Source organism: Legionella shakespearei DSM 23087, assembly GCF_000373765.1.
GTDB lineage: Bacteria > Pseudomonadota > Gammaproteobacteria > Legionellales > Legionellaceae > Legionella > Legionella shakespearei.
On record NZ_KB892393.1, the window covers coordinates 115344 to 173014 of the forward strand.

Consider the following 57671-nt stretch of genomic DNA (forward strand, 5'->3'; position numbering starts at 1 on the left):
AACGTGATTTATTCATTGGAGCATACTATGTCAATGGCAAAAATTGCTGGCTTGATAAAGTCAGGGGTTCGACAAGCTTCAAGCCATGCACCTAGAAATCCTCATAGTGAACGAGCAATGAGTGCGCTAAAAGCGATACCTCATGAATTGAGACAAGATATAGAATTTAAGTGCAGGAAAGTGGTGACTAGACTTTTTGCTCAGAATTTAACATTAGTGGAAGATGATTTCGATAAGATGTACACAGCAAAACCTATAGCAAAAGTTCCACATAACGGGAATCAGATAAGAGCCGCCTATCATAATGCTCTGGAACAAGCTGGCTTAAAAATGTCTCAAGGTACTTTTAATGGAATTCTGGAAATGGAAAAGGAGCATGGACCAGCAATCCCTGCGATACTGACACACATGTTAAGAGAAGAAATCAGGATATGCGCCTGGACGCATATGAGTGATCAAGAGTCAGTAGGTCTTTTAAGAAACAGGAATCTGTCTAAACATGGGAGAGCGGAAGGTCCTAGTATTGAGGCACTTATCGATAGATATTCTGCTGAAGCCCCCGATATGACAGCAGAGCAACTTTGGGAAAAAATTGGTGGCAAAGGGTTTGGCAGTACAAGTAAAGAATATGATAGGGATTTTGGAGCAATACCGGTATCTATCAGGGTAGGCCCTGATGGAGAGGTAGAATCTGCAGCTCAAAGATTGGCGCGCATGGTTGAGGACGAATTAAATAATCCAAAGCTTTAGTTACTACTTCAATGAGTTCTGCGTTGACTGACAGAATCGTTATAGCCCGTATTAGCGCCAGTGACACTAATACGGGCTATAACGACAACCTTCCTTTGGGCTATGTGACATAACTAGTGAATTACTTGGGACCTTTATATGAACTTGAAACAGGCAACTCCCAATTAGATAACATACCATTTGCATGAAAAACAGCTTTACCCTCATTATCTACCACAGACAATAAATTCTCTTCTGGAAAGTCATTTACTCGTATTCTTACAGGTTGACCAGCAACACGTGCAGCATAAGGAAATTCTGCATTTCCGGTTTTGGCCCAGGCAATTGCTTTTTCTGATAATTCTTTTGCCCACTTCTCACCTACAGATGTAACTGTAGAAGCAGCTCTTCTTCCTGCTGCTGAACCTGCGAAAATACCAATACCTCTTGCTAACATAAATAACTCCTGAACGAAGATCTTGAAACCTTCTGTATGAGGGGAATACCTGAATCACTTCATCAGATTGAAATGATCGCCTTAAAGACAACATTAGAACATATTGATACCATATTGGTCAATATAATTTGATAAAAAAACTCATAAAAAGTGAGAGCAGCACTTAATTAAGCTGTTTTGTAGCCGGTCTGCTTGCAGCCGGGATCGAAGTGGAATGATCCTTACAGAGCAAGCCCCCCTTGACTTCGCTTGTCCGTGGGAACCATGGATTCAGGGCAGAAACCCAGTCCCTGCCAGTATAACTGTTCCGCTTCCTGACGGTCGCGGCTCGGTTTCCGGTGCACGATAAAGTATCTACGAGCACACGAAAACCGAGCCGCGACCGTCAGGAAGCGGAAATTTTGTTGCGGCACAGAGCCTGATTGAGTGCGTAGCCCGGTCTGCTTGCAGCCAGGATCGAAGTGGCACAATTCCCGGCTACAAAAACCTCTTAAGCAAGTAAAGATTATTATCAATATAATCTTGATCTTAAACCGCATTAAAGCGATCATTTCCTCTTTTGCCAGTAGGAGTGCGTGTGGAACACGAAACCATGGAGTTTGATGTCGTCATAGTCGGAGCTGGTCCGGCTGGTTTGGCTGCTGCGATAAAATTAAAGCAATTGGCTTTGGCGGCGCAAAAAGAAATAAGTATTTGTATTCTTGAAAAAGGGGCTCAGGTAGGAGCACATATACTTTCTGGTGCAGTTTTGGAGCCTCGCAGCTTACAGGAACTTTTACCTGATAGCTGGCAGGATGCGCCATTAGACACGCCGGTCAGTAAAGACCTTTTTTATTTTATGACCAAGAATAAAGCTTATAAATTACCCACTCCCAAACCCATGCATAATCAGGGCAATTACATTATCAGCTTAGGCGAGCTCTGTAAGTTCCTGGCCGACCAGGCCGAAGCTCTCGGCTGTGAAATCTATCCTGGTTTTGCTGCTGCCGAAGTGCTCTTTAATGATAAAGATCAGGTTTCTGGCGTATCAACAGGTAGCGTTGGCATTGATAAAGCAGGAAAAGAAACCAACAATTATCAACCAGGCATGCATTTATTAGCCAAGCAGACTTTATTGGCAGAGGGATGTCGTGGCCAATTGAGTCAATATGTGATGAACCGCTATCATTTGCGTGACGATTGCCAACCCCAAACCTATGGTATAGGGATTAAAGAGATATGGCAGGTTGACCCATCACAACATGAGCCAGGTAAAGTGATTCATACCATAGGCTGGCCGTTGGATCAGGCAACTTATGGTGGCTCCTTTATGTATCATTTATCCAAACATCGCGTTGCTGTTGGCTTTGTTGTTGGGCTGGACTATAAAAACCCCTGGTTAAACCCCTTTGGTGAATTACAACGCTTTAAAACCCACCCTTTAATTCGCCCTGTTTTAACTGGTGGAGAACGTTTGAGCTATGGAGCTCGCGCGCTTAACGAAGGTGGTTGGCAATCGCAGCCGAAACTCACCTTCCCTGGTGGTGCGTTAATTGGTGATGCCGCTGGCTTTCTCAACGTTCCTAAAATCAAGGGAATTCATACTGCCATGCAATCCGGAATGTTGGCAGCACAATCCTGTTTTGAAGCCCTGCAGCAAGAACATACGGCTCAATTTGAATTAACCAGCTACCCGGAAAAAGTAAAAAATTCCTGGCTGGAAAATGAGCTTTATTCAGTACGTAACATCAGGCCAGGCTTTAAGTATGGCCTCATTCCAGGATTAATGAATGCTGCTTTTGAAACCTACATCACAAGAGGAAAATCACCCTGGACATTAAAAAATCATGCAGATTACAATACCTTAACGCCTGCAGAGAAAGCCCCTAAAATTGACTATCCCAAAGCAGATGGTGTTTTGACCTTTGACAAACTGTCCTCCGTGTTTTTGTCCAATACCTTTCACGAGGAAAATCAACCCTGCCATCTTAAATTAAAGCAACCGCGATTAGCTATAGACGTGAATTTAAAGACTTATGCTTCGCCAGAAAGCCGTTACTGCCCTGCTGCTGTGTATGAAATTGTTGAGGAAGAACACGGACCCAGACTGCAAATTAATGCACAGAACTGCATTCATTGTAAAACCTGCGACATAAAAGATCCGAAACAAAACATAGTCTGGCAAGCCCCTGAAGGCGGCGGTGGTCCAAACTATACAGGAATGTAATGTTCGTAACCCGGTTGCTCGCACACGTCGTCCTGAGCGCGTCTTTTTGCGCGAAGGATCTCCAAAGACTGGCACTATGCCACTTTCAGGAGATCCTTCGCGCAAAAAGACGCGCTCAGGACGACGTGCTACAAAACCCATATGGATTTAATCGTTATTATCTATTTTCTTCTCTTTTCCCCTACGCAAATAAGCAGATAAAGCACTGGTCAATACATAAAAGATCGGGGTAAAGACAAGTCCGAAGAACGTTACTCCCAACATACCGCTAAAAACGGCCACACCTAAAGCGCGCCTCATTTCAGCACCAGCCCCTATAGCAATCACCAGAGGGAAAACACCTAAAATAAAAGCAAAAGAAGTCATTAAAATGGGACGTAATCTCAGTTTAGCGGCCTGAATGGCTGCTTTCCAGCGATTGGCGCCATTATTTTCCAGTGTTCTTGCAAACTCGACAATGAGGATTGCATTTTTAGAGGCCAAACCAATAAGGATGATAAAACCGATTTGCGTCATAATATTGTTTTCCATACCCAAAAGCTTGATGCCCAACATGGATGAAAAAAGACACATGGGTACGATAAGAATAATTGCCAACGGCAAGATCCAGCTTTCATATTGAGCCGCCAAGACTAAAAAGACGAATACAACGCCTAGTAAAAATGCAATGATCGCCGTATTACCGGCTGTCCGTTGCTGAAACGCAATTTCAGTCCATTCATAACTAATTCCTTCGGGTAAATACTCTCTGGCTAATTGCTCCATAGTATTCAGGGCATCACCACTACTGAAGCCTGGTGTCACATCCCCCATTAAATCCACTGCAGGATAGAGGTTAAATCTTGGCACTCGTGAGGGACCGACTGTATCGTTAACCGTTGCTAAAGCACCTATAGGGACCATGTTGCCATTATTGTTACGCACTCTTAAACGGAAAATATCTTCAGGCCTTGAGCGATAGCTGTCATCAGCCTGCACCATCACCCGAAAGGTTCTGCCCAGATAGTTAAATTCATTGACAAAAACAGAGCCTAAATAAACTTCCAGAGCCTGAATCACTCTGGCGACTGGCACTCCAAGACGTTCAGCTTTTTCCCGATCAAAATCAAGAAATTTCCGAGGGGTAGTATTTTCAAACAAGGTAAATACCGAAGTCGTTGCTTTAGCCTGATTGGCTTTTTCAGCCAACAAGGTAACAGCCTCTGTTAATACTTTAATCCCCCTGCCGCCCCTGTCCTGAACCATCATTTTAAAGCCACCGGCGTTACCAATACCGCGAACAGGTGGCGGGGGAATGACGACGATAAAGGCATCCTTGATAGAGCCCATTTCCTCTCTTAATTTGGACAGAATCGTATTGTATTCCAAACCTTGTTTGTGTCGGTCTTCAAAAGAAGTTAAAACAGGAAATATAGCGGCCGCATTGGATGAGTTAGTAAAGTTCGCACCTGAAAATCCGGTAAAAGCTACTGCGTTGGCTACCCCCGGAGTGGCCATGATCTTGTTAATCGCCTGCTTCACTACAGCATCAGTCCTGGTGATGGATGCACCAGGAGGTAACTGGATTGAAACAATGAAATAACCCTGATCCTGTTTGGGAATAAAACCTCTGGGCACCCAACTGAACAAGCCAACGGTTAATAGAATCAGGGCAGCATAGACCAATAACATCCAACCGCTTTGATGAATTAATTTACCAAGCAGCTTGCCATACCAGGCAGAAACTTTATCAACCAGATGATTAAAGCCACTTAAAAAGCGCTGTACCGGATGTTTCCAAAAGGAAATCTCGGAAGTATCTTTAACTATATGATGTGGCTTAAGTAATAAGGCAGCCAGAGTCGGACTCAACGTCAGGGACACGAACACTGAAATGATGGTTGCAACAGCAACGGTCGTACCAAATTGCTGATAGAATCGGCCAGAAAGTCCTTCAAGGAATAAAGTAGGTAAAAATACCGAAACCAAAACCAATCCAATAGCAACCAGAGCAGAACCTACTTCGGTCATAGTCTTCCTTGCTGCATCCCGGGCACTCATTCCCGCCTGCATGTTACGCTCCATATTTTCCACAACAACGATGGCATCATCCACTACCACACCGATGGCTAAAACAAGGCCAAACAAGGTTAAATAATTTAAAGAAAAACCAATGGCATCCATTGCAGCAAAGGTACCAATCAATGAGATAGGAATAGCTACCACCGGAATAATGGCCGCACGCCATGTCTGTAAGAACACAAGAATAACCAGTACTACAAGCAAAACGGCTTCATAAATGGTGTGTTTTACCGCATCAATTGACTCTGCCACGAAATTCGTTGGGTTATAGGCAATTTTATAAGTAAGGCCGGGAGGAAATGATTTGGATAATTCTTTCATGGTTACCAGAACTTCATGGGCTGTATCCAGCGCATTGGTGCCTGGACGCTGAAATACCGGCAAGGCAATTGCCGGATTTTTTCCTAAATAACCACTGGTGAGATAGTCCTGAGTTCCTAAAGCGACTCGTCCAATATCCCTGATACGGACAATACGCCCATCTGTACCAGACTTGATAATGATATTGGCAAACTCTTCCGGTGCAACCAATCGCCCTTGAGTTTCCACATTGTATTCAATACCTAGCTGATTTTTCTGAGGCTTTTTATTGAGTGTACCACTGGCGACCTGGATGTTTTGTGATTGCAAGGCAGTAATAACATCACTGGCAGCGATATCATAAGTATTCATTAAATCGGGATTGAGCCAGATCCGCATGGCGTATTCACTGGCACCAACCAGACGAATATCCCCTACTCCTTCTATACGCTTGATTTTGTCCCTGATTTGCAATACGGCATAGTTACCCAGATAGGTCTGATCATAACGGCCATCGGGAGAATACATATTAATAACCAACATCAGATCGGGGGAGTTTTTAACCGTAGTAATACCAATCTGACGCACCTCTTCCGGTAATCTGGGCTCTGCAATAGCTACCCTGTTCTGCACCAGTACCTGTGCCAAATTCAAATCCGTACCCAGTTTAAAGGTAATGGTTAAACGCATTTGTCCATCGTCAGTAGACTGTGAGTCCATGTACAACATGTTTTCCACGCCATTCACTTCCTGCTCTATAGGTGTTGCAACCGTTTGGGCAACGGTAGTCGCATTGGCTCCGGGATAAGATGCCGTCACCTGGATAGTAGGAGGTACTACCTGCGGGTATTGCTCTATAGGTAAATTAAAATAGGCCAGAGAGCCCACAATCACAATGATGATGGACACAACCGTTGCAAATATAGGCCTATCTATAAAAAAATGCGCAATTTTCATTAGCACTATCCCTGTAATGCATTGTCACAGCATGCAGCTACAACTGCTTACTCCGTTAATTGAATCAGATTCGGTTTAACTTCCTGCTCTGGTACACGAATACGCTGAATACCACTGATGACCACACGCTCATTTCCCTTTAAACCGGAGCGAATGACATAGAATCCGCTATCGCGCAATGGACCTAACTCCACGTAAACTCGTTGTACTTTGTTATGTTCATCGACAACATAAACATATTTGCGCGTCTGATCTGTATTAATTGCTTTATCCGGTAAAAGAATGGCTTCATATTCACCGCTTCCTTCAACACGGGCGCGGCCAAATAAACCGGGATAAATCAGACCATCAGAATTGGGAACCACAGCACGCTCCAGAATGGTTCCTGTTCCCCTGTCGACTATATTGTCCAAAAAATCTATGGTGCCCTTACGGGTAAAATCCTTTTCATCCTGTAATTTGATTAAAATCTGTTTCAGATAGTTTTTGGATTCTGGCAAGTTTGCTTCTTTGGACAGACGTGAATATTTCAAGAGATCGTTTTGGCTGATTTCAAAATAAAAATGAATGGGATCAAAGGAAACTACCCGCGTTAAAACGGTATCATCCATGCGAATCAAATTACCCACGCTGACAAAATAACGACTTATCCGTCCCGCAATGGGAGAGGTTACCTGAGTGAATTCAAGATTCAGCCGCGCTTCATCTACCCTTGTTTCAGCTGTTTGCATTTCCTGATAACGCTGATCAATAGTTTCTGCAGAAATGAAGCTTGATTTTTGCAGTTTAAGGGCTCGTTCATATTGCTTTTTTGCCAGTTCAAGTTCTGCTGTAGCCCGTTCCAGAGCATATTGGAAAGACCGTGGATCAATGACAAATAGAACTTCCCCTTTTTTGACAATCTGTCCGTCTTTAAATTTGATTTCATTTAAATAACCGGTAACACGAGAACGGACATCAACCTCTTCAATGGCCTGAAAACGCCCGGTATATTCATCCCATTCAATGATCTTCTTTTTAAGCGGCAAAGCAACATCGACTTCTACAGGCCCAGCAGCTGCAGAGTCTGGAGAATTATCGCAAGAAACAAGAAAGAAGCTTAAAAACAGAAACAAGACCATAGTTCTTCTGATCATCAGAAGTCCCCTCAAATTATTTTTATTTTAAACAAACACTTAGTTATATAAATATAGATTAGTATAATATGAGGAAAATACCAGGTAACAGCCCTGAAGTTGGAACAGGCATAAAAGAAAAATTTCCGACCTGGCACGATTCGTAGCCCGGTCTGTGCCATTCCCGGAACTACGTCGTCCTGAGCGCGTCTTTTTGCGCGAAGGATCTCCAAATACTGGCATCATGCCGCTTTCAGGAGATCCTTCGCGCAAAAAGACGCGCTCAGGACGACGTGGTTCGGCGATACAGATCACCAACTGTCAACCTTATGCAAAAGACCTCTTCTTGACATATACTTATATTGAGCAATATTTGCTCAAACAATGGAGAGGTATGATGGAAATCATTAATTTAATCATCAGCCTGATTAGTGGTGTTGCCGGTGGTAATGTTGCCGGTACACTTGCTAAAAAGGAAAGCCTGGGCGCCATAGGTAATTCCCTTACCGGATTAATCGGTGGCGGTCTGGCAACCTATCTTGCCAAAGCCATGGACTTGTTACAACAAGTACAAGGCTCAGGTGTAGATGTGGGAGCCTTGTTAGGTAATGTTGGAACTGGAGGTGTCGGTGGTGCTGTTCTGATGCTGATTGTTGGTTACATTAAAAAGGCAATGGCAAAATAACATTGTCTCTTTCAGGATACAAAAATTATCCTGGCATGTTTAGAGTAACCGTTCAGGGGTATGGGCTTATGTGTACTCGAACAGCCAGATTTGAGCTCAGGTTGAGAGAAAAACCCGCGAAATGAGCGGAGCATAGGCGGCTATGTGAGCATCATTTCACGGGTTTTTCTCTCAAGATGAGCCAAATATGGCTGTTCCTTCAATAGGGCTGAACACTTACTGTTTAGAACGCAGGGCGCATGAAGTATGGCTGACCTACTTCAACGACCTGCGTTTGTGTATAAACACTACAAAATAATCTGTTGCTGCATTATTTCAAACCCCAAAAACTCCTCCATCTGCAAGGAAAGGTTAACTGCGGTGCCGGAAGGGAGCCATACATTATCCTTAGGGCTGTTCCCCTCATGACTCTCCAGTTCATCCATGATAAGTTTCAATTGGCACAAATCAATATCAACGCCCCTCCTGGCCATCTTTGCCTGCTGGCGAAAGAAACTCAATGCGTCCCTGACTCCATTCAAAGACATAAAAATCTGTGGGTCATTCTGATACGTTTCATTTAATTCAATGGCAGAAAGGATTTTGAATGCCCTTTTATATTCAGCATCTTTTACCAAATGATAATCCACTGCTATGCTATCCAGAACATCACCAAGCTCCAGAGACCAGTGATAAGCGATGCTTTCCCTTTGAACCGTTAACTCTTCAAAACGCCTTAAGCAATGCAGACGATAGTCTTTAATTATTTTAATAAAGGCCTCTACATTAACCGCATCGGTGCTTTCATGGCTCACGACCTGTCTCACATGCACCGGCTCTGTCACAAGACAAAGGAGAGCATGGTTATCCGTAACACTGTATGCCATGTTGGTTTGTGATAACGACGGGTAAAGAATACTAAGGAGATTTCGCAAATCATAATCTTTAAGAGCAGTTAAACTGTCACACTTTAAACGACAAAAGAGCTTTGTTCCCTCAAGCGTAAATTTGAATTTCAGAAAAGAATGCACGGCCTGCTCTGCATATTGCGCAGGAAAAGGTGAGGTTCCCTTACCAAGTCGATAGTACACAGGAAAGTTAACAATAAACTCTCCCGCAGAGACATGACTCTCCATTTTCCCAAATTGCACTACGAAAGTACAATCATAAGCTTTCTTTTGAGTAGTAAGGACATCTGATACACCATTAAAAAAGAAAGAGACGTGACGTAGTTCCAAGTCCCCTCCACTCCCTGCTTCATCAGCATTCAAGTCTATCTTTCTGCCCTGACCTTCCCTGACAACTTTACCGTCCCCAATTCCCATATTGAATTCCTTTTAATCAAAGACCGCGAGCGATGAACTCAACGGTAACGTAATTTAAAAGTTCAATCAAGCATAAAAGAATCTGATAAAACAAGAACAAAATGAAGCAATTTTTATTCACTACCATATAATTTTAATACGAGTTCCCTCGTTTCCGTTGTCATTTATTAAGGTTAAAGGTAGACTTGCAAATACCAAAGTCCCGGTGGCGCAGCTGGATAGCGCGGCCCCCTCCTAAGGGGCAGGTCGCAGGTTCGAATCCTGCCCGGGACGCCAGTAAAATCAATAAGTTATGTGAATGCAATAATAATCCAGGTGCTCTTTTATAAAATAGGGATAACCACAGGGATAACCAAGCTATATGCTATTATCATTAATAAGTTACAGCCTCTCCAAAATTAATGAAAATGGCTATAACCTAATTTAAGCAATAGAACGACAAACAATCAATTGGTTAGTTTTTGATCAATCTTATTTTTAAACTATACTTAAAGAATAGATTTCTAATAAGGAAGTTAAAAATGAGAATTAAGGATGATTTAAAACGCGCTATAGATGCGAGAAACACTATTTCTTTCGATTATAAAGGACATACAAGAATAGTCGAACCTTATCATTATGGACAACTTTATATGACCCCTCAGTATAAATTAATTAAAAAACCTCAAGAGGATTCTCTCCTCTGTTACCAAATAGGAGGAACATCTAATTCAAACCTTAAAAAAGGTAAACCAATTGAATTTAAAACAATATTATTGAGTGGCATCGAGAATTTAAAAATAAATGAAAATACAAATTTTGATGTAAGAACTGACTATGATGCTAATGATAGAAGGTGGAAAATTGAATATGGAATAACGCACTCTCCAAACTATAAGCCATAAATTAAAAGAGCGCACATTTTCAGCAAGACTTAGATATTTCTTTTCTATTTATTTAAGCGATGAATACAAAATTTATTACAGATGCCTAAATTGATATCAAAACTTAGGGAGCATATTGAAGCTCTTTTAACAACCATTCCAATTGTCGTCTCGCTGTTGAAATCAAGTCACTGAATAAAATAATATTAACACTTGATTCTTTATCGAACGAAGGCAAGTCATTTCCTTTTTTTCCACCGATTAAATAAATATTAATATTAGCTTTTCCTGTATAATTTCGATAATCATTACGATAGCCGGTAACCTGCTGATAATCTTGATAAGTTAAGCAATGTGCTGGCTTTTTAAATTCGATGAGAAGATAATCTCCATTCAAATTTTCACTAAGCATTAAATCCGGACGCTTACTATCATTTAAACCAGAATATTTTTGATTCAGCATTTTTTCAATTTGCTTTTTCAATGTTGTATTCGAACTAAAAAGACTGTAACTTGGCCCTAATATCCATAAATTATGTTCAATAGCCTTGTGCACATCTTGTTCAAGAGTTTCATGAGTATTGCAAAGCATTTCTAGATGATCTAAAAATTCCAAGCGATTTCTAGCCTGCTCCCTCATCCTTACCATATCTAATAATCCAAATTCATCGAGAGCTTCTGCAAAGACTTTCACATCAGAATTTTTTGCTTTATTAATATGTTCTAACACAATTCTGTAATCAGAAAATTCTATAGCATCCAATAAGACATTCACTATTGGTTCAACTTTACTTTCAGGCTCTTGATAATACCGCTCCAAAACTTTAAAAATAGCTTTTTCTGCATACTGTCTTTTGAACTCAGGAAATGAAGCTAGGCGCTGATCTATTTTCTTTTTTATACGAGCCAGAGCTAAATGTATTTCTTGGCCATAAACCTCTTTAAATTTCTCTCTTAAAATCGGCTGTACAGTTTCCTCAACCATACGATATTTTTCACTGTTTTCAAAAATTGCGCCCCAATCAGCGGTCACATCATCAAGCAATCCATCAGCTTCAATTTCTCCAAAACACTTTTTTAGAAGTTTCGGTGGGAAATCTTCTGCCTTCTCTAGCCCCAAAAAAGAGGGTTCTCCAACAACCTTTCCTCCAATTCGCATTATAATTCCAGGCTTCCTGAGAGAGCCTTTTTGATCAGATATAGTAAAACGTAGCCTAATTTTACCCACTTCAGGAATATCAATCTCTTGTTCGAAGAAAACCCCTTGAATATCATCAACATCGAGTTTTTTTCCGTTAATTGTTAAAGAAAAATCGGCTTCTCTGCCATATTCTTGAATTAATAATTGCCGAAGACTTTCTGGACTAGGAAAGCCAATATGGCGACAGAGATCAGTCAAAGTAATCCTGGTACCACTTTTTTTACTATTATCTTCTGTTGATAAAACATTAATTGGTATCTCATGTAGATCAGGGTAATGATCTAAGGAGGATGTGCTAAACTGTAACTCATAACGAATCCCCATCGCCCACGTCTCTATTTTCATTGTAGTAGCAAGCATAAAACCAGCGAACTTACCAATACCTTTAGAGCCTTTAACTTTCCGCATCTTGGCTAAGCTAAAATCACCGTGTCGCATTCTTCGGTTACTTGCAATATTCAAATATTCACTTTCAAGCTCCTCTCTGCTCATACCTCTGCCATCATCTTCAATAATGATTGGTTCATTAGTCATAGGCATTGGCAAAGAAATCGATACTAAGTTAGCATCAGCATCCCATGCGTTATCAATAAGCTCTTTTATAGCTTTTTCCGTTGAGCGATAATTTTGACTTAAAAGTTTTAATAAATGAACATCAATTTTAAATGTTACTTTATCCATAATTCTCTCTTTGCAATCTCAGGTATAATAAAAAATTACCTACCCATACGGGCATGAACTTTATCCAGTTTTGTCTTTATTCCACAAGAAATACATTATTAACCACACTGGTTTGATAGGTATCCTTCTGAAATGACTTTTGATAAATTGATCTCTGAAACGCCTCTCCACGTGCTTGTATAAGCCAATCTTTCGACCTTTTCATAGAAATAATAGAAATATCATTTTCTTTAGCATAAATTGCAAGCCATATGTCAGTCATATTGGGAGATAAGAATATTTCTCGAGAAATCTTTATATGGTCAGTATGGAAGCCTAAAGTGCCAGTACCAGGCACATCAACTTTTATGTCACTTTCGAGTTCTTTTTCAAAATGAACACCCTGCTTATCTTTGTAATAAGAAGTCAACTTTTGTTTAGGTAAAATATTTCCATGCACACAAATCAAAGTTTTTCTCTGATAAAAATCAATTTTTCTTACCATAGAATCGACATAATCTGGTGGATAAATTAAATCATCATCAATGGTTAAAATATAACCATTTTGCTGTTCAATTTGGTAAAATTTTCCGATGTCTCCAATATCCCCGTATTCCTGACTTGTAAATACACAAATCTTCTTATGGTTTAAAAACGAAGGAATAGAACTATAGTTATTAAGATAAACTTGGATTTCATCGACTTTCTTTAAAAAATTCTCAATTGTTACTTCTAGTTGAGATATCCGCTCAGGTATTGATGCTATTTTGACAGTAATCATTCAAACACCTTGATTGGGCGCATAATAAAGGTTCTCAGGAGGAATATAATCACTTTTCCAAGTCCAGGCACGACTCTTAATATATATGTCTTTAACCTTTGAATAAAAATTAAGATCATTTTTTACTGTTATTATATTTTTTGGATTATTAACTCCATCATTGCAAAGAGGAGAAAAAATCTTTACCTCATGAAATAGCATGAAAACCAATTTATTAACTAAAATATGGTCGTCATGCCCATATTCACCCTCTGCATTGTGGGTATATATTTCAGTTATCACAAATTGTTTTTTCAGGTTTTCTAAAGCATCATAAAGTGCTTGTTCTGATTTTTGAAACTCTAGCTGTCGTTTGCCATCCTTCCAAAATCCTGATTCTTCAATACCAAGTAAAACAATGCGATCTCTTAGTGGATGCGCTTCTATAGCTAATTTTCTACAGTATTCCGCATAAGGCTTATCATGACGAGCTAAAAAAGCAATGATAATAAGATCAAAATCTTGAGGTGAAAACCATATTATTTCATCATCAGGATGAGCCACTATTAATGCTTTCATACAACCAAACTCTCACATTTATCAACTAAATGATGCTCCACTAGTTCAACCTTTATAGGGTCTAATAAATCGAGATGTGCATCATGATGAGTTGTTAAAATAATGCCACAATGAATGGCTTTTTCTTGTAAGAGCATTAATAATGCTTGCTGTGACTTTTTATCCAGGCCATTTAATGGCTCATCTAAAATAATAAAATCAGGTTGACCTATTAAGGCTGAGCTTAAAAGAAATTTCTTTTTAGTGCCAAAAGACATATCAGCGATGCGAGTTTTTAAATGCGGTTGTAACTCCAATCGCTCAAGAATCTGGTTTATTTCATCAACTTTCTTTGTTCTTGCCTTTGCAAGCCAAGATAAGAGCTCTTTTCCGGTTAGAAAAGGATATACTGCTAAATCATCAGGTACATAAAATAAATTTTTTGCATTAACGCTATTATCGCTTACTGGATAGTGGTTATTTAAAATAATAGAACCTGAATCGGGAACATCTAAACCAACTAGCAGACGTAAAAGAGTCGATTTTCCAGTGCCGTTCTTTCCTATAATATGATAAGCCTGTTGCTGAAAAGTATATGAAAGATTTGCAAATAAGACTTTATCAGCAAAAGCCTTATTAACTTTCTGTAATTGTATGTGACTCACCTTAGTATGCTCCCAGAAAGATGTATTGGACAACACAACCACCCACAGTATTTAACAAAGAGCTAAACAAGCAGAACCGCAGAGATAGTGCGTAAAGAGTTCTATTTATTGCAAATAAAACACCATTCATTGCAAAAATAACTAAGATCAATAAACAGTAATTTTTTAAACTAAAAATGCAAAACAAAAACACTGGCATTAATGCCAACATTAATCCTATCCAAATGAGTATTATCTCTTTAATAGGTTGAGCATGTTTTTGATAAGGAAATATACTGTGGAATAATGCGTACTCTAATTTTCCTTTTTCAAAAAGAGTAAATAGCGTCGATAAGATATAAGTTTGCAACCCTAGCAAAACAAGAATAAGTCCCTGTCGGTTATCCACTGTTTCCTGAGGGTTTAATACTTGTAATATAAGTAGTGATATGGCGAAACAAAGCGTAAATCTAATTAAAAACGAAATTTTATTCTGCCTTAAAACAGCTAATTGAATAATAAAAATATTTTTTAAAGAGTGAATACTTTTTAAGCTATTAAAAATATCAAGGCGCAGTATATTAAATGAAGATTTTTGTTCATGCCGACGAGGTTGTATTGTTCCAAGAATAATACAACACAGCAAAGAAATGCTTAACCCGACACCAAAATTTAACAACGAGCTGCCCTGCTTTGAAATGACAATAATTAAAAGAAGTGCTAAGAAAGCCATAACTCCTTTAGCTATTCTTTTATAAAGAAAATTCAGTAGCAGAGTACACAGCACAAATACAGTAGATGCATAGAGACAATATTGCGAGGCCTTAAATAAGGTATCTTCAGTATTATGAAGAATATTGGCTCCTCCAAAGAAAATAGCCAGCCAGACAAGATTTAAAGAAAGTAAAAGGATAATGAAATCTATTGCCTTATGAACTCGCAAAGGAATGTATAAAGTATGCAGATATTCTCTAAATATCCCACCTTTTATAAAAGAAGATTGCGCTCTAGTCAGACTCAGCAAAAAGAAAAGTAATGTAACCAAATAAATAAACTTTGCTTTAAATGTCATGGATGGATCAATAAGGGCATAAAAAGGAATACCAATCGCTTGAATATTTTTTACCCCTGGTGCTAATAAACAGATAATAAAGGCTGTTAATAGTTTATGTCTGGCAATCAATTCTTTGGTTTCATTAAAATAATATTGAGCTCGAAACTTAAGGAACTGATGATTAAAATAGTTCTTATTTAACTGAGTCAGTTCTAACATGTTAGTGCACCTTCATTATAAAATTTTTTATAAGGCTCTCGTGAGGAAAAAGATATGGTCTTAGGAATAATTGAATGAATATCTCTAGAATGGGTAATGACAATTAAGGTTTGGTTTTTTAAAGCAACTAGGTTACTCAAAACCTTTCTTTCAAGATCTTTGTCTAATCCAGAGGTTGATTCATCTAAAATAAGAATTTTAGGCTTAAACAATAACGCACGAGCTATTGCAACTCTTTGTATTTGACCTCCTGATAAAGAGCTCCCTTGCTCGCCTAACTTTGTATCTAGACCTTGAGGCAATGCACTGATAAATTCATGGCAACAAGAGATATTTAATACCTCGCTTAACTCAGATTCGGAATAATCTGTATTACTATAGCAAATGTTTTCTCGTATGGTTCTATTAAAAAGAAGTGGATTTTGCTCTACTAAAATAACTAATTTATTAAGCTCAGTTCGTGAAAATTGGTTTAATTGCCTATCTCCAAGAGTGATTTGTCCTTTAAATCCGGTGTGTAAACCCACTAAAAGTTTTGCGAATGTTGATTTTCCTATTCCTGATCTACCTTGCATTAAGATTTTTTCACCAAAATCAATTTCTAATGATAAATCCTCAATAGCTTTGATTCCTGATAAAAACATATAGCTAAGATTTTTTACTCTAAGATTTGGCTCAATAATAGGAGTTACATGTGGCTCTGAACATAAAGTGCTGGAATCATCTTGTCCTTTAGCTAAATGGTCATAAGCTTCTCTTATTGTGCCCAACTCTCGTGCGAAAATAGTAAGCTGAAAAGAACTAAACCAGACATAATTAATTAAATTGAAGGTTACAAAAGCAACAAAAATAAAATCCCCTATCGAATAATAGCCTTTATTAAAACCACTTACCTGGTGAATGACTAAAGCAATAATAAAAATTAAGGAAAATAAACTTTGAACTATTTTTATTCTTTCAAAAAAAAACTGTGCCTTTCTTAACGCTGATTTTTCAGAAGATAAGTGTGTATCTAAATTTTTTAATTCGTACTTTTCACCTACATAAATCTTAATAGAGGATATTCTGCTAATTAGCTCGCAAAGAGTGCCTGAGATAAAGGAATGAATCTTGTTATATTGTTGCACGACTTTAAGTGATTTTTTTAATCGATACCACGTAGTTAAAAAGTGAATTGAGAACCATGTAATAATAAAAACAGAATAGAATGGCTCAATTGAATATAGAAACACTGCAGCCAGCAATACAGAAAGAGAGATAGGAAAAAAATTATAAAAAACAATTTGTATTATTCTTTCTGAAGATGAAGCAAAATCATTAACCTTCTGAGTTAAACTACCTGGCATTGTTTCTAAGAAATAAGCATATTTTTTTTTAAGTAAACTACCTATCAGTTGGCTTTTAATATTTTTCTTAAACTTAGGTAAAACAATCGCCACAAAAAAGCCCTGACTTCTAATAACCACTTCTGATATAAGAAAAATTATTAAAAATACGATCACAGCACGAGTAACTCCTATTTGCTCATACTTTACAGCAGCACACATATTCAAAATATACCGAATTGCCCAAGGAGTGACACATTGTTGGATAGCACTAAAAACTGAAGTAACAATTAGCAACATAAAGCCAAGCTTTTGCTTTTTTATGTTATCTAAAAAAATATTGATTAAAGGCACTTTCATTGTGATATCGACTCATTCCAAAATCGAAGTAATAATCTATCATCCTGATCACTGAACGCTGTTCTACCATGTAATACCTGACAATTATCCATCATAAGTAAATCATTTTCTTTTAAAGAGAACCGATATTGATTTGCAGGCTCATGAATAAATTTATTAATCCATGAAATCATGTCATACCCAAGCTCATTTGTTTCTAAGCCTCGTACAGTGGGAGAGTAGGACATACCAATCATGCCATTGCTCATATGAAATAATAATTGCTTCTTGGTTTTCCCAGATGCAGTATTTATTTGAATAAAATTAGGACAAAATAAGTTTTCTATATCTTCTTTAAATACCGCGCGTAATCCAGCCAACAATTCCGTAACTTTTATAATAGTACTAACCCCCCCTTTCAATGAAGACTTGACGCAATAAAGAGAAACAAATCTGGGAAATGCGGTACGGTATCCTTCATCACAGTGAAGTGGCTGTGAAAATGCCGTATTAATATAAAATTTTCCATTATTTACAGCTTCCACCCGAGCAATATATTTTTTATTAATACCAACATCTCTGATTTGTTGCCCAAATGTTTTTGCCAATCCTCTTAATATTGAGAGCACAGTTCTTTCTTTCATATTGATAACTGCAAATCCATTTTCCTGGATTATTGCTTTCAGCAAGTCTGCGATTAAAAAAGTATCCTCATCAACAAAAGGTAATACATCTGACTTTCCTGGATGATTACAATAATTTTCACTACTAATGTGAGCCTGAATATCTTTGAGATTAAGCAACATGACTTATTTCCAAATCTAACTTATGAAGCAATTCACCATATGAACTCAATAACTTTTTTCCTTTCAAGGTGAATAAATTAATATGATCATTTAAAATTAAAAACCCATCCTTACATCGCTGCATTGCGGTAGATGTTATCGGGTGATAATTAACTTGGGCCTCTAATGTTTGAAAATTATATCGGTAATTTAAAACTTCGATACCAACACAAAGACTATGGAAAAAAATATATAGAGGGAATAAATTTCCGCCTCTTTTATGTGTCGCAGCCGTTCTTACAGGAAGTTGTTTATGGGAGTCTTCAACTAGAGGCTCTATGAAATCATCGATAAAAAGTAGCATATGAGTAATTTGATGAATAATAAGCTCATTAAAATCTTCTTGATTAAAATGTTCTTTAAAATCAATATGAGCAATCCCTAATCCATCAGCTGTTGTTCCCTCTATATATGAGTCTAATTCCGTAATCAAAATAGCTTTAATTAATTGGTTACAAAAAAGAGCAGCCATAGGATGAGCATTACTGAATGATTTATAGTGTTCATCTATTTTCTTTTCTTCAACTAGAGTAGCTGAATAACGATTATCATGAGAAAAATAATCTTCTCTTTTATTAACGTAATATGGAATAATATTTAAAGACTGAAATTTCGTAAGAAAAATTGTCTCACTCCAATCTGGAACTGAGTTGAATGCTGAAATATTAGGTAAAACTTTATCGTAGGAAAGTATCTCAGCCAGCCTATTTTCAATTGCATACTTTTTTTCAAACTCAGTTAATAACACCTCAAGCTTGTTTTCATTAAAAAATGCAAACATTAAAGAATCTCCCTCGATAGAGTTTTGCGCCATTGTTCATAATCTTTCTCAGATGAACGCTCTATTCTTGGTGGAAATTTTTCACGCTTAAAGGCGAAATAAGCATCCCTTAAATCCCCAAAGTTATCTGGAGAGTAAGTAATAAAATAACAATTTCTATCTAATTGGGATAAATTATCATTAGATTGATGAACTAGATAAGAACTGAAACATAAAAGATCTCCAGGGACCATTTTGACATCTTGCCAATTTATATCCTTTTTTACATCGTATTCATCTAGTTCAATACTACCATTGACATGAGGCAGTAACTCTTTCAAGTATTTTTGACTTGAAACTCTAAAACAACCATTTTTTTCGTCAGAAAAATGAATGGGGATCATAATAGTAATAAGTTCATCATCTACAAATTTTCTAAATGCAGCTCCATCCTGATGAGGTCTAAATCCACCCCCACCAGATAATTTATAATTAATTTTTTCTTTAAAAAGTCGATAGTTCCTAGCTGTAAGTTCTTTTAGTAATCTACCAATTTTTTCACCTCTAACAAGCTCATTAAGTAATGGTAAGTAATCACAAAATTTTTCGACCCGATTTAGAATAATCTCATCATTAATTTGACTTTTTTCAAAATACTTCATGGGACCACCAATTATCTCAGGAACTTCTTTAAGATAAGAGGCACCTGTTTCCCACAATTTTATTTCGTCACTATTAAAAAAATTTTTTAATAATACATATCCATTGGTTTTATAATCGGCTATCAACATATCACATCATCACTTTAGCTTGTTCTACTCTATATTTTCGCATAATGCTTCTGGCAAATTGCACCTCTTCAATAATGTCTGAAAAAGGCTCAAAATTAGCATCTCGTTCGATTACCACACCACGAAAAGGAACCGTTCGTGCTACATAATCAAAAAGCTTCCAAACCTCTTTTGAAATTGCATTAGCATGGGTATCAACATGCATATTTTCTTTAAATGAACCACCTGCTAAGTGGATTTCAACAACGCGTTCTAAAGGAAGCTTGCTCAAGAATTCATAAGGGTCATAATTATGGTTGAGAGAATTTAAATACAGATTATTCAAGTCCAAAAGCATGCCACAATTAGCTTGCAAAAGAATTTTAGAAAGAAACTCTGCTTCGCTCATAGATGAGTTCGGTACAATATAATAATAGGTAATATTTTCGAGCAAGAAAGGACAGGCTATACGCTGAGTTAACGATTTAACCTTAGAGACAATAAGGTCTATGTTTTCGTCATTGAAGCTTATTGGCATAAGATGACCAACTTCAATGTTATTAATTTTAGTTAGACTAATATGATCACTATACCAATGACAATTAGTTTCATTAATAACTGTTTCGAGTTTAGCGCAATAAGATTCATCGAGTTCTTCAGGTGTACCAATCGATAAATCTAGGCCGTGTAAAACTAACGGTTTCTTGCTAATAAGACGTTTTAATCTGCTATTTTGTTCCCGAATAAAAAATCTTTCTGAATAGGCCTCAATAAAATCAAATAAATCAAGATTCTGCTCTATTTGCTCTCCAATAGCATTCATGTAACTGATGCCAACGCCTAAGTCTGCTCCTGATGAATACAACATTATCCTTCTCTCTGCTGAATAACCCAAACACCTAATTGCTCAAGTTTTTTTAAAAATCCTAAAAAATCACCTTGTGATAATCGCTCTTCAAAAAAATGATAAGCTGCTAACAAATTTTGGCAATCAATCACTTTCTCCACTATTTCCCTAACATCCTTGGATAAACTTAATGTGCCAATCCCTTCCTTTTTTAAATTCTTAAAAAATAAAACCGTACAATCTTCTTTGATAAATTTTTTATCTTTTTTATTTAGGATAGATGGAATGTTATATTCAAATTCCTCTATCCGGTAACACTCATGTATATACACTATATAACTATCTAGGCCAGTAAATTCAGTTAAATCAATTACCTTTGAGGCATGAAAAATAAAGTTTTCATGATGCTTATAGGTCACTTCATTTCTTATTCTTTCATATCGAACAATTTGTTTCTCGATACAATCTAATAATGGACTTTGCTCTGCAAAAAAAGCGAAGCAAATACTTTCGGCTAAAGGATTTTTGGGTGGGTTGGCTTTAATTGTTAGGCTATCTAGATAACTATCCCAAATACTAGTGAGACGTTGAGTATCCAAAAAATCAACCGTAATCGGTAAAGAAGCTTTAATATCATCTCCTCTATTTTTCTTTAAAATACGAGCAGAGGCGATAAAGCGTTTGCTATTACGTTGATAAAAATCATCAATAATTTGCATATCATGTGCAGTCAAATTTAAATCGGAACTAATTTGCGTTCGAAAATCATCATAATTTTCTAATGCATTAAGATTTGTTATTAATGCTGCGAGAACTGTTTGTATTGTGTTATTGTCCATGATGTAAAACTTCAATTTCTAAAACCATTAAATGCTCATCTTCATAAGCATCATTGATTTTTATAGCGTTTCTTTTAATCCCTTCTGTAATGAAACCAAATTTCTGAGTAAGAGCAATGGATTTATAATTACTTTGCGCAACATGGCCCTCTATTCTTCTGAGATTATTTCTTTTTGCATGATCAATCATTTCAATAAATAATTGATTAGCAATCCCTTGAGAAGAATAAGACTCAAGGATACCTATTCCAATAGTCGCTACATGAGATTTTCTATTATTTCGATAAGCTTCAACAGAAAGATACCCTACAACGTTATTATCCTCTGATAGCGTATCAAATGCTAAAAAGATAGCTGATTTTGGATAGTTTATTGCAGAAATGATCTTGTCTTTATATTTGCTAATATCAGAAGATCTTTCCCCTGGCTGAAATGTTGTATATACAACCTCTTCATCCAACTTGAGAAGCATAACGGCCCAATCAGGCGCATCTTGAGGCAATGCTTTTCTTACAATGATGTTATTTGATTTCATTTAAAGACAATAATTGAGGCCAGGTAAACCCAGCCTAATTACTAAGGACAGCCAACAGAGTTACAAAGAACTTCAACACTGTTTGCAGATTCTTCAATAATTTCGATATTTAGATCCATTTTTTTCTCCATAATTATTTTTTGAAAAAAGACAGACTTGTCTGTATTTCCTTATGAGCAATTGAGTTCATCCGTTGCTCAGGGCCAATTATACATAGAATAACGATGTTTAAAAGCCCCAAAAATAAGCAGGAAGTGTTTTAATTTTTTAACTATATAATAAATAATGAAAACAGGAGAGATATTTATTTTTAATATCTCTTCAATGATACTAATATAAAATTTAAGGGAGATAACCCTTCATATGTCTTAAAAGATCCATCTTTTCCTGTGAATTCAATTTTTCAAATAATTTAATAAATTCAGCTAAATTATCATCTTCTGAATAAAAATAAGCAGTGGGTATTTTCAGAATATCTGCAATTCGTTTTAAAGTCGCATAATCAGGATTATGGCGCCCCATTTCATAATGATTCATTCTAGCGCTAGCAGAAAACTCATCCATTCCGGCAGCAATACCCAGTTTTTTCTGGGAAATTTGAGCCACTAATCTGGCTTCTTTAAGTCTCTTAGGAACAGGAGAATCCATCTAGACAAACATCTATTTAAATCAACATACTTAGAGAATCTAAGTTTTTTACACTTTGCGATACTTAGGAATCCTATATATTATTCTTGACATGCTACTTAGGATTCCTTAGTATTGGGATTGATGGTTAAACTTAGATCACTAGGCTATGGATTTATTCACGAAAAAAATACGCTGAAAAACTATTAGGTAAAATATACCATTATGATTTTATTCAACTCATTGAAGGAGTCAGCTGAAATTTAACACCAGCTTATTCATTATTCAGCAAAGTTTGAATGCTCATAAATAAAAGTAACACTTATGAGGTAAAGATGTATTTAGAAGATAAAATTTTTTACAGAGCCCTTACTGCTATTTATGCATTATTTATGTTTTTTTATTTAGCCTTTCTTGTTTATTACCTTTTTTGTGGTGAATCTCTTACAATAGAGAGCTTATTGATACCTATCATTCCCTTAATCTGCAAAGATACCCTCATCTACATTGCTTATGGTAAAGACGCTCTGTGGAAAAAGTGGGACAAATCATTTGTTACATTTAGGCGGCTTATTAATCATTTCTGATACCGAAATAATACCTTTACCTGAAAACAGCTAAAAAGTTATTTCATTAGACAGAAGTGTCTAATACAAATAAACAGGCCGTGTTGTTAACAAAAAGAGAGCAACTCTTTTAGCTCTCTTTTCCACACTGAGACACTATGTTGAAGTTCCCTCATTTCTTTAGATCTTGCACCGTGTTTAAAGCTATTTTTTTGAGAAATAGCTTTACCCTCTATAGTATTAGGACCTGTTGAGTACTTCCAAGGCTTCTGCTGCCTTATCCGCTGTGCCTGTTGCAATCGTTGCTCCAACGTCCAGGTTCTTTGTTTCATAAAGCACCTCCCCATTCAGTTCGTTTGCAAATTTTTTATTATTTTCAATTTCGCCTGATTGAGATTTTACACCATTGTTTACTTGTTGAGTAATCGCATTGTTTTGTTGCTTTATTATAGTTGTACGTCGAGGATGTTTTAGCTCCGCTAAAGCCATTAATGTTTTTCTACAACCAGATTGAGCCTTTAAAGCAATACCGGAAAAAATTTCTGCATGTTCGATATTTGAGCTAGATAGCTTACTTAATGCGTTATAGAACAGATAATCTAGACTTTTAGCCTGTGTTATAAGCATAGCCTCAATTTCATTAGTATCATTATTATGAATACGCTCAACGCTTCTTGATAATCGCTCAAATGCCTCTACAGCATCAAATCCATCACCATGTAATTTACTAAGTGCCATTGTTGCATGACCACGGCAGTGTAAATATAACTTAGTAGTATTTGCTGCTTTTTCTTTTACCTCTATACCCTTATTTTCAATTTGTTCTTTATTTTTATTCTTTTTGGGCATGGCATACTCCTTAAACTACATAGGCAAATTATAAAATCGGCAGGTACAAAACGGGCGGCGATACCCACATTCACACAATGCTTTTATCTCATTCATATTTGTAGTGTTTTCCAAACTATCTTTTTGATTTGTGGATATATTAAAAGAACATAGAGAACACAGAGAACCCTCTTCACACAGTAGATCTAAATCGGTTCCCTCAAATACACGTATAGAGGGAACAGGGAGTACAGGTGTGTTATCAAGACGATCTAATAATTCACGAAGTCCCATAACTAACTCCATTTTCAACAGGTAAAATCCAGTATAGTATTGAGGGATGGCCATTAATCCTTATTTTTTTAGATCGTTTACCATGATCATGTTCTGCAATCCAACCTGCATCATTTAATGTTCGTAAGATGAATGATAAATCATACCCAATTGCAGCTTCCTGTAGTGCAGCGGAATTAAACATAAATATTCTTCCTTGTAGTGTTTCTTTCCAATATCCTGCACGATCTCTCACAATTGGTCTTTGCTCAACATTATCCCCCTTGTAATCAATCCGATCTATTCCTAATTCAGAAAATCGACTATCTCCATGACGGTCAATGAATTGGTATATTCCCTCAAGTATCTGCCTAGTTTCAGTTTCCCCCTGACCACGAAATCCACGCCATATTTTAAAGCACTCAATAACTGCTTTTAATGCCTCCCCTTCCTGCCATCCGGTTAAATCATACTCAGTTGCTTTTTCACCTGCCATTGCTATTAACGCAAATATACCCGCGGCACGACTTTCAACACCATCGGATGATTTAAACTCTGAATGATTGCACAGCCTTGCATACAAATCGGGTAGACAATCCTTATCCTCTAATAATTTTTTAATAAATTCAGGTCCCGCCATACCGTAATATGAACTAGTTGATTGTTTTAAGTAATCTGCAAAAGCACGACTATCCTCAAATCCATGTAGTTCATCAAATACACCATACAAACGATCTGTAACTGGAATACTTAAGAGTCGCACCTCTTGGCCGGCTTTGATTTTCTTCCCCGATTCTTGCATATGTGCTGATAATGTACTTTCGCCACTGGAGAGAACTATTGTTCTCCAATTAGCTGCTTCTTGTAGCCCCCCTGCACGCTTAGCTCGCTGTTTTCCTTGCCCATTTGCCACGGCATAAACAATAGCTCCTATTTCACGAGGATCACTTTGACCAATTTCATCTAGTATGAGTAAACAATCATTTAAAATGATATTGGTTGCTTCTAATCCATTAGCAGTAGCACGCCATGTACGAACATATGTTGGACTACCCCATATGCTTGCAGCAACCTGTAGTGCTGTTGTTTTACCTCGACTAGATTTACCCATAATATGAACCCCCGCTCCTCCTGAATACTGCTGTTTTGCTTTTAGTAGTAAAGGAGCAGCAAAGGCTGTAGCAAGAGAGAATAACAACACTGGATTTCCTTTACATTTTGATGCAACTGTATCGCGCCATGCTTCGATAGTTCCTTTTTCTATAAAATTATTTTGTATGACAAATTCAGATTGGAAGCGGACGGTATTATTTCCTCCAATGGTTTTATTAGGCATCACGAAGACTGTACCATCGGAATTCCATCCGTACGCGTAGCAGCGATTATCCGAGTCTTTGGCTTCTGCTCCATTAACCATGCACTTAGATGCATTTTTGCATTCAGATTCATTTTTACACCTAAATCTAATAGTTCATGACGGATTTCCTCACCACTACCTTTTAGAAGCCACATGGGCATCGACCATTCTCGCCATTGTCCATATGTATTTATAAATCTTAATAACAACCCAAATGACTCTCCGCGTTCATTTGCAGTTGTTGCTTCAGCATGAATAGGTGAACAAATCCATACATCTACAGGATATTGCTGACCAGCGCTTGTTTTATATCCATGCCAATAAAGATCTGGCTTCTTATGTGACTCTCCAATTTTGAACCAATCATCGTATACCTTATAACTAGGCCGCTCTATTTCTGGCTCTTCAGATATAGCGGGCGGTGACTCTAATGGTAAAATTGTTTCTAGTTCATATCCTATAGTTCCCTCAGTTCTCTTGATGTTTTTTCAAGGTAACTGCTATTTTCTTTATTGGTATTGATAGTTCTCTCAGTTACCTCTGTTCCCTCGCAAATTTCCAGATCAATATTAGACATGTTATTCCCCTTGCTCAAAAAACCAACAGTGCAGATCATTAAAATCTTTTAACGACTTCGGTGAACCCTCAGGCCATTTAGGTTGGCTAAATAATGCTCCCGATGCGATTGCAGCCTCCCGTCCTTTAATTAACCCAGGATTATCTGCTCTCATTCTGTCATCATCAGCACAAATAATGATTTCTGCACTTGCTAGATTCTTACGAATAGAGCATGCGACTGGTTTTAAATTTCCTGCATTACAAGCCGCAATCACGCAATATGTAGGACATTTTTCAGCTAAAGTTGCACCTGTAGCAAATCCCTCACAAATTAATATTTTTTGATTATGATTTGGTCGATATTGAATAGGTATAAAATATTCTTTTATTGCTCCATTTAACAAAAACCTTTTTTCACCAAGTTCATTGATATACTGCAAACTCCATATCTTTCCGCCAAAATCAATTACAGGTAGCACTATTTCTTGATAAAATTGACGAGCGTAATGTGGTGGTATGCGTTTCTTTTTCAGGTATGGATGATGTGGATTTGCTTTTGGATAACCCTCCCAGAGGTTCTCAGCAAGAGAAGCCGCTTCTTGTTGTTCTTTGTCTTTCATCGCATTACGTATTTTGCATGCCTCATTGATGCGTTCCATTTGGTTACGACGTTCAGCTTTCGTCATGCAGCCTTGATTTTTAGCACTCCATTTAAAATGCACTCCTTTTTTCCAACTACCGAATACCCCACACGATACACCGTCAAGATAAAGCACATACCATCCATTTTTTGATCTAAATTTATCTCCCACAATATGGAAACGATGTAGCTTCCCATCCGCGATGATTTCCTCTGGGGGAGTAATTCCATTTGCTAAAAACTCTGCTTGGAACTGATTAATAATTTGATTAAAATCCATGATAAAAATCCTTTTCATTCTTTTTTAATTGGTGACAAACTTCCTCTAATTCGCTTTGGATATAAATTTGCCCTAAAGCGATCTTTTTGCTTATTTGAATAATTTTTATCAAAAATAAAGCAAGAATTATTTCAAAGCTCATTTTTTGCATAGCTTTCCCCTTCTTGGTTTATACTCTTGAAACTCCTGTTCTATGAGCTGCTTTATATCCTCTACACGCCATGCAGTAACCCTTGGGGATAGTTTTATAGGTTTGGGGAAATACCCCTCCTTCACACCTGCCCACCATGTGGATTTGCTAATAGGAATAAGTTGGAGAATTTGAGTAATTCTTAAAAACCCAGCATTGGGTAATTGATACATAAGATGTCCTTTGTTATTTGATTAAACGCAGGACAATCCTAAGTTGATTTTTTGAGAGATTCACTGCAATTGCATAACGATTAACTGCAATTGCAGTACTTGATTACTTAAAGTTATTTCTAGCAAGAGGTAATTTACGTGATAATGAGCTGACAGACATCCCGCTGTAACCTTGATATTTGTCGGCTAAGTGATCTATTAACTGTGATTCATTAGTAAAGGACGGATGTTTTCCAATACCTGGTGTTTTCCCGCTTATATATTCGAGCAATGCAGCTATAATATTTTGATAAGTAGCTTCTGTTCTAGGATGGATCCGGTTATGTCCGCTATTTATTTTATTATTTACTTCTTTCATTTCCTCAGGAATATCCAACTTGTGTAAAAGGGCCCAATCTATAAATTTAGATAATTCAACTGCCCCATTTAAACCCAATTGTGCTTGTTCTATAAGCCTATACCTCATTACGTATTCATGAGTAAACTCTGTATTAAATCCTAACTTAATCAACTGTCTGATACTATTTAAGTTCACAATATCTGGGTTTTTTCTAAAAGTTAACGCAGTTATTTGATCTATGGTTAACCATATAAATTTACACCAATAATAAAATTCTGCTACCGCGTCATCCATGTTATAAAATAAATCGTTTTCGTTACATTTCATATTCGTCTCATTTAAACAGTATGCTTTTATTGGCACATAGTATTAGAGTTAATCACCTGTTGCTCAACCAGTTCCCCCCAAGCAAGCCAAACTTTTTTTTGCTCATCAGCATAAAGAGCACGCTGGTATGTTGCAACTAACTTATTTTGAGGTTGATGATTTAGCATTTTTTCAATTATATAAGGAGGAGTTTTTAAATGTTCCCCCCAGGCCGTAGCCGCTGACCTACGGATATCATGTACAGTAAATGGTTCAATATCAGTCAAACATGGCAAAAGTTGACTTATCTTTTTAGGATTTTGTCTTAATCGAGCTATATAACGTGACAAAGTATCCTCTCTAATATGACTTTCTTTTATATTGCGGCCAGTATCAAAGACATAAGGCGAATGGCCAGTAATAAGTTGAAGATTTTTAATAATTTTCATTGCCAATTCGGAAAGATAAATAACATGAGCACGGCTATTTTTTGTGCGCTCTTTGGGGAGTAACCAAACACATGTATTCAAATTTAACTCAGACCAGGACATTTTTGCCACTTCCGCTCTGCGAGCCCCAGTGAGAACTAATAACTTGATAGCACTAGCTGTAATTGCTGTTATTTTGAAAGAGGCGCTTTCATTTTGAAATGAAGTTTCTGTATCTAAAACACTCCATAATCTACTGAGCTCCTCCAATGAAAGGGCTCTATCACGTGGATCGTTAGCTGAGGCATTAAAATCTTTTGGTTTTAGCAAACGAGCTGGGTTTTCTATTAAATGTCTATGCTTTAAACCATAATCAAGCATTAAATTCAGTGTTGTGAGTGCCTTACGAGTTTCCTCTTTAATGCCACTAAGGGCCATTTTTTCTAACACAACAGTCAAATGAAATCTGTTAATGTCCTTTACTAATAGATTACCAAGATCAGCTCTAAGATGCAGATGCCAACGGTCTTCATGGCGCTTAGCCCAGAGAGTACTCATTTGGTCAGTTGCCTTAACATATGCAACCCAAGCATCAAATAATGTTTGCATTATTATGGCTTGAGTATTTTCTGCCTTCTCAGCTGCACGTGCAGTTCGAGGATCAATGCCCTTGCGCACCAATGCACGAACGTTTATTAATTCTTTACGTGCTTCCTTCAATGAAAGATCTTTCAGCGAACCTAGCGTGATGCGATTCAAGCTTCTATCATCCCCTAAACGGAAAAAATATATCCAGCTCTTTGCACCACTTGGTCTAATTCTCAAGAACAGACCATCACCATCTGAAAGATTATATTCTTTGCTTCTTACTTCAGCATTTCAACATCGTCTTTTTTTAATTTATGTTTCAACGTAAACTCTTTGTGATGGGTTAACCAAGGGGATAACCAATTTTCTGACTTTAGATGAATTCTATTGGATTCAATTGGACATAGCAACGGTAATAACTTATTGTATTTAGGTTGTTTATGGATAATAATGGATTTTCCCGGACAAATGTACACGCGCCTCCTAAGGGGCAGGTCGCAGGTTCGAATCCTGACCGGGACGCCAGTATGCTAACCTTAGTTCTATATATAATCGATCCAACAAAACTGATTACCTGCTCTTAGAAGGTGGGGAGTTATAATATTTATAGCAAAAAACCGGAGCCAATCTCAGCAATAAGAGAGTTTTAGCAATGAAATATCAATTAGTCATACAGTTTCCGGAACACATATATGGTGATTTAGATTGGATAGCTGAGATGGAGGATAGAATAGATGAATCACTTATTGATGCAGAAATTGATGGTCATGATATAGGTAATGGTGAAGTGAACATTTTTATACATGCTAATAATCCTATTAACTCGTTTGAAGTAGTCAAAGATATTCTTGAAGGAGAAAATATTGTCCTTGAAGGTATAAAAGCTGCCTATAGAGAGTTAAGCAGCGACCATTATATTCCTTTATGGCCTGAAAATTTAGTGGATTTTAAAGTCGTATAGGAAAAGATAGGATATTTCGGTTAAGAGGGGTTTATTTAAAATAGGCGTAGCCTTGATGCAGCGATAGCGTAATCAAGGTTTTCATATTGAGTATTGTAATTTTTACCATCATTAGATGAAGATACTAAGAAAATGCAAAGTGACCATCGCATTCTATAATTAAATAACAACACAATAACTTATATTTATATGTTAGAACTTCTATATCAAATTAGCGCTGATACTTACTTATCATCAGGTAGTGTTAGAAAAGAAAAAGATGAAGTTTTCACATTTGATGACTTTAAAGATGCATCTTTTCCACTACCTAGAGATGGGAAAAATGTTATATTTTTATGCTGTACCAACATGAATGATGGTGTAGGGGATTACAGTCATCTTAAGAATTATATCAAATGGGTCAAGGAACTGGTTGGTGAACACTATCAGATTCAACCAATCCTAAAGGCACATATACCCTCGTCTTCCAACACAGAATTACTACAAATCATTACCGAGCGGCAAAAGCATGTTCGCAAGGACTTTCAACAGTTTTGTGCTCAAGAAGGTCTCAGACCCATAATCTATGAAGAAAACCATGAATGTATAGGTATTGAACAAGATGAGCTATCAGAGTTATTAAATAAATCAGCAGCCATGCTATTAATTTCTATTGGTTCTCCTTTACATAAATTAATAAAAGATAGAAAAGGATTTTTTCCAGTTATCTGTCGGCAATTAGGTCGATCACATAATGAGCGCACTCTTGAAAAAGCCTACCAGTCAGGCAGTATGAATATTGACGTAACGGCTCATTTGGGGGCGTCATATGGCCTGGATATTGAAAAAGGATTACCTTCATTACAATCCCTTGCCAAGGAATTAACAACCTTTGAAAGTGAAACCGGACAAATTTTGGTAAAGCAATTATTGGGTGAAGAAATATTAATTGAAAGCGCACAGAGCTATTTAACTACCCATAAATTTATGCCTGGATATCCTCAATCAAAATGGGCAGCGCTAAGCTTTATTTTAACCGGTATAAACAAAAACGCCTGCAACAATAAATTACAGAACAACTGTGATTTTTTTCTCCCTAAAAAGGTGATTGATCCGGACGAAATATTATATTTTTTGGAAAAAATGGGCATTGAAGCCCCTATAGAAATTGTAACACCTGATGGAAACCTGAATATTGGGCGTGTATCGAATCCAGAAGACAAGCATAAAATCAGAATTTTCACTTCATTTTATGTATCTGATAAGGAATACGAAGCCTTATATCGTTTACGAACTGATTTAGGCTTGGGATCAGGAGATAATACTGGAGCAAAAGTTATTTCCAACTCAAATCTACCCTTTTTTGAACAAAAAAGTGGAGGATTCAGTGACTTTGTAAGATGGAATTTAATAGATGGAATAAAGGCATATATCGACCAGACTCAAGACCCTGACTTAAAAAGAAGTTTAACTAAACTAAAAAAATTTCTTGTTTTACCAATGGATATTTATCTTAAATTTGAATTAGAAGGTACTGTAAATAATAATTCTCCATCAAGCGTTGACCAAAACAACTTAGAAAAGTTAAAACATAATATAACGGATTATTTGGATATAATTAACCAAATAACAGAGCTTGCAAAAGATCCGGAAGTCGAAGATGCCTGGCAATATTTTCAAACAGAACTTAGAAAATATCATTGCTATCATGATCATTTTCCCTCCATTTTAGCAGGTGCCTTATATCTGAATAATCCGCATCCCACAGCAAGCATAAATGGAAAAACATCTTCGTTACATGACTGGGTGCCTGAACAATTTATACGAAAACATCAAGCACTACAAATATGGACTAAAGATGAACTTGATATATTGATTAATCCCGCGATAGTAAAGTTACTTAAGCGCGGTATCGAAATTGAAGATATACTACTAACTCAAAAAATATCAGAAGAATTACCCAATAGTTTCATTATTGGAACATTTGTCTGGATTATTAAGGATATTGAAAAACAAACTGGGGCAACCTACTCTCAAGTTGAATTAAAAAACTATTTAAAGTTAATATCTTTAAGAATCATGTCACAAGATGACATTCTACCGCCCAATCAGAAAATCGAACCCAAATGTGAACAGCTACCCGATAAATGCATCCAAATTATTGATGCAATGGAAAATTTACAATTAGGGGACCCAACACCTCAAATAGAATACATCTTAAATAATATCGCACATGATGAGCAGTTTCAGCTGAATGTAAAGACATTAAAAGAAGTTATTGAAAGAAAAAGACAAGATGGTACATTAAATAAAAATTACTGTACCAATCTGACACGTGTTATTGACAAATTTATCCTTGACAAAAGCTTAAATGAATCAAATCCTTTAGAAAATGTTAATAGGTATGCGTTTAAATTTGAACATCATGAAGATGACATCAAGCCCGCCCCAAAAATACCTAATAATAAATTATAAAACACCGATTAAACATGTGCTCCGCAATAACAGCACTCGACTTGATTTTCAGCCCAGCCTACGTACTTCAACCGCCCCACGCCTAATTCAGGATATTAACTATTGATCATTTTAGATGGAGTCCTGAATATGACAGTATCTTATTTGAACTTAAGGGAATTGATTCAAAGAATGATAGATAATACACGTTTGAATTTGGTTTAAAACCTAGCCCGTTATCCGAATGACGGGAAGATCTATCCTGCTCAATACGCAGAAAACCCGAACCGAGTATCTTTGGGGGCGGTCCGAAACTCACGTTAAGTTAAGGAGTTCCGCCGTCCCGCGGCTTGTCCGCGGGATCCAGGAATCTCACTCCGAACTTAGATCTCTGGATACCGCGGACAAACCGCGGTACGGTGGAGTAGCGCTTAATAATGGCGGTGGGTCCGGGACGGACTCCAGCAAAAAATGCGAAGCCTTAGTTCGATGCCAAGGCTTCGAGACCTGAGTGATCCCCACGGAAATGATTTATTTATCAGCACTACATTTTCTGTTTACTTATGCTCTCATTACCTAAAGAAAACCGAGCCGCGACCGTGAGGGAGCGGAAATTTTGGATGTACACCTAATGAGTAATCAACAATGGAGTGCATCGAACTGTTCCGCTTCCTTACGGTCGCGGCTCGGTGTTCTTAGCATGATGCTCTTTTGTACTCTTGATTTGCGAGTCACAATACAGGCTCAAGGGGGATAGTTCGTGGGGATTCCTCAGTTCGAGACAGCGCTATCGCGCTTCCACAGCCCGAACGGCATCGAAGTAACGACTGAATAAAACAATCTTGTTACTATAACTCACGTTAATTTACAGTTGATTAGGGTGTTAATATTAACACCCTAATTGCTACTTTAGCTTTTTGTAAATCGAATAGGCTTTTTTGTTGGTTCATCCGCGCTTGTACTGGCACCGCCGAAAGTGGCATGTGCCAATATTTGGAGATCCTTCGCGCAAAAAGACGCGCTCAGGACGACGTAGTTTGAGGAATAGCCAAGATGTGTAGAAGAGTCAGTTGCTTGCAGCCGGGGAACTGACACTCGTTACACAACTGGTGTTTCTAATCAAATCTCCATTCCCGGCTGCGAGCAGACCGGGCTACAAGGTTTGAAAGCAGTTCTTCGTGTTTACTTTGAATTTTCAAATGATATTGATATTATGGAATTCATAATTATCATAAGGATGTGATATGTCACTCAAACGTACCTTGTCGTTACCTCTGGTTTCCTTTTATGGATTGGGTACTATTTTAGGGGCTGGAATCTATGCTCTTGTGGGTGAAGTTGCTAAAAGAGCGGGGCAATTTACTCCTTTATCCTTTCTAATCGCATCGATTCTCGCTTTATTTACTGCGATTTCTTATGCAGAATTGAGTTCACGTTTTCCGCAGAGTGCGGGTTCTGCTTTATATGTTCGCAGAGCATTTGATAAAACCTGGTTATCCGGGTTAATCGGTTGGGTTGTGGTATTAACGGGGGTCATTTCAGCGGCGACTATATCGCATGGTTTTGTAAACTATTTTGTTTTGTTTTTTCCTTTATCGTCCTATCTTATTATTTTTCTTTTGCTCGCTCTCTTCGCCGGCCTTGCTATATGGGGTATTAAAGAATCCGCTACGGTAATCATGTTGATGACCTTAATTGAGGTTGGCGGATTGTTGATGATTATTTTTTATGGCCGCGCTACCTTCGATTCAATTGATATCTCACAAATCACTTGGCCTGCTTCTTTTGACGGCGTATTGATGGGGGCATTTCTTGCATTTTATGCTTATATTGGTTTTGAAGACATGGTCAATACTGCAGAAGAAACTATTAAGCCTGAAAAAACCTTACCTAAAGCGATTTTTATTGCCCTTGGCTCTGCAACGATTCTATACATACTTGTTGCCTGGGTCATTGTCAGAAGTTTTCCTTCGGAAGTATTAGCTCATACCAACATGCCTCTTGTTGAAATCATTAAACAGCAAGGACAATCTCCTGTTTTATTTTCTATTATTGCTTTGATATCAATCAGCAATGGGATCCTGGTGCAAATCATTATGGCTTCGCGTTTAATCTATGGTATGGCAAAACAGGATAATGCGCCTCGAATATTCTCAAAGGTGTACAGTAAAACTCAAACACCAGTGTTATCTACCCTTCTGGTGGTTGGTATTATTTTATTGTTTGCTTATGCCTTGCCGATCACCACCCTGGCAAAAATAACCAGTACTATTATGCTTTGTGTGTTTTTAATGATTCATGCTTCACTAATTAAAATAAAGCTCACTGAGAAGAAGTCAGAAGGCGCTTTTTCTATGCCGATTTTTTTCCCAATTATCTCAATTGTATTAACTCTGATGTTTTTAGGAATGCAGTTTTTTATTAGTATGTCATGACGAGTTAAGAAAATTTCTTTATCCTTCGCACAATCCGTTCGTGCTGAGGAGGGGTGGGTGGGATTAATAAAGCCTTATGATGAAAACCTTGATTTCGCTGTCGCTGCATCAAGGCTACACTTTTATATCAATATCAGGAACATTATCATCTAGTCTTTTGCATCGCCTAATAACAGTGCCATAAAAATATGATCTTCATAAATTCCATCAATGCGGACTGCATTTTTGTGTATGCCTTCTATTTCGAATCCCATTTTTTTATACAGCGCAATCGCGGGTTGGTTTTTTTCGCGTACCGTAAGTTCAATGCGTGTTAATCCTTTTTGTTCGGCTTTTTGAATGGCTGTTTGCATTAACTTCTTACCAATCCCCTGCCCTCGATAAGGTGCTAATACGCTAATTCCTAAGGAGCCAACATGAGCAAAGACCGGTCTATCAAGTGCGGTAATGTCACACCATCCAATGATTTTTCCTTCACTAACAGCAATAAAATGAGGCCAATGTCCATTGATATTCCCTAAAACATAATCTCTGGTGGTATTAATGGGTGGTCCTTCCAGAAAAGCAAGATATTTACGCTCACGGGCAACACTGTCTACGGCAGCCCAAAATTCTTCAATGTGTTCTTCAGTTATTGGGATTATTTCGACATTAACCATCGTTCTTTACTCCTTGTTATAGTGAGCTTAACTCGGTAAGTCAGGCTTCAAAAATCTTTGCTTAGACAATAAAATACTGAATTTTTATGAAAACCCGTTCGCTTAAATTCAATGCCGTCCCGCGGCTTGTCCGCAGGATCCAGAGATCTCACTCCGAACCTAGATCCCTGGATCCCGCGGACAAGCCGCGGGACGGTGGAGTGGTGGCTCTTCTAGTCTTCCTTAGCAATTCATAAGATTAGTTTTCTCAGGTTGGCGTAAATCCAAACTGATCTCACCTGTTTCTGAGATAATGAGTCTATCACCAAATTCATTCTTCAGTTTTTTATTAAATGTATCAGTCGGTTTAGTGACATCGAGAATGACGGTTGTATTATAAGCCCACTCAGAGACCTCTTTAAGCAACTGAATCGAAGAAGAATCTCCCACTATGACCAACGTAAATGAAGAGCGTTGATTCAATAAATCAAACAATTCTTCTTTATGCCAATCCGACCATTTTGTTAACGAATCTGATTCAAAAGATAATTTCAATACTTTGGTGTTTTGTAACACGCGATAATACCAATCGTTTTTATCTTTCAAAGACATCCTTGAATTCAGGTTTACTTCTATTGAGGGAACCATCTCCCAGACATTAAATTCTGATTCATTACAGTCCTTATCCGCAACTATCTTAAGTGATGTATTGGCCAGTAACGAAGAATCAAATGTTGCCAGAGCACCCTTTAAGTCAGAAACAGAACCGCCGTTCACATTAAAATGTATTGATTTCAATTGATGAGGAAAAAACAACCGTACCAGCTTCAAAAAATGAAGATTAAAGTTATCTTCAGTACAATCAATATTCACATGCTTTGGTTTGTTCGTATACAATGGATTGTAATACGAGTTTCCGCAGTAAAAGTAAATCGGTAACGGCCATGTAGCCGAACTAAGTCCCCAGTCAGTCAAGATAAATGCATCGCAGGAGAAATCTAATCCAAAAGATGTTGTTTTACTGTATCCTTTTAAACATTGTTTTATAGTAAAATATTTAAGATCGGGTTGGCGCAAATGTGAAGGCAAATCACAAAAGGGTTTAACTGCTTCTTTAATAGCGTATATTAAATGTTTACGTTTTTCAGGATTTTTTAATTCCTCTCGAGCAGAAATAATTAAAGGCAGAAAGGTATCATGAGACTTGCAAAACGCTTCCAACTCTTCTGATTCTAAAATTATTCCAGTTAATACAATCTGAATGGCTTCTTGTGGTTTGATATGATGCTGACTTGCAAGACGGTTTATCCGATGTTCAAAATAACGTCCATATTCCCTTTTATCATTAAAAAACGCGATATCTGTCATATTTACCTCCTGTATTATCCAGATTCGCTTCCCAGTTTATAACTGTGTTATTTGCTATCGCAAGCTATTTATAATCAGCTGTAAAAACAGCATGAATTTTTAAGACTCTCTGTTTCCAATTTGGGACAATTGAATATAATCTCTATCGATTTACAATCGGACAATAACTCCCAACTCATTAATAACGGTGTTATTGAGTTTGGCCAGGGTCATTTCACTGGATACCGTGTTGGATAATTTAGGACCTAAAACAGCAGGCGCCCGAGGAAATACAATAACCCCAGAAGCCCAAATCACAGCCCTGCTACCAGCAATGCCAGAACTCGACCCGATAGTCGTCACTGAAATAGCATAATCCTCCCTTACAGATCGTGTGGCACAATCTAATGCGAACCAGAATAATCCGTAAATATAAATGAATTGAGAAATTGGCGACTTCGCATATAATTTTTATCGACACTATTGAGGCTGGCCTCTTCACAGATTAAATCCCAATTCGCATGAACTGTTTCAATCTGAAAATCAATGATGGAGCGTGCCTCTATTTCTGTTAGCAGATAATTAGAACTTGTCTTTAAACAATTTTGTAATAAGCTTAAATTATTATCCTTGTAAACCAGCATTGCCTGTGATGCCTCATTACCAGCTCTGTTTTGTGGACATAAATCATAAGCAGGAGTTAATTGCAGCTGTTTACCATCCCAAAAGGCAGCATGGTTGCGAGCATGATCATCCGTATTACCACATATTAAATTAAATACTAATCGTGAAAACAACTCCCTTAATTGTTTTTTAGGTTCAGTAAATCGACTACGAATAATCCAGGCTAATTGTTCATAACTCGCGTAACGAGCCATCATCTCATCCAACCCCAGCAAGGTTAATCCAGATAATATCGATTTCCTATACCAGTTATTTTCATGACGAATTCTATCAAATCGTTCGATTAATAATACGTCTTTACCACCAACCTGAACAAGCCTTACCTCTGCCACCTCTATACCGCATAATTTTGCCAGACGCATAGCAATATATTCAGCTTTTATGACATTGGTTATATCTGTTGAAGAAGAAAATTTTGCAACATACTTTTTATCATGTGCATTTAGTAAAGCTTTAGGCCTTGCCCCACCTATAGATGTGCCGTGTTGTATGGCGGCTTGTAGCTCTGGAGTCAGAAATCATCATCTACTCCAGATGGCTTTTTTCTAATGCGTTTTGGTAATAACGTATTTTTTTCTTCAATATTTTGTAATTGGTAATATAAAGGGTTTTTATCCATAGCAAATAAAGAAATACCCAGCAAAGTAGCGGCTTCAAAGTAAAAGCCTATAGCACAGGATAAATCTCCGTCCTCAAGACGATTCAGCGTGACATGAGAAATATTTAGCCTTTCGGCCAATTCTTTTTTTGTCCAACTCTTATTTTTTCTTTCGTATTGAATCATTTCACCTAAAAGTTTGCATGCCTGGATGGTGAGAGAATTAAATGTTTTTATCTTCATTATTAAATTTTAGTTTAATTAAAGTCAATTAAGTTAAATTATAGTTTAACAAAAATTAATATTCAACTCACGATTGTAAGTAATCAAGGCTACAATTATAGAATTGCCGGTTGGATATCGATCCAATCGGCAATTAGAAGGTGAACCAGGGGGTATTTGTTATTCCATGAAGTCAACAGGTTTTGGGAAGCTGATAAAGTTTTTGGTAACTTGCTTTTCTTTCTGTTGATTGGGGTTAGCATTGGCACACCAATTATCTGATTTGGGATGTTTCTGTCCATTCTTGTCCGTTACCAGGCAACTTCCCTTAACGACAATGTCTAGCTTGTTAGCAGGGCATTCCGCAGGCTCCGCATTATCGCCGCATGCTTTGAATTGTTCCCTGACAACAAAGGTGTATATATTATCATCCAAGTCTGTAAAACTGACTTTAATGGGATAAGAGGCTACCGTACCGATTCTAAAGCCAGCGATTTGGCTGTTGTCGGGCATGATAACGTCCTGCTTGTCCTGTCCACAGGGGGTATCATCATCTACAGATTTCAACAGGCATGCTCCGTATTTCTTGATTAAAGGACTGCTTGCCTCATTCTCCATGGATTTTGGCACTCCTATCGCTACAGAAAAACCATCGGCATAACTGAATTGCTTTTGATTTTCCAGACCATGAGTGCCGCCAACGGTAAAGACCAGGCCATCTCCCAATTCACTCATAAAACCCACTGCATCATCTACAGAAAAGCCATAAGCATCCATATCAAGATACTGGTTATCATGAATCAGTTTGACATAAGGATTGAATAAATAGTCAGGATTATCTCCTTCTGGTTCTTTATAGTTGTACTGTAAGTCATGAATGTACATGGATTGAATTTTGGCATGATCCCATCCAGGAATCTCGGTTTCGGCCAAAGGATTTGCCGCCGCGCCGCATCCTTCATTAAAGGGTACCCAGCCATAGATATGTTTGATGGCTTCCCAATAATTAAAGGGTGTTGCTGGAGTGTTGGGGGTTAAAGTACACTGTTTAGCAGCATACATTGCCATGTATTGCTCATGGTTTTTCTTATAGAATTGATGTACAGCCTCCAGTTTCTTTTTCATACTGTCAGGACATTCAAATACCTCAGTCCTGTATTGACTCACATCCTCACTACCCCAATTAACGCAGTTGGCCCATAGATTCTGCATGCGCTGAACCGATTCGCCGAAATGAAGTGATTTCTTCTGCTCTTCAGTGCATTCTCCTTGCTTACATGCCAACACGGTTAAAACAGGAGGAAAACCCTCTTTGGGCTTAACGGGCACATTGTCAGTCGGAGGCAAGGTTCCAGAGCGTTGCGCAAAAATATTATAACCACCAGGCAATTTTAGCTCTTCCAGGTTATAAATAGGCCAGCCCTGCCCTATAGTCGTGTTCAAAAAGGAATTCAGATGAGATCGAAATTCCGCTAAGGGTTGAGCCGAACCGCTGTACCCAATATAAGGATTATTTTTAGCTCCAATAGCGACAGGCAAATAAACGTGATCCACATAGGAAATGTTATATCCCACATTCTCTGGTTTTAATAACCTTAGGGTTTGCTTCGCGGGAATAATTGAATCACCAAAAGTATATTCTGATAACTGGGCATAGATATTTTCAGGGAATTGCACCTTACTGGAATAGGTTGTCAAGGTACATGGATTATGTTCTCCCTTACAGAGTACCTCTCCAGGTGTAGCTAAGGCTGTATCTACGTCTTCATCACGCAAACGCTCATTTCTATCGGCCAGAACCACACGTCCGCCATTCCACCAGGTGATGTATTGTCCGTCTGATAATTTGCTGTATAAAGGCAAAGTAATAGTCACTGACTCACCAGAGCCTATTCCTTTACCTTCATTAACATATAGTTTATAGACAAAATTGGTTGGATAAGGGTCTGTGCTGCGAAAACAGCCTTGTAGCCATTCGTTTACAGCATTCTGGCTGGTGGCCAGGACGGGATAAATAGTATCTTCGGAATTATTATAGATGGTTATTGTTTTGGGTTTGACAGTGGTATTTTTTCCATTGTAATCTTTGCATACGATGTCGCCAGCAGCACTTACTCCCGTCAATAAAGACAATACAACAGCACCTGAAATAGTAATCAGCTTTGTTGACATGTGAACCTTCCTTTCTTTAATTACTAATGTAACTATATGTCAAAATCGTTTAAATTTTGTTCAGTAGATACATTTTTAACTCTTTTTTAACAAAATGATGTAAGAGGAAACAGAACAGTATGTTGTCTTCGAAGCTGCGTTGTATCCCAAAACGCGTCGTCCTGAGCGCGTCTTTTTGCGCGAAGGATCTCCCGAAAGCGGCATGGTGCCAATATTTGGAGATCCTTCGCGCAAAAAGACGCGCTCAGGACGACGTGGATTTGGAATTGGGGATTGGGGATTGGGGATTTCTTAGTATTGCCCGTATTAACGAAGCGTAATACGGGAGCGAAGTGGCAATGAACCTCATTCCTGTATTACAGCTAACGCCTGATACGGGCTAGGAGTCTGATTTTTGCGTGTAATCAAGGGTTCCGCTCCCTCACGGTCGCGGCTCGGTTTTCGTGCGTTTGTATTCACTTTATCGTGCACCAGAAAACCGAGCCGCGACTGTTAAGGAGCGGAACTTTTGTTGAGGCACGCGGCCGGAGATAACTCAATCTGTGTATAGGCCCAGGAAATCAAGTACGTGCCAATATAACTGTTCCGCTTCCTCACGATCGCGGCTCGGTTTCTTTAAATAAAGTTAAAAATAGATGAGCCCTGTATTTTCACAAAGCTTTGTTGCGCGGCCTGTAAATTGATCAACTGCAAATTATACTGAACAGCGGTAGCTATAGGATCTATTTCTCTTAATTTCTTTAAAGCTTCCTGACTTACCAGTAATAAATCAGAGTTGGTTTTATCAGCACTTTCTAACTGATTCATACGTGCCCCTAAATCCGATTGATAGTTGGAAATATTCGCAAAAGCACTGTCAATCTGAGCCAATAACTGATTGTTTTCAGTTTGTATTGCCGTTTTTTCAACATCGGTACCGTAAGGTTGCTGCAAATTGGCAATCATGCGTTGTACCGTTGAGAACATGGATTCATTTTGCGAAGGCGCTATGGAAAAAGTATCCCCTACTTGCGGAGTACCCGTGAGCGTCATTTCCATACCATTAAAACTGATTGCTGAGTCCGCCTGATAAAGTGGTGCGTCATCAGGTAATCCCGATGGGGGCAAGACATTGCCACTCGCGGTCCCGCTCACCATAACCACCAGTTGTCCTTGAGTATTTAAAGCAAAACTCATCGTGTAGTCATCGGCAACATAAGCACCGGCATTGATCACAGTTCCTGTACTTACCGAAGCCGTACCTGTATTTGGCGTGCCTGTATGGCGTACTGTAAACGTACCATTCCCGTTTGGAATACGCATAAAGAGATTATCGCCCGTGTCACTAATAGCAACCTGTAAACTGCCAGTTACCGCCTGAAAGCGCTGGACACTATCGCCATTATAAACAAACTGGCCTGAGCTGTTTAAGGAAACAGGCTGAGTTGTCGACTTTCCGCCACTGAACATATAACTGCCCGAACCGTCTTTTGCATTTGCATAATCCTGCAATTGATTCAGAATGGTTTTGGTTTCAACGGCCAGTGCCTTCCTGTCTTCCAAAGACAAACTACTGTTACCAGCCTGAATCTGAATTTCACGCAAGCGCTGCAAGGAATTGATAGTGCCGGTTAAAATACTCTCTTCCAGATTTAAAGCACCCTCAGCCGACTCACGGTTCTTTTGTAATAACTCAGTCGTAGCAATGCGCTTGTTCATCAATTCAATTTGCGCTGAAGCTATAGGATCATCCGATGGGGATTGTACCCTTAATCCACTGGAAAGTTGCTCATTAAGTTTCGCCGCCCTTTCCTGCTGAATCAGCATGTTATCCAATCCGCGCTGATAAATCTGATTTGTTGAAATACGCATTTATCACCTCATCATAGTGAACAACACATCCATCATTTGACTGGAAATTTGCATTAATTTTCCAGCAGCTTCATAGGCCTGTTTGAATTTCAATAAATTGGCGCCCTCTTCATCAGTATTGACACCACTTTTGCTGTCACGAAAATCAGTGGCTTGCTTTAGTAAAATTCCAGCGGACTCTGAACGTTCCTTTGCCTGATTCGTTTGGCCGCCAACATCTGCCAATAAATTGGCATAGCTATCAAATAAGCTTTCGGTTCCACCTGAAAATACTTTAGCATCGTGAATGCCAAAAAGTTTTAATCCATTCGTATTATTACCTATACCGCCCGCATTATATTGGGCAGTAAATTGATCTCCAGACTTGGGAATTCCTGACAAGACTACTGAATAAGATGGATTGAGTGAGTCAGGTATCTGAATAATATTGTCCGAATTAGGAACTATATTTATAGGTCCTGCTGTCGTGCTGTCGGTGACATTTACCAGGTTGTACTGCGTGTCTGAAATAAACTCAATTCGGTATTCTTTATCTACTGCAGCAGTATTTAATAAAGTACCTAATGCAATTTTCCCGTTACCCGTATTACTGGTAGCCGCAGAAGTAACGACCGGTGACGCCAAAGCAATTTCTCTTGCATCATTAATCTGCAAAGCAAATTGTCTTGCAGCACCTCGCGTTGGCGTTAAAGTAAATTTATCATTGTTAACAAGGCTCGAAGTATCATTTACTGTAATGGTCATACCATCAATAACTAACTGCCCGGCAGGAGGCGCTGGGGGTGTATTCGTCCAGTTCAGCGTAGTTGAAGTGCCATCTGATTTACGAATGAGCCTTACTTCATTTGTTCCCGCATCACTTACTACCAATTCATAGTCACTCAATTTGGTCTGGGCTATGTCCGAAATGGAAACGGATAATACACCCGTCCCGGTATTTGCCGGAGAACTTAAAGAGCGATTTAATTGTTTGTCCGCCGAATTGTAATCAGTAAAAAAAGCCTTACCAATTTGATCATTCATATCCATGCCCAATTGATGTTGAGCATTAAAGGTTTGCGCCAGACCTATAGCCATCTGACCTATCTGTTGGCTTGCCTGACCGATAACATTGCGCTCATAATCCAGTAATCCGCCGAGCATACCCGTGTTTAATCTGTTGGAAATATCCAGTTGGCCTGAGTTGCCAGTGCTTAACATAATGCGGGTTCCCAGAGTGCTTGCCTTATCGGAACTCACCTTTAAGTCACGTTGTTCAGAGCCTGCAACCAGCATTTCACCACTGGAAATTCCGACACTTACAGTGCCATCTCCCTGTTCAAAGACTGTTAATTCAGCATACTGGGAAAGCTTACGTAACAATTCATCCTTTTGATCCAGTAATTCAGGGGCATTGGGGGTGCTCATTAATTGGCCATTTACCGCGGCAATGTCTTTGGTCAGTTGATTGACAATAGTTACTGCTTCAGTGATTTGTTGTGTTGAGTTAGCTTGCAATTCATCAAGCTTTTTTTGTAGTGAATTAAATTGTTCTACTAAAAGCTGACTTTGCCTCAAGGCATCTCCTCTGGATGCAATATTGTCTGGCGTACTGTTTAATCGTCCTAAGGTATCAAAGAACGATTGCAGGGATCCGGAAATACTGTTTCCTCCCTGGGACAATAATTTATCCACCTGAATTGCTTGCTGATAAAAGGCATCATATTGCGATTTGGCACTGGTAGTACTTCGCACCTGTGTCGTGGCAAATTGATCCACATTACGAGTAATTGAAGAAACCATAACACCGCTGCCAATGTATGAACCGGCATAGCGATGCGAAATACTGGGAGTAAAATTAATGCTTTGCCGTGAATAACCAGGTGTTGAGAAATTGGCTATGTTATTTCCCGTAACAGCTATAGCACGCTGAAAAGCGTTTAATCCTGAATAAGCGATATTAAGTATAGACATATTCGTTTACTCCCTAAACTGATGTGTCCTTTGGTCAGAATCAAAGTTGTTCTGATAACCCACATCGTTGTAGTGATTGGTTCAATTCATCACCATGATAAATTGACAAAATTTTACTGCCATAATGAGGGTCAGTGGCGTATCCCGCTTTGTGCAATTCATTCACGTATTGCTCGGGATTTCCTGCACTCGCCAAAGCGCCCTGATAACGCTCGCTGCCTTTAATCAGCGATACATAATCATTAAAGCTCTGCTCTACCGATGGATATTTTCGGAATGAAGCAGTCATCTTAACTGGTGTATCGGCAATATACTCAGTTGTTTTAATTTTAACCGAATCAGAGACATCAGATGAACCGGATTTGATGTTAAATAAATTGTTGCTGCTTGAGCCATCAGCATCCTTGGCAATGAATTTGCCCCAACCGGTTTCAAGCGCTGCCTGAGCCATGAGAATTTTAGGATCCAGCCCCATCATTGACGCCGCTTGTTTTGCTTTAGGCCACAGTTCTTTAACAAAGTCATCGATAGTCGGTGAAGGCGCTGCCTTGGCATCATTATTGACATTGATTTTTAATGCGGCCTCAGCGGGAGGATTTATTGCCAGACCATCCCCCTTCTTATCCGTTCCAACCGTATTTTGCAATTGCTTCACCAACATGTCCGCAAGCCCAATTCCTTTTGAACCGGCGATGTCATTGGCGTATTGCCCATCCAGCATTTCCTGGAACGTTGTTTCATTTTTTCCTTTGAAAGGACTGGACTCATCCAGAAAATGCTGCCCCATACGCATGCTTTTCAACATGGATTGCAGAAATATCCCTTCAAACTGTTTTGCTACCGCCGGCAAAGCATCATTGGCATCATTTTTTGCCTGGAGCTTTAACTCGTTTAAGCCTTTAAAATCGCTGGCAGCAATGCTTGGTACTGTCATGTTTTCACCTTTAAATAACTATTAATGTTGCATTTAATGCACCTGCCTGCTGCAGGGCCTCAAGTATCGAGATCACATCTGCAGGAGTCGCACCAACAGCATTGATTCCTCTTACTATATCCTTCAAAGTAACGCCTTTGGGTAAAACGAAGGCATGATTATTTTTCTGTTCTACATTGACCTGAGATTGTTGTGTTTGTACTGTCCGGCCATTTGCAAAAGCATTGGGCTGACTGATAACCGGCGTTTCTGTAATACTCACCACCAGATTACCATGAGAAACCGCCGCAGATTTGACAATGACGTTATTGGAAATAACTACTGTTCCAGTACGTGCATTAATAATAATTCTGGCCTGTGACTCGCCTGGTTTAAATTCGATGTTTTCCAGAACAGAAACATAATCCACTCGTTGGGATAATGTCTTGGGAGCAGTTACCTGGATTGAAGCGGCATCCAATGCACGCGCTGTTCCTGGCCCCATCAATTCATTAATGGCATCACTCATGCGTTTTGCAGTGGTGAAATCAGGAGAATGCAAATTGTAAGTTAATGACTTGGAAAAATAAAAAGGATTGGGAATATCGGCTTCAACCGTAGCCCCATTCGGTATACGGCCGCCACTGGGAACGTTTACAGTCACACTGGAGCCATCGCTTCCTGAAGCGCTGATACCAGAAACAACGATATTACCCTGAGACATCGCATACACACGGCCATCAGCTCCTTTTAATGGAGTTAATAATAAAGTACCGCCTAACAGGCTCTTGGAATCTCCTATGGAGGAGATGTTAACGTCTATTGACTGTCCCTTCTTCATGAAGCTGGTTAAACTGGCGGTAACCATAACAGCAGCTATGTTTTTGGAGTTAAGACGGGTTCCTGCGGGAATATTGATTCCCAGCTGGGTCAACATATTGGCAAAGCTGTCTTCTGTAAATCGGGTTCCGATTTTATCACCAGTACCGTTTAAGCCAACAACCAGACCATAACCAACCAATTGGTTAGTACGCACGCCAGCCAAAGTAGCCAGGTCTTTAATTCGTTCGGCAAAAACCTGCGTTGTCAGCAGGCTTATCAGCACTAACCATGTAATAATCAGCAATCGCCGCATTACAGTTCCTTGTCTTTGATCGTGCTGCCCATCACATCATGGACAGCATATCCGTATTAATTAAGTAGGGAATAAAGGACCCCATAAGAATCGTGACAGCCAGCCTTGTGCATTGGTATTATTGACCTGTCCCGTTCCGCCGTAAGAAATTCGTGCATTGGCAACTCTGTCCGAATTAACCGAATTGTCCGCCCGTATGTCTTGAGGACGTACAATACCGGAAAGCTGCACAAATTCATTACCCTGGTTTATTCTAACCCATTTTTCGCCTTGTACCATCATATTTCCATTAGCCAGTACTTTTGATACGGTCACAGAAATACTTCCGGCCAATCTGTTGTTCTGAATGGAACGGGCATCACCAGTAAATTGTCGCTGGTTATCCAAATCAAAATCCATACTGTAACCACTGCCTAAAGAAATAGGTCTGCCCAAAAAGAGTTTATTAGTAACCTGGGTGGAGTCATTCTTCTTCTGGGTTGTGGTCGCATTTTTCTGTGCATCAGTTCGCTCTACCAGGAACACCGTCAGGATGTCTCCAGCGTGTCTCGCCCTTGGGGTTTCAAAAAGAGGTAAAGCCGTTTCATTACTGTATATAGCCCCGCTTACTTTACGCAATTCCTTGGGATCTGGTGTCGTGGGATACGTAGGAGCGTAATCAGGATTCTTGCCTGGAGCAGGTGCATTTAAAGTTTCGCACCCGCTCAGCACGGCACAGGACAAACCAAAGATGATAGCGTTAATTAATTTCATAACTTAATCCAATTACAGAGTTTGGTTCAGATACTGCAACATACTGTCAACAGTCTGGATGCTCTTGGCGGTGATTTCATAGCCACGTTGCGCCTGAATCATATTGACTAACTCTTCAACCACGTTGACGTTGGATGACTCAAGAGAACCTTGCATTATGGTACCTAAGCCCGAGTTACCCGGATTATCAATCTGTGGTGTACCGCTTGATGCGGTTTCAACAAACAGGTTCTGGCCTATAGGCTGTAAACCGGCCGGGTTAATAAAATTTGCTAACTGAATGTTACCAAGAACCTGTGGTGCATTATTTCCAGCAACAGTCACTGTCACTGTACCGTCTTTACCAATAGTAACACCTAAAGTTTGCTGAGGCAGTGTTATGGCCGGCTGAATAGGATAGCCGTTATTGTTTACAATATTTCCCGCATTATCCGTTTTTAAAGATCCATCGCGGGTATAGGCCTGTGTTCCATCAGGCATGAGTATGGTTAAAAATCCTTGACCTTCAATTGCTACGTCCAGAGCATTTTGCGTATTCTGCATGCCACCGGGAGTGAATATTTTTTCAGTTGCAACCAAATGAACACCGGTTCCCATATTAATCCCCGTAGGAATCTGGGAATTTTGGGAGGATTGTGCGCCAGCCTGACGTATGTTCTGGTAAATGAGATCTTCGAACAGCGCTCTCCCCTTCTTGAAACCAGTGGTGTTGACGTTCGCCAGGTTGTTGGCGATGGTTGCTATGTTTTTATCTTGAGCTTCCAGTCCGGATTTACTGACCCATAGTGCTGGTTCCATGAAAGTCTCCTGCTATTATTCTTATTATTATACTTAGACCTGCAATACTTGTGCCAGCTTTGCCCCGTTTTCATCTACAGTTGTCATGAGCTTCATATGTGCTTCAAATTCCCGACCAGCACTTATCATTCCAACCATTTGCTCGACCGCATTCACATTACTTCCTTCAAGGGCTCCGCCTACCACTTTCACAGTACCATCAGCAGCAGGATTTCCACCTTGTGCAATTTGTAGCAGCCCCTCTTCATTTTTAGTTACATTATTTCTATCAAGTTTCACGAATTTAATTCTGTCCAGTATTGCCAGACTTTTGACATCACCCTCAAGAGGAACTATGGATATAGTACCGTCATTGCCTATTTCTATAGATTTGGCTGGAGGAATGGATATAGGACCACCATCGCCAAGAACGACTTTACCAGAAGAAGTAACCAGGCGACCATTTACATCCAGTCGTAAGCTCCCTCCTCTGGTATATGATTCACGTCCCTGATTATCCCTGACGGCCATCCAGCCATCCCCGTCAATGGCCACGTCCAAATCACGCCCTGTAGTCATGATTTCACCGGGAGTAAAATCAACGCCATTCGCAACCTGAACAACAAAAGAATGGCCATCATTACTTTGAGTCCCATCTGCACGGGTCATATACATAGTTTGTGCCTGATATAAATCCGCCTTAAATCCAGGAGTGTTTACATTCGCCAAATTATTGGCAATCATTTCCTGCTTTTTAAAGTCCGCACGACCACCAGTAAGAGCGCTATACAGAATGGGTTCCATGGCTTATCTCCTAACGAATATTAATAATCGTCTGTGTAATCGCATCACCCGTACGTATGGTTTGAGCATTAGCCTGGAAATTACGCTGGGCGCTGATCAGTTTAACCAGTTCACTGGTCAGATCCACGTTAGACTCTTCCAGACGACCTGACTCAACAAGACCTAAACCTCCTGAGCCCGCGGCGCTAATCAGTGGTTGACCTGAAGAAATAGTCTCAGCCCAGTTGGTATTACCAAGGTTCTGTAAACTTTCAGGATCGGCGAAATTAGCCAGTTGAATCTGTCCCATAGCCAGAGATTGACCGTTTGAATAGCGGCCTAATACGATTCCGGACTGGTCAATATCAAGTCCAGCCAGACTTCCTGTAGTATACCCGTCATTATGCATGGTCTGTACGGCAAAAGGACTACCAAATTGCGTACTGTTTGAAAGGTCAATATTTAAATTTAAAGGATTGGAACCGTTATTCAAGTTCAGCGATAAAGGGATCAATCCGTTAGCCAGCGCAGTGTTGGTAGTATCAGCAACCCCTGCGAAAGAACCATCCGCATTAAAATTGGCGCGAAACAGGTTATCTGTGTTATTTGTACCAGCAAGGGCTGGAACATCCTGATTGTCGATCTGGAATGCTACATACCATTGGTTTCCTGTACCAGCGGGAGAGGCAGCATTGGGATCGCCTGCAGCAGCATCAGGATTAGCACGTATAAAATACATGCTTAACACGTGTGAATTACCCAAACTGTCATAAATTGTTGAAGAAGTCACATTATTGTAAGTATCGCTGGATGGTGTCGCGCCGCCAGCCCAATTCGCAGTTAATTTAGTGCTGTCAGCAAAGAGATTAACCCCACCATTCACCAGAGTACTGGCACGTGGGCTGATGTTTGCTGTATTAATGCGTAAATCACCAGACGCACCGGTAATAGCACCACTGGCATTAGCCAATAAGCCCGTTAATCGCTGGTTTGCCGCATTGGTAATATAGTTTTGATTATCGAGTTTGAACTGGCCGGCTCGTGTATACACTCGCGAACCTTGATCACTCAAGATGAAAAAACCAGAACCATTCACTGCCAAATCAAGGGTATTATTGGTTGGCGTCAAACTTCCGGTAGCGAATGACTGGTGCACGCGCGACAATTTGACACCACCACCTACAGCCACGTTACCCGTTCCATAAGCGTTATAGGTATAAATATCCGCAAACTCTGCTCTTGAACCTTTAAATCCTATAGTTGCTGAGTTGGCAATATTATTACCGATAACATCCAAATCCTTACTCGAAGCCTGAATTCCGCTTAAAGCCGTATTAAAAACCATAGTAGCCTCCTGCATTATAATTTTTAGCACAGACCCTTTTTACAAACAGGATTGCCTGTTATTTATACCGTTATTTGTCTTACCTGATCTAAAGTCACTGAACCTACACCGGAAACATTTAATTTTAGGCCTTCACCATTTTGCCCCAGGCTCACACTGTCTACATTTGCCGAAGTCATCGTCCTTAATGCCACTTCCTGACCACCGTAGACTCCTGTTACCTTGACGGTGTATTTCCCTGCGGCCAAACGCTGTTCGCCTTGGCCGGTGCCATCCCATGCAAACTGAAAAAACCCGGGTTCTGGTTGTCCCAAAGGAATGGTTTTAACAAGTTCGCCTGATTCTGAGTAAATTGCAGCACTGAGATTACTCAAGCCAGCGGGCATATCAATCGCAGTCTTCACATCACCCTCAGCCCCCAGAGATAATTTATCGCTGTTGACTAATACCTTTCTACCCACCAGAGCAGATGCCTGCAGCGCCTGGTTTGATTGTAAGGATGAAGCTAACTGTTGTAATGATTCCTGCATTTTTGTAATCCCGTCATTAGTGCTGAACTGTGCCAGTTGTGATAAAAATTCGCCGTTTGCCTGAGGTTGCATGGGATCCTGATTTTGTACTTGGGCTACCATCAAGCGTAAAAAGTCTTGTTGTCCCAGGCTTTTTTTAGGCGCTTCTGGCTGTTGGAATCCCAAAGCTGATGCTGCATTAGCACCATTCACCGAGTTTGTTGTCATCCTTTTCCCCTTATTCACCGAGTTGCAATGTCCGTTGCATTAACTGTTTGGTGGTGTTAAGTAACTCAATATTCATTTGATAGGAACGTGATGCTGAAATCACGTTTGACATTTCTTCTACATAATTGACGTTAGAGGTATAAACGAAACCATCTGCGTCAGCGATGGGATTATTAGGTGCGTAACGTCTGGTTGGTTCCGCATCACTTTCATGAATTCCTTTTAATTGAACCCCCGCTTTTACCTGATCACCCATCCATTGGTTTGCCTGTTCCTGAACTGCTTTAAAAATGGGGTACTTAGGCTTATACACATCATCAGGATTTCCCACTTCCACATTGGCATTACTCATATTGCCAGCACTGGTTTTCAAACGTGCTGTTTCTGCGGTCATTGCGGAGCCGGCTATATCAAAAATTGCATTTAATGACATAATTATTCTCCTTTTAACGCCACCATCATGGTTTTAATTTTACTGCCCAGGAAATTTAAGCTGGCCTGATAATTGAGCGCATTTTTAGCAAATTCAGCGGTTTCCACGTCTTTATCTACGGTATTACCATCCAGAGAGTCATGAGTGGGAACCCTATATTTGAGATTAGCACTGAAATCAGCATTGGTATTGATGTGATTGGGTGAGCTGGTTTGCAATTGTTGTGAACTTCTCGCCATGGTTGCGGTTAAAAGTTCATTGAAATCAACATCTACAGCCTTGTAATTGGGCGTATTCACATTAGCCAGGTTATTGGCCAGTTGTGATGCTCTCTGATCTCTGGCAACCAGTGCTTTGGCATGAATCCCCAAATATGAGTCAAGGTTAAGCGCCATATTCACTCCTTATTATTATTGTGCAACTTCATTTATATCGCAGTGAAAAGCTACATCTCTTAATTATAACAAAGCAAACATTGTGCCAATTCAGAAAGAATGAGAAAATGAATTAATAGTAATCAGTCTGGGGTAAACATGGTGTCAGACGTAAATTCACTCCCGCTCAATGCAATAGATCAAATTAAATCTTATCTGCTTCAGCTACAAAATTCAATTTGTCGTTCGATTGAAGCCCTTGATGGTGAGGCACGCTTTTCAGAGGATTCCTGGGATCGTCCTGGTGGCGGTGGCGGGATAAGCCGCATTCTTACCAAAGGGAAAGTATTTGCAAAAGCTGGTGTCAATTTTTCTCATGTATCAGGTGAAGCGCTTCCTCCATCTGCAAGTGCGCACCGGCCTGAATTGGCTGGAAGAAAATTCAGTGCTTTAGGGGTATCTCTGGTGATTCATCCTGAGAATCCATACATTCCCACTACTCATGCGAATGTTCGTTTTTTTGTCGCCGAAAAAGAAGGCTTTGCCCCTGTCTGGTGGTTTGGTGGCGGTTTTGATTTAACCCCTTATTATGGCTTTATGGAAGACTGTCACCATTGGCACGTGACCGCGCAACAGGCTTGTGAGCCTTTTGGAGCTCACCTTTATCCCAAATTTAAAAAGTGGTGTGATGAGTATTTTTTTATTAAGCACAGAAATGAAGCCCGCGGAATTGGGGGACTGTTTTTTGACGATTATAATGACACCGGTTTTGAACACAGTTTTGGATTGATGCAAAGCATAGGGGATCATTTTATAAAAGCCTATGAACCTATAGTTTCTCGCCGTCAGCATCACCCGTATGGGGCAAGGGAAAAAGGGTTTCAAAATTATCGCCGCGGACGTTATGTAGAATTTAATCTGGTTTACGATCGCGGTACTTTATTTGGATTGCAGTCAAGAGGCCGTACCGAGTCCATACTCATGTCTCTACCACCCGAAGTACATTGGGAATACAACTGGCAGCCCGAGCCAGGGAGCCCTGAGTCGCTTCTTTATACCGATTACCTGCCAGCAAGAGACTGGTTAAAAGATACAAATTAATTCCAATTGGCACAATGCGTACCCGGCGTGCTTGCAACCGGGGGACATGCTAAATCATGCTCTGTGCCGCAACAAAACTTCCGCTTCCTGACGGATCCACGTCGTCCTGAGCGCGTCTTTTTGCGCGAAGGATCTCCTGAAATTGGCACATTGCCAGTATTTGGAGATCCTTCGCGCAAAAAGACGCGCTCAGGACGACGTGGATCCGTCAGGAAGCGGAACAGTTATACTGGCAGGGACTGTGTTTCTGCCCTGAACCCCTGGCTCCCCTCGAACAAGCAGAGGGATGTCAGAGTCAATCCCAGATTGTGTTGTAGAAGAGACAACTGCAAACAGACCGGGCTACGTTACTATTCTATATTTTTTCTACTGCGTTCTTTTCTCTGTAACGTAAGCAAAACCATAAGCCAAAGGCTGCGATAAGATTCAATAAACTTAAGATCAAGAACACCTGAGGAATAGCGACATTCAAATGCAATAACAACATTACCAACATAGTGCCCAAAACCATAAACAAGGCGTTATAAATATTATTCGCCGCAATAGTCCTTGCCCTTGCCTCCGGATGGCTGGCAACCTGTAAAAAGGTATACAAAGGAACAACAAATAATCCGGCACTAAAAGCCAACATGAATAAATCAAAGGCAATACGCCAATGCCTGAAATAAGTAAAAAACGAAAATATGCCAATTAAGGGTTCCTGTACAACTAAATCTGTTGGCGATGCCCAATACAAATCAAAGGTAAAAACAGTTAAAGCGATCATGGCCAAGGGAACAATAGACAGAGTAATTCGCCCTTGTAAAATGCGATTAATAGTCAACGAACCCATAGCGATACCTATTGAAAATAAAGCCAGAAACAAAGCGAAGACCGTAGTATTAGCACCCAATACATAATGAGCATAATCAGGTAACTTGGTCAGCAGTACAGCACCAATTAACCAAAACCAGGAAATGGTTAAAATGGATAGTAAAACGCCCTGCTCTTCTTTAGCCTGTTTCAGCATAGCCAAAGTGGCGCGCCAGACATGCAAATCCACTTTTAAATTCACTAAAACCGATGGAGCGCTGGGAATAAATAAACTGGAAAATAATCCTGCGAAAGCAGCGCATAAAGTCATAAAAATAGCCAGGTAAGGGATGGAGCTGGTAGTGCCTATAGACAGAGTTCCCAGTGTTGTACCAAGAAGTATAGCGATGAAGGTGCTGGCCTCAATTAAACCTGTTGCACCTAATAAGTCCTGCCTTGGCAAATGGTCTGGCAAGATGGCGTATTTTATTGGTCCAAAGAAAGCAGAATGAATGCCCATTCCGGTAAGCGTGATCATCATGAGCAAGATGCTACCGCCATAAAGGGCAAAGCTGCCAATAATCATTAATATGACTTCAAAAACCTTTATCAGACGGGTCAATAAGGCCTTGTCGTATTTATCCGCCAATTGTCCGGAAGTTGCTGAAAAAAGAAAAAAAGGAAGGATGAATAAGGCTCCAGCCAAAGCCTGATAATATTCAGATTGTGCCTGAGAATGGCTTAGATGATAACTAATGAGCGTGAGCATCGCCAATTTAAAGGCGTTGTCATTGAAAGCACCAAAAAACTGGGTCAGAAATAAGGGTAAAAATCTTCTTTCTTTCAAAAGATACGCACAACCAAACCCCATAGCACACTCCATCGTGAAAACCTGAAATAATTGGCCATAAGGATAGGGTTGTCGTTAAGGAAAGTAAATCAAAAACTCATTTAAATCATTATTTTGTGTTTTCTTAGCCACATCGCCATGAGCTCACTGCCATTAAGTTAAAGAGGGGTTGATTTAAAATAGGCGTAGCCTTGATGCAGCGATAGAGTAATCAAGGTTTTCATCCAGCAGGTCTAAGTGACCATAGGAAAACCTTGATTACTCTATCGCTGCATCAAGGCTACAGTTTTTTATATATTTAAATCAAGCGATTTTGACAATTCAAGAAACTATGTGCTTTACAATTAACCATTACTTAATTAAAATACAGTCTCAACAAAACACTATGAGCATCCCATGAACCATTTTTTTAAAAAAGCAAAGTCCTATGAAAAAGCAGCAAATCAGCACTTTGAAAATGCATACAATTGTTTAAGTCTTGAAAACGAGCTGCTATACAGACCATATTTTGATGCCTCATTTCATACCAGTTCACTTGTGTACCCATTGTGTCATACTCTAAAAACCTTTATCGCAATAGGACGAATTTTACAAGGAACCTGGCTGTTAATCGAAGCTCTGTTTAACGATGATTTAGAAGAAACTTCTGAACGTATATTAACGGGCATGGGTAACGAATTACTTACATGCTTTTTAGATATAGGCAACATTTTCGCTTCTGTTCTTTCCATTATCAGCAGAACAGTAGCTTCTTTAATTAATGGATATTCAGAGAATACTATGAAAAATAGTATAGATTTTAGTAATCCACTCGCTCTATTCCAGTCCAGCAACATACTAGAGTCACTTGCAAATGGAATCACGTATAACGTGCTAGACGCGGCACTTTATGAAAGCACAACCACATTATCTATGTAACCATTATAATTAATTAGTGTCAGTTCGGGGCTCATCATACTCACTGCACCGTTCGTGCTGAGGAGGGATGGGAACCCCGTCTCGAAGCATACTCAGGGCAAAAAACCTGTGCCAGTGCTTCGAGACGGCGCAAAAAGACGCGCCTCCTCAGCACGAACGGATCGTGCGAGGGCGAAAAAGTTATGGTTTTATTCAGAACTGATGTGAACTCCAAATAAGGGTTTTCTTAGCCCATCCCACCCACCGACCCGTTCGTGCTGAGGAGGGGTGGTAACCCCGTCTCGAAGCATCCACCAGGACAAAAAACCTGTGCCAGTGCTTCGAGACGGCGCCAAAAGACGCGCCTCCTCAGCACGAACGGATTGCGCCAATGCAAATGTCGCCCTTATCCAGAACTCATATTAAATTAAGCTAAAATCATGGGTCTAAATATCCTATTTTTATTAGTTTGGCTTTGCCGAGAAAGCCCGCTCCTCAACCATTTCATTCGTTATTTTAGACAATGCTTCAATAGTTCTACGCGAACTGCCCTCTTCAAGCTTGCGATGAAAACTTATCATTGTATTCAGTGCTTCAACTTTCAGCTGTTGCGGATCATCTTTATACTGTTCTGTAATGCGCTCTATATCAGCAGCAAATTTATGGATGCTTTCGCTATGTTTTCCTGTAAAAAACGATAAAAAGGATCGTTGATGTAACGTGGAATTAGTATCAAGTACCATAGCTATAGTCTTGAGTCTCGCTATCAAAACCTCAGAATCAGACTCCTCCATAAGTAATGCCACGTTATCGTAAAATGGTCTCTCACTCCGGTTCAAAGTAACTGCCGCATGGAGTAAATTTTTGCGAATAAGCTCTGCATCTTCAACTTTGGAAACAAGCGGAAGCTTTAATTCATTTGCTACTTTATTAAAATGCTTTAGATCACCGCCAGCCAGCTCCTGAATTAACTGATCGGATTGTTTGGCATCCAGACTGGTAACAACAAGTGCATAGGTATCTTTCAGCAATGTCGGATAATTTTGAGTAAACTGATCACGACAGGCCAAAACTTCTTTATCTGATAATTTGGATAAATCCTTATTGATCAATAAAGGCAAAGTCTGACGCACAAAAGCGATGTTTTTACCTTTACGATTTAACATTTCCATGATCACTACAGCACGGGCAGCCTCATTAAACTGGTCGCTTTTATAATCATAATGATGAACTTTATTGTAATCAGCCAATATTGTTTCAAAATGCTGCGTGGCTGCAATTTGGAGCTTCACTTCCCGCGAAGTATCCTGGATCATTTCCCTGATTATTTCCTCACTGGATTCAAGGACAACAGGCTCCAGACCCACGTTTTCTTTAAAATCAAGAAAATGCATATCACGTATATGAAGCAGTTCCTCATCTGAAACTTTGGAGAAATCCATATTTAAGAGCTGCGGCATTACTTCACGTAAAAAGCCAATGTTATTTATTTTCAGAAGCTCCATCACCACAGCCCCGGAATCAAGTCCGTCAAACTGTTCTACCGATAAATCAGCCCATTGATAATGATTAAACTTTATTAATAGCTCTTCCAGTCTTTTACCCATTTCATTGAGCGACTGCGTATGTATTGCATTGAAATAACGACCTACCTTAGCTTTATTATGGTCAATAATGTCACGCGACAAAGTCATGAATAATTCTTGCTGAAAAGCTTTTAACGCTTTTTGAGAATCATTAGCAGTTAATTTTTCATAAGTTTTTTGGATGTTATCCGGATTGATATCATCACCCAAATGGCCATGTTCAATTGCCCATGCAATTAAATCAGCAAAGGAATTACGGCTGTAAATTTCTGCATAAAGTTCATTTTGCAAAAAGGCAGTAACAAAACCGCTTCCTGTCTGATAGTGTGGTAAATAACGGCTATCGCCATGATAAGCTACTGTAACATCCGCTTTAATCACTTCATCGTTCCAATGCAAATCCATGTCGGGATGATAATTGAGTACATCACCCCGCTCTCCCCTTGAAGTGGGAAACCTGGAACGCAGATGAGGATTAACGGGTAATGAATTGATGTCCAGATCTGGAAAAACCAGTCTGGCGATTTCACGAGTATATGCCGTTACCTGACGCTCAAAATCCTCCTTGTCCATATTTTGCATATTAAAAGGAATCTCTGCGCCTATATATAGAATATCATTGGCATAAAAAACACGCGTTCTGGGAGGACGGACAAGATTCCATCCGTATTTTTTTAAGGGCTGTTCCCAATCCGTTAAATCGAGAGAGCGTTG

51 protein-coding genes, 1 tRNA gene and 2 pseudogenes (1 of these 54 only partly in view) are annotated in these 57671 nt (G+C 39.1%); 10 read left to right on the top strand and 44 right to left on the bottom strand.

The window, feature by feature from the left end; genetic code table 11:
- Positions 1–27: 27 nt before the first annotated feature.
- Complete coding sequence (locus B094_RS0106230) at positions 28–750, top strand: hypothetical protein (RefSeq protein WP_018576945.1); 723 nt, start codon at positions 28–30, stop codon at positions 748–750.
- A gap of 121 nt (positions 751–871) precedes the next feature.
- On the opposite strand, the gene B094_RS15810 is transcribed toward B094_RS0106230, so the two are convergent.
- Entirely contained in the window at positions 872–1186 is a 315-nt protein-coding gene (locus tag B094_RS15810; RefSeq protein ID WP_018576946.1) for a hypothetical protein, read from the bottom strand.
- A gap of 577 nt (positions 1187–1763) precedes the next feature.
- On the opposite strand from B094_RS15810, the gene B094_RS0106240 reads away from it, so the two are divergent.
- On the top strand, positions 1764–3392 hold the full coding sequence (locus tag B094_RS0106240; RefSeq protein ID WP_018576947.1) for an electron transfer flavoprotein-ubiquinone oxidoreductase: 1629 nt from the start codon (positions 1764–1766) through the stop codon (positions 3390–3392).
- Positions 3393–3539: 147 nt separating this feature from the next.
- Here the strand turns inward: B094_RS0106240 and B094_RS0106245 are convergent, their stop codons facing one another.
- Positions 3540–6710, bottom strand: coding sequence for an efflux RND transporter permease subunit (locus tag B094_RS0106245; RefSeq protein WP_018576948.1), 3171 nt, complete (start codon positions 6708–6710; stop codon positions 3540–3542).
- 47 nt (positions 6711–6757) lie between these two features.
- Positions 6758–7846, bottom strand: coding sequence for an efflux RND transporter periplasmic adaptor subunit (locus B094_RS0106250; protein WP_018576949.1), 1089 nt, complete (start codon positions 7844–7846; stop codon positions 6758–6760).
- Positions 7847–8219: 373 nt separating this feature from the next.
- On the opposite strand from B094_RS0106250, the gene B094_RS0106255 reads away from it, so the two are divergent.
- Positions 8220–8510 (top strand): hypothetical protein, encoded by a 291-nt coding sequence (locus B094_RS0106255; protein WP_051078205.1) that lies wholly within the window; start codon positions 8220–8222, stop codon positions 8508–8510.
- 287 nt (positions 8511–8797) lie between these two features.
- Here the strand turns inward: B094_RS0106255 and B094_RS0106260 are convergent, their stop codons facing one another.
- The gene (locus B094_RS0106260) at positions 8798–9814 is read right to left on the bottom strand and encodes a hypothetical protein (RefSeq protein WP_018576951.1); all 1017 of its coding nucleotides are present in this window, start codon (positions 9812–9814) and stop codon (positions 8798–8800) included.
- 199 nt (positions 9815–10013) lie between these two features.
- Here B094_RS0106260 and B094_RS0106265 point away from each other — a divergent pair.
- Both B094_RS0106265 and B094_RS0106270 read left to right on the top strand, forming a co-directional pair.
- Positions 10014–10090, top strand: a tRNA-Arg gene (locus tag B094_RS0106265).
- Between the two features lie 245 nt (positions 10091–10335).
- Positions 10336–10698, top strand: coding sequence for a hypothetical protein (locus B094_RS0106270; RefSeq protein ID WP_018576952.1), 363 nt, complete (start codon positions 10336–10338; stop codon positions 10696–10698).
- Between the two features lie 103 nt (positions 10699–10801).
- On the opposite strand, the gene B094_RS0106275 is transcribed toward B094_RS0106270, so the two are convergent.
- The 21 genes and pseudogenes from B094_RS0106275 to B094_RS17640 form a co-directional block, all read right to left on the bottom strand.
- A complete protein-coding gene (locus B094_RS0106275) occupies positions 10802–12559 on the bottom strand; it encodes an ATP-binding protein (protein WP_018576953.1) in 1758 nt (585 codons plus the stop codon).
- A 76-nt stretch (positions 12560–12635) separates the two neighbouring features.
- Complete coding sequence (locus B094_RS0106280) at positions 12636–13319, bottom strand: hypothetical protein (protein WP_018576954.1); 684 nt, start codon at positions 13317–13319, stop codon at positions 12636–12638.
- Entirely contained in the window at positions 13320–13877 is a 558-nt protein-coding gene (locus B094_RS0106285; RefSeq protein WP_018576955.1) for a PIG-L family deacetylase, read from the bottom strand. It abuts the gene before it with no gap.
- Positions 13874–14521 (bottom strand): ABC transporter ATP-binding protein, encoded by a 648-nt coding sequence (locus tag B094_RS0106290; RefSeq protein ID WP_018576956.1) that lies wholly within the window; start codon positions 14519–14521, stop codon positions 13874–13876. Before B094_RS0106290 ends, B094_RS0106285 begins: the two co-directional genes overlap by 4 nt.
- A gap of 1 nt (position 14522) precedes the next feature.
- On the bottom strand, positions 14523–15773 hold the full coding sequence (locus B094_RS0106295; protein ID WP_018576957.1) for a DUF6136 family protein: 1251 nt from the start codon (positions 15771–15773) through the stop codon (positions 14523–14525).
- The gene (locus tag B094_RS0106300) at positions 15767–17458 is read right to left on the bottom strand and encodes an ABC transporter ATP-binding protein (RefSeq protein ID WP_018576958.1); all 1692 of its coding nucleotides are present in this window, start codon (positions 17456–17458) and stop codon (positions 15767–15769) included. The genes B094_RS0106295 and B094_RS0106300 overlap by 7 nt, the downstream gene beginning before the upstream one ends.
- Positions 17455–18243, bottom strand: coding sequence for a TauD/TfdA family dioxygenase (locus B094_RS0106305; protein ID WP_018576959.1), 789 nt, complete (start codon positions 18241–18243; stop codon positions 17455–17457). Before B094_RS0106305 ends, B094_RS0106300 begins: the two co-directional genes overlap by 4 nt.
- Positions 18233–19096, bottom strand: a complete 864-nt coding sequence (locus B094_RS16445) for a hypothetical protein (RefSeq protein ID WP_162263946.1) — start codon at positions 19094–19096, stop codon at positions 18233–18235. The genes B094_RS0106305 and B094_RS16445 overlap by 11 nt, the downstream gene beginning before the upstream one ends.
- The gene (locus tag B094_RS15820; protein WP_018576961.1) at positions 19063–19833 is read right to left on the bottom strand and encodes a phytanoyl-CoA dioxygenase family protein; all 771 of its coding nucleotides are present in this window, start codon (positions 19831–19833) and stop codon (positions 19063–19065) included. The genes B094_RS16445 and B094_RS15820 overlap by 34 nt, the downstream gene beginning before the upstream one ends.
- A gap of 1 nt (position 19834) precedes the next feature.
- Entirely contained in the window at positions 19835–20680 is an 846-nt protein-coding gene (locus B094_RS0106320) for a multinuclear nonheme iron-dependent oxidase (protein ID WP_018576962.1), read from the bottom strand.
- Complete coding sequence (locus tag B094_RS0106325; protein WP_018576963.1) at positions 20680–21498, bottom strand: hypothetical protein; 819 nt, start codon at positions 21496–21498, stop codon at positions 20680–20682. Before B094_RS0106325 ends, B094_RS0106320 begins: the two co-directional genes overlap by 1 nt.
- Positions 21488–22033 (bottom strand): GNAT family N-acetyltransferase, encoded by a 546-nt coding sequence (locus B094_RS16450; RefSeq protein ID WP_018576964.1) that lies wholly within the window; start codon positions 22031–22033, stop codon positions 21488–21490. The genes B094_RS0106325 and B094_RS16450 overlap by 11 nt, the downstream gene beginning before the upstream one ends.
- A 342-nt stretch (positions 22034–22375) precedes the next feature.
- Entirely contained in the window at positions 22376–22681 is a 306-nt protein-coding gene (locus tag B094_RS0106335) for a helix-turn-helix domain-containing protein (RefSeq protein ID WP_018576965.1), read from the bottom strand.
- Between the two features lie 785 nt (positions 22682–23466).
- Positions 23467–24075, bottom strand: a complete 609-nt coding sequence (locus B094_RS0106345; protein ID WP_018576967.1) for a hypothetical protein — start codon at positions 24073–24075, stop codon at positions 23467–23469.
- A 259-nt stretch (positions 24076–24334) separates the two neighbouring features.
- Positions 24335–26166: pseudogene (locus B094_RS15830) on the bottom strand (DUF927 domain-containing protein).
- 96 nt (positions 26167–26262) lie between these two features.
- On the bottom strand, positions 26263–27162 hold the full coding sequence (locus B094_RS0106365) for a toprim domain-containing protein (protein WP_018576970.1): 900 nt from the start codon (positions 27160–27162) through the stop codon (positions 26263–26265).
- Positions 27152–27313 (bottom strand): hypothetical protein, encoded by a 162-nt coding sequence (locus tag B094_RS17280; RefSeq protein WP_018576971.1) that lies wholly within the window; start codon positions 27311–27313, stop codon positions 27152–27154. Before B094_RS17280 ends, B094_RS0106365 begins: the two co-directional genes overlap by 11 nt.
- A complete protein-coding gene (locus B094_RS0106375; protein ID WP_018576972.1) occupies positions 27301–27525 on the bottom strand; it encodes a helix-turn-helix transcriptional regulator in 225 nt (74 codons plus the stop codon). Before B094_RS0106375 ends, B094_RS17280 begins: the two co-directional genes overlap by 13 nt.
- A gap of 103 nt (positions 27526–27628) precedes the next feature.
- Positions 27629–28192 (bottom strand): hypothetical protein, encoded by a 564-nt coding sequence (locus B094_RS0106380; RefSeq protein ID WP_018576973.1) that lies wholly within the window; start codon positions 28190–28192, stop codon positions 27629–27631.
- Positions 28193–28218: 26 nt separating this feature from the next.
- Entirely contained in the window at positions 28219–29208 is a 990-nt protein-coding gene (locus tag B094_RS17635) for a tyrosine-type recombinase/integrase (protein WP_337589151.1), read from the bottom strand.
- Positions 29209–29250: 42 nt separating this feature from the next.
- A pseudogene (locus tag B094_RS17640) lies at positions 29251–29448 on the bottom strand (Arm DNA-binding domain-containing protein); the annotation flags it as partial.
- A 391-nt stretch (positions 29449–29839) separates the two neighbouring features.
- Between B094_RS17640 and B094_RS0106390 the strand changes: the two are divergent.
- The 3 genes from B094_RS0106390 (at position 29840) to B094_RS0106400 (ending at position 35016) form a co-directional block, all read left to right on the top strand.
- Positions 29840–30148, top strand: coding sequence for a hypothetical protein (locus B094_RS0106390; protein ID WP_018576975.1), 309 nt, complete (start codon positions 29840–29842; stop codon positions 30146–30148).
- A gap of 189 nt (positions 30149–30337) precedes the next feature.
- On the top strand, positions 30338–32602 hold the full coding sequence (locus B094_RS0106395) for a hypothetical protein (RefSeq protein ID WP_155823674.1): 2265 nt from the start codon (positions 30338–30340) through the stop codon (positions 32600–32602).
- 1223 nt (positions 32603–33825) lie between these two features.
- Positions 33826–35016, top strand: a complete 1191-nt coding sequence (locus B094_RS0106400) for an APC family permease (protein ID WP_018576977.1) — start codon at positions 33826–33828, stop codon at positions 35014–35016.
- 149 nt (positions 35017–35165) lie between these two features.
- On the opposite strand, the gene B094_RS0106405 is transcribed toward B094_RS0106400, so the two are convergent.
- The 17 genes from B094_RS0106405 to flgB all read right to left on the bottom strand — a co-directional run bounded on the left by B094_RS0106405 (position 35166) and on the right by flgB (position 51752).
- Positions 35166–35675 carry a GNAT family N-acetyltransferase gene (locus tag B094_RS0106405; RefSeq protein ID WP_018576978.1) on the bottom strand — a complete coding sequence of 170 codons (510 nt, stop codon included), beginning with the start codon at positions 35673–35675 and terminating at the stop codon, positions 35166–35168.
- Positions 35676–35897: 222 nt separating this feature from the next.
- Positions 35898–37022, bottom strand: a complete 1125-nt coding sequence (locus B094_RS0106410; protein WP_018576979.1) for a hypothetical protein — start codon at positions 37020–37022, stop codon at positions 35898–35900.
- Between the two features lie 150 nt (positions 37023–37172).
- Entirely contained in the window at positions 37173–37364 is a 192-nt protein-coding gene (locus B094_RS17435; RefSeq protein WP_169334268.1) for a hypothetical protein, read from the bottom strand.
- A 41-nt stretch (positions 37365–37405) separates the two neighbouring features.
- Positions 37406–38200, bottom strand: coding sequence for a HipA domain-containing protein (locus tag B094_RS15840; RefSeq protein WP_081621049.1), 795 nt, complete (start codon positions 38198–38200; stop codon positions 37406–37408).
- The gene (locus B094_RS0106425) at positions 38197–38526 is read right to left on the bottom strand and encodes a helix-turn-helix domain-containing protein (RefSeq protein ID WP_018576982.1); all 330 of its coding nucleotides are present in this window, start codon (positions 38524–38526) and stop codon (positions 38197–38199) included. The genes B094_RS15840 and B094_RS0106425 overlap by 4 nt, the downstream gene beginning before the upstream one ends.
- Before the next feature lie 159 nt (positions 38527–38685).
- Complete coding sequence (locus B094_RS0106430) at positions 38686–40677, bottom strand: hypothetical protein (protein ID WP_018576983.1); 1992 nt, start codon at positions 40675–40677, stop codon at positions 38686–38688.
- Positions 40678–41292: 615 nt separating this feature from the next.
- Positions 41293–42528 (bottom strand): flagellar hook-associated protein FlgL, encoded by a 1236-nt coding sequence (flgL, locus tag B094_RS0106440; RefSeq protein ID WP_018576985.1) that lies wholly within the window; start codon positions 42526–42528, stop codon positions 41293–41295.
- 3 nt (positions 42529–42531) lie between these two features.
- Positions 42532–44481 (bottom strand): flagellar hook-associated protein FlgK, encoded by a 1950-nt coding sequence (flgK, locus tag B094_RS0106445; RefSeq protein WP_018576986.1) that lies wholly within the window; start codon positions 44479–44481, stop codon positions 42532–42534.
- Positions 44482–44521: 40 nt separating this feature from the next.
- Positions 44522–45415: a flagellar assembly peptidoglycan hydrolase FlgJ gene (gene flgJ / locus B094_RS0106450; RefSeq protein ID WP_018576987.1), complete on the bottom strand. Its 894-nt coding sequence runs from the start codon at positions 45413–45415 to the stop codon at positions 44522–44524.
- 10 nt (positions 45416–45425) lie between these two features.
- Positions 45426–46529 carry a flagellar basal body P-ring protein FlgI gene (locus B094_RS0106455; RefSeq protein ID WP_018576988.1) on the bottom strand — a complete coding sequence of 368 codons (1104 nt, stop codon included), beginning with the start codon at positions 46527–46529 and terminating at the stop codon, positions 45426–45428.
- A 60-nt stretch (positions 46530–46589) separates the two neighbouring features.
- On the bottom strand, positions 46590–47282 hold the full coding sequence (locus B094_RS0106460; RefSeq protein WP_018576989.1) for a flagellar basal body L-ring protein FlgH: 693 nt from the start codon (positions 47280–47282) through the stop codon (positions 46590–46592).
- A gap of 12 nt (positions 47283–47294) precedes the next feature.
- Positions 47295–48080 carry a flagellar basal-body rod protein FlgG gene (gene flgG / locus B094_RS0106465; RefSeq protein WP_018576990.1) on the bottom strand — a complete coding sequence of 262 codons (786 nt, stop codon included), beginning with the start codon at positions 48078–48080 and terminating at the stop codon, positions 47295–47297.
- Positions 48081–48113: 33 nt separating this feature from the next.
- On the bottom strand, positions 48114–48863 hold the full coding sequence (gene flgF, locus B094_RS0106470; RefSeq protein WP_018576991.1) for a flagellar basal-body rod protein FlgF: 750 nt from the start codon (positions 48861–48863) through the stop codon (positions 48114–48116).
- A gap of 10 nt (positions 48864–48873) precedes the next feature.
- Positions 48874–50187: a flagellar hook protein FlgE gene (flgE, locus tag B094_RS0106475; RefSeq protein ID WP_018576992.1), complete on the bottom strand. Its 1314-nt coding sequence runs from the start codon at positions 50185–50187 to the stop codon at positions 48874–48876.
- Between the two features lie 62 nt (positions 50188–50249).
- Positions 50250–50924, bottom strand: coding sequence for a flagellar hook assembly protein FlgD (locus tag B094_RS0106480; protein WP_018576993.1), 675 nt, complete (start codon positions 50922–50924; stop codon positions 50250–50252).
- A gap of 10 nt (positions 50925–50934) precedes the next feature.
- Positions 50935–51357, bottom strand: a complete 423-nt coding sequence (gene flgC / locus B094_RS0106485; protein WP_018576994.1) for a flagellar basal body rod protein FlgC — start codon at positions 51355–51357, stop codon at positions 50935–50937.
- Positions 51358–51359: 2 nt separating this feature from the next.
- Positions 51360–51752 carry a flagellar basal body rod protein FlgB gene (gene flgB / locus B094_RS0106490; RefSeq protein ID WP_018576995.1) on the bottom strand — a complete coding sequence of 131 codons (393 nt, stop codon included), beginning with the start codon at positions 51750–51752 and terminating at the stop codon, positions 51360–51362.
- A 138-nt stretch (positions 51753–51890) separates the two neighbouring features.
- On the opposite strand from flgB, the gene hemF reads away from it, so the two are divergent.
- The gene (hemF, locus tag B094_RS0106495; RefSeq protein ID WP_018576996.1) at positions 51891–52832 is read left to right on the top strand and encodes an oxygen-dependent coproporphyrinogen oxidase; all 942 of its coding nucleotides are present in this window, start codon (positions 51891–51893) and stop codon (positions 52830–52832) included.
- Between the two features lie 355 nt (positions 52833–53187).
- Here the strand turns inward: hemF and B094_RS0106500 are convergent, their stop codons facing one another.
- Complete coding sequence (locus B094_RS0106500) at positions 53188–54495, bottom strand: MFS transporter (protein ID WP_018576997.1); 1308 nt, start codon at positions 54493–54495, stop codon at positions 53188–53190.
- Between the two features lie 375 nt (positions 54496–54870).
- Between B094_RS0106500 and B094_RS0106505 the strand changes: the two genes are divergently transcribed.
- On the top strand, positions 54871–55392 hold the full coding sequence (locus B094_RS0106505; protein WP_018576998.1) for a hypothetical protein: 522 nt from the start codon (positions 54871–54873) through the stop codon (positions 55390–55392).
- A 443-nt stretch (positions 55393–55835) separates the two neighbouring features.
- Here B094_RS0106505 and B094_RS0106510 read toward each other — a convergent pair whose 3' ends face one another.
- Positions 55836–57671, bottom strand: partial view of a hypothetical protein gene (locus tag B094_RS0106510; RefSeq protein ID WP_155823680.1) — the 3' portion only. 717 nt of this gene lie beyond the right edge of the window; the window shows 1836 of its 2553 coding nt (coding positions 718–2553); the start codon falls outside the window, past its right edge; its stop codon occupies positions 55836–55838.

What these genes read in the sequence shown, in the direction of transcription:
- B094_RS0106255 (WP_051078205.1), top strand. Translation starts at nt 8,220, where the DNA reads ATGATGGAAATCATTAATTTAATCATCAGCCTGATTAGTGGTGTTGCC.
- B094_RS0106400 (WP_018576977.1), top strand. Translation starts at nt 33,826, where the DNA reads ATGTCACTCAAACGTACCTTGTCGTTACCTCTGGTTTCCTTTTATGGA.
- B094_RS15810 (WP_018576946.1), bottom strand. Translation starts at nt 1,186, where the DNA reads ATGTTAGCAAGAGGTATTGGTATTTTCGCAGGTTCAGCAGCAGGAAGA.
- B094_RS0106500 (WP_018576997.1), bottom strand. Translation starts at nt 54,495, where the DNA reads ATGGGGTTTGGTTGTGCGTATCTTTTGAAAGAAAGAAGATTTTTACCC.
- B094_RS0106480 (WP_018576993.1), bottom strand. Translation starts at nt 50,924, where the DNA reads ATGACAACAAACTCGGTGAATGGTGCTAATGCAGCATCAGCTTTGGGA.
- B094_RS0106505 (WP_018576998.1), top strand. Translation starts at nt 54,871, where the DNA reads ATGAACCATTTTTTTAAAAAAGCAAAGTCCTATGAAAAAGCAGCAAAT.
- B094_RS0106305 (WP_018576959.1), bottom strand. Translation starts at nt 18,243, where the DNA reads ATGTTGCTTAATCTCAAAGATATTCAGGCTCACATTAGTAGTGAAAAT.
- B094_RS0106300 (WP_018576958.1), bottom strand. Translation starts at nt 17,458, where the DNA reads ATGAAAGTGCCTTTAATCAATATTTTTTTAGATAACATAAAAAAGCAA.
- B094_RS0106460 (WP_018576989.1), bottom strand. Translation starts at nt 47,282, where the DNA reads ATGAAATTAATTAACGCTATCATCTTTGGTTTGTCCTGTGCCGTGCTG.
- flgF (WP_018576991.1), bottom strand. Translation starts at nt 48,863, where the DNA reads ATGGAACCCATTCTGTATAGCGCTCTTACTGGTGGTCGTGCGGACTTT.
- B094_RS0106250 (WP_018576949.1), bottom strand. Translation starts at nt 7,846, where the DNA reads ATGATCAGAAGAACTATGGTCTTGTTTCTGTTTTTAAGCTTCTTTCTT.
- B094_RS0106280 (WP_018576954.1), bottom strand. Translation starts at nt 13,319, where the DNA reads ATGATTACTGTCAAAATAGCATCAATACCTGAGCGGATATCTCAACTA.
- B094_RS16445 (WP_162263946.1), bottom strand. Translation starts at nt 19,096, where the DNA reads ATGGCGCAAAACTCTATCGAGGGAGATTCTTTAATGTTTGCATTTTTT.
- B094_RS0106395 (WP_155823674.1), top strand. Translation starts at nt 30,338, where the DNA reads ATGTTAGAACTTCTATATCAAATTAGCGCTGATACTTACTTATCATCA.
- B094_RS0106375 (WP_018576972.1), bottom strand. Translation starts at nt 27,525, where the DNA reads ATGTATCAATTACCCAATGCTGGGTTTTTAAGAATTACTCAAATTCTC.
- B094_RS0106430 (WP_018576983.1), bottom strand. Translation starts at nt 40,677, where the DNA reads ATGTCAACAAAGCTGATTACTATTTCAGGTGCTGTTGTATTGTCTTTA.
- B094_RS0106455 (WP_018576988.1), bottom strand. Translation starts at nt 46,529, where the DNA reads ATGCGGCGATTGCTGATTATTACATGGTTAGTGCTGATAAGCCTGCTG.
- B094_RS0106345 (WP_018576967.1), bottom strand. Translation starts at nt 24,075, where the DNA reads ATGCCCAAAAAGAATAAAAATAAAGAACAAATTGAAAATAAGGGTATA.
- hemF (WP_018576996.1), top strand. Translation starts at nt 51,891, where the DNA reads ATGGTGTCAGACGTAAATTCACTCCCGCTCAATGCAATAGATCAAATT.
- B094_RS16450 (WP_018576964.1), bottom strand. Translation starts at nt 22,033, where the DNA reads ATGAAATCAAATAACATCATTGTAAGAAAAGCATTGCCTCAAGATGCG.
- B094_RS17280 (WP_018576971.1), bottom strand. Translation starts at nt 27,313, where the DNA reads ATGCAAAAAATGAGCTTTGAAATAATTCTTGCTTTATTTTTGATAAAA.
- B094_RS0106295 (WP_018576957.1), bottom strand. Translation starts at nt 15,773, where the DNA reads ATGTTAGAACTGACTCAGTTAAATAAGAACTATTTTAATCATCAGTTC.
- B094_RS0106230 (WP_018576945.1), top strand. Translation starts at nt 28, where the DNA reads ATGTCAATGGCAAAAATTGCTGGCTTGATAAAGTCAGGGGTTCGACAA.
- B094_RS0106320 (WP_018576962.1), bottom strand. Translation starts at nt 20,680, where the DNA reads ATGTTGTATTCATCAGGAGCAGACTTAGGCGTTGGCATCAGTTACATG.
- B094_RS0106335 (WP_018576965.1), bottom strand. Translation starts at nt 22,681, where the DNA reads ATGGATTCTCCTGTTCCTAAGAGACTTAAAGAAGCCAGATTAGTGGCT.
- flgJ (WP_018576987.1), bottom strand. Translation starts at nt 45,415, where the DNA reads ATGACAGTACCAAGCATTGCTGCCAGCGATTTTAAAGGCTTAAACGAG.
- flgB (WP_018576995.1), bottom strand. Translation starts at nt 51,752, where the DNA reads ATGGCGCTTAACCTTGACTCATATTTGGGGATTCATGCCAAAGCACTG.
- B094_RS0106405 (WP_018576978.1), bottom strand. Translation starts at nt 35,675, where the DNA reads ATGGTTAATGTCGAAATAATCCCAATAACTGAAGAACACATTGAAGAA.
- B094_RS0106260 (WP_018576951.1), bottom strand. Translation starts at nt 9,814, where the DNA reads ATGGGAATTGGGGACGGTAAAGTTGTCAGGGAAGGTCAGGGCAGAAAG.
- B094_RS0106270 (WP_018576952.1), top strand. Translation starts at nt 10,336, where the DNA reads ATGAGAATTAAGGATGATTTAAAACGCGCTATAGATGCGAGAAACACT.
- B094_RS15820 (WP_018576961.1), bottom strand. Translation starts at nt 19,833, where the DNA reads ATGTTGATAGCCGATTATAAAACCAATGGATATGTATTATTAAAAAAT.
- B094_RS17635 (WP_337589151.1), bottom strand. Translation starts at nt 29,208, where the DNA reads ATGCAAACATTATTTGATGCTTGGGTTGCATATGTTAAGGCAACTGAC.
- B094_RS0106365 (WP_018576970.1), bottom strand. Translation starts at nt 27,162, where the DNA reads ATGGATTTTAATCAAATTATTAATCAGTTCCAAGCAGAGTTTTTAGCA.
- B094_RS0106425 (WP_018576982.1), bottom strand. Translation starts at nt 38,526, where the DNA reads ATGAAGATAAAAACATTTAATTCTCTCACCATCCAGGCATGCAAACTT.
- B094_RS0106275 (WP_018576953.1), bottom strand. Translation starts at nt 12,559, where the DNA reads ATGGATAAAGTAACATTTAAAATTGATGTTCATTTATTAAAACTTTTA.
- flgE (WP_018576992.1), bottom strand. Translation starts at nt 50,187, where the DNA reads ATGGTTTTTAATACGGCTTTAAGCGGAATTCAGGCTTCGAGTAAGGAT.
- B094_RS0106325 (WP_018576963.1), bottom strand. Translation starts at nt 21,498, where the DNA reads ATGGACAATAACACAATACAAACAGTTCTCGCAGCATTAATAACAAAT.
- B094_RS0106245 (WP_018576948.1), bottom strand. Translation starts at nt 6,710, where the DNA reads ATGAAAATTGCGCATTTTTTTATAGATAGGCCTATATTTGCAACGGTT.
- B094_RS0106285 (WP_018576955.1), bottom strand. Translation starts at nt 13,877, where the DNA reads ATGAAAGCATTAATAGTGGCTCATCCTGATGATGAAATAATATGGTTT.
- B094_RS0106390 (WP_018576975.1), top strand. Translation starts at nt 29,840, where the DNA reads ATGAAATATCAATTAGTCATACAGTTTCCGGAACACATATATGGTGAT.
- flgL (WP_018576985.1), bottom strand. Translation starts at nt 42,528, where the DNA reads ATGCGTATTTCAACAAATCAGATTTATCAGCGCGGATTGGATAACATG.
- flgK (WP_018576986.1), bottom strand. Translation starts at nt 44,481, where the DNA reads ATGTCTATACTTAATATCGCTTATTCAGGATTAAACGCTTTTCAGCGT.
- B094_RS0106380 (WP_018576973.1), bottom strand. Translation starts at nt 28,192, where the DNA reads ATGAAATGTAACGAAAACGATTTATTTTATAACATGGATGACGCGGTA.
- flgG (WP_018576990.1), bottom strand. Translation starts at nt 48,080, where the DNA reads ATGGAACCAGCACTATGGGTCAGTAAATCCGGACTGGAAGCTCAAGAT.
- B094_RS0106410 (WP_018576979.1), bottom strand. Translation starts at nt 37,022, where the DNA reads ATGACAGATATCGCGTTTTTTAATGATAAAAGGGAATATGGACGTTAT.
- flgC (WP_018576994.1), bottom strand. Translation starts at nt 51,357, where the DNA reads ATGTCATTAAATGCAATTTTTGATATAGCCGGCTCCGCAATGACCGCA.